Here is a 57,671-nt window from a genome sequence, read left to right as displayed (position 1 = left end):
GAATGACCATGGCCGCGGGCCTCGAAGCCCACCGCGTCGACCGCGCAGTCCACTTCCGGCTCGCCCAGCAGATCGGCGATCTGTTCGTGCAGCGGAGTGTCCTTGGACAGGTCGGCGATCTCGAAGCCCTGCGCCTTGGCGTGGGCCAGGCGGGTCGGGTTGACGTCACCGACGATGACCACGGCGGCGCCCAGCAGGCGGGCCGAAGCAGCGGCGGCAAGGCCCACCGGACCGGCGCCGGCGATGTAGACGGTGCTGCCCGGACCGACGCCGGCAGTCACTGCGCCGTGGTAGCCGGTGGGCAGGATATCGGAGAGGCAGGTCAGGTCGCGGATCTTCTCCATCGCCGCGTCGCGGTTGGGCAGTTTCAGCAGGTTGAAGTCGGCGTAGGGCACCAGTACGTATTCCGCCTGGCCGCCGACCCAGCCGCCCATGTCGACGTAGCCGTAGGCGCCGCCGGCGCGAGCCGGGTTGACCGTCAGGCAGACGCCGGTGTGCTGTTCCTTGCAGGTGCGGCAGTGGCCGCAGGCGACGTTGAACGGGACCGAAACCAGGTCGCCGATCTTCATGGTCTCCACGCCCCGGCCGATCTCGACGACTTCACCGGTGATCTCGTGGCCCAGCACCAGGCCCTCCGGCGCGGTGGTACGGCCGCGGACCATGTGCTGGTCGGAGCCGCAGATGTTGGTGGAGACCACGCGCAGGATTACCCCGTGGTCGATCTGCTTGCCTTGCGGGTCCTGCATCTTCGGATAGGGGATGTTCTGGACCTCGACCTTTCCTGGGCCGAGATAAACCACACCACGATTGCCAGACATACGCATTCCTCATTGTGTTTGTGGGTACAAAGGCGGGCCCTGCGGCTCGCGGTTTTGCACTGGGATGTCGTGTGTTGCGCGACAGGGCCGGTCGGTACAGCTGGCAGCCGGCTGGGCTGTCGGTGTTGCTCGGTGCGTGGGAGGAGGTCTAAGAGCCCCTCACCCCAGCCCTCTCCCAGAGGGAGAGGGGGCTTGTTCGGTGCGCTGTCTGGTCACCGGCTTCACCGGTGGCTCCAGAAGCGTAGGGCGGATGAGCTCCATCCATCCGCCGTTCAGGCCGGCACGGCGGATAACGCCTGTGGCGTTATGCGCCCTACGGGTGCTGCTCTACAGCACCACCGTCCGGTTGGCATTCAGGAACACGCGCTTCTCGATGTGGTAGCCCACGGCCTTGGCCAGGGTCAGGCACTCCACGTCGCGGCCCTTGGCGATCAGGTCCTCGGGGTAGTGGGAGTGGTCCACGGGCTCGACGCCCTGGGCGATGATCGGGCCCTCGTCGAGGTCGTTGTTGATGTAGTGGGCGGTGGCGCCGACCAGTTTCACGCCCTTCTGGTAGGCCTGGTGGTAGGGCTTGGCGCCCTTGAAGCCGGGCAGCAGCGAGTGGTGGATGTTGATCGCCCAGCCGTCCAGGCGCCGGCATAGCTCGGGGGACAGCACCTGCATGTAGCGGGCGAGGATCACCAGCTCGGCGCCGGTTTCCTCGATCACCTGCCAGACCTTCGCCTCCTGCGCGCCCTTGTCGTTGGGGTCGAGGGCGAAGTGGTGGTAGGGAATGCCGTGCCAGCGCGCCAGCGGTTCCAGGTCCGGGTGGTTGGAGATCACCGCCGCCACGTCCATCGGCAACTGGCCGATGCGCTGGCGGTAGAGCAGGTCGTTCAGGCAGTGGTCGGCCTTGGAGACCATGATCACCACCTTGCTGCGGTAGCCCGGCGGGGTCAGTTCGACGTTCATCTGGAAGGGCGAGACGCGGTCGGCGAGGCCGGCGCGGAAGGCCGCCTCGTCGAAGCCGTCGCCGGCGCGGAATTCGATGCGGATGAAGAAGCGCTGCGCCAGGCGGTCGTCGAAGGAGTGGTGCTCGGTGACGTAGCAGCGCTGTTCGAACAGGTAGCGCGTGACCACGTCCACCGTGCCCAGCAGGCTCGGGCTGTCGGCGGTGAGGATCCAGGTATCGGGGGTGCGGCTCATGGTCTGGCTCCGAAGTTTTCCTCTGGTTGCAGAGGTTGGAGTGGGGTTTCCCTCACCCCGGCCCTCTCCCAGGGGGAGAGGGGGAAGAGCGTTTCTTACGCCGCTACCTGCAAGCCGTACTCGGCGCAGGCGTCCTGCAGCCACAGCCAGATGTAGTCGGAGAAGCTGCGGCGCACCACCAGCTCCCAGGTGTGCTCCCCGGTATGGCGGATCACCAGCTGGGACTTGGCGAAGTTCGTACCCACCGCCTTGCCCACCGGGAAGTTGCTCGGGTGCACGTCGTAGCCGGTGGACTTCATCAGCACTTCGCGGACCTTGGCGCCTTCGAGTTCCAGCAGGGTCTGGCCGCCGCTGACGTTGATCACCGAGTAGTGCAGCTCTTCGCCCAGCGCCTCTCGCAGGCGCTGCTCGACGGCGAATTCCTCGCCGCCGGGAACGATCAGCAGCCACTCGTCCGGGCCGAGCCACTGCAGCGAGGTTTCGCCCTTGGCCACCAGGCCCAGGGCGACCGGCAGCTCCAGGCCCAGGGCCTTGTGCACGCCACCGGCGAAGGCCGGATCGTGGGCGTCGCCGCGCAGGGTCAGGTGGCCGAGGAATTTCTTCTCGCGCAGGGTCACGCCGGCGTTGGCCACCTTGCGCGCGGCGAGCTTGTCCAGCTCGGCGTGGTGCAGGGGCGATTCGGCCTGGATGCCGTCGGCGGGGCGTTGCTGGTAGAGGTTGGCTTTGCTCATGTTCTGTTCACCTTGGGGGCGCTTATCGCCTGTTTCCCCTCACCCCAGCCCTCTCCCGAAGGGAGAGGGGGCCGAGCTGAGTATGCTGTGAGTGTCGTGCTCGCCGGCCGCCTCGAACTACACCCTCTCCCTCCGGGAGAGGGTGGGGGTGAGGGCAACCGGCCGCTCCGAATCAATCCACGTTCTGCCGCTCCCCTTTCGGGTCGTAGAACACCGAGCTGCAAATCTCCGCTTCGATCACCCGGCCGTCCGCCAGCGGGGCATAGACCTTCTCGCCCAGGCGCTTGAGGCCGCCCTTCACCACCGCCAGAGCGAAGCTGTAGCCCAGGCTGCTGCTCATGTAGCTGGAGGTGACGTGGCCGACCATGGTCGCCGGGACGCTGTGCTGCGGGGTGAACAGCAGTTGCGCGCCTTCGGGCAGCAGGTCCATCGGGTTGGTCGGCTTCAGGCCCACCAGCTGCTTGCGGTCTTCGCGCTGGCAGTCGGCGCGGTTCATGCCGCGCCAGCCGATCCAGGAGAACGGCTTGGTGCGGCCCACCGCCCAACCCATGTTCAGGTCGTCCGGGGTGACCGAGGCATCGGTGTCCTGGCCGACGATGATGAAGCCCTTCTCGGCGCGCAGGACGTGCATGGTCTCGGTGCCGTAAGGCGTCAGGTTGTACTTGGCGCCGGCGGCGACGATGGCCTCCAGCACACCCATGGCGTAGTTGGCCTGGATGTTCACCTCGTAGGACAGCTCGCCGGTGAAGGAGATGCGGAACACCCGCGCCGGGACGCCGGCGACCTTGCCTTCCTTCCAGGTCATGAAGGGGAAGGCGTCCTTGTCCAGGTCGATGTCGGTGACTTCGGCCAGCAGCTTGCGGCTGTTGGGGCCGGACAGGGTCAGGGTGGCCCAGTGGTCGGTGACCGAGGTGAAGTACACCTTCAGCTCCGGCCATTCGGTCTGGTGGTACAGCTCCAGCCACTCCAGCACGCGCGCCGCGCCGCCGGTGGTGGTGGTCATGACGAAGTGGTTGTCCGCCAGGCAGGCGGTGACGCCATCGTCGAAGACCATACCGTCTTCCTTGCACATCAGGCCGTAGCGGGCCTTGCCCACGTCCAGCTTGGTCCAGGCGTTGGTGTAGACGCGGTTGAGGAACTCGCGGGCGTCCGGGCCCTGGATGTCGATCTTGCCCAGGGTCGAGGCGTCCAGCAGGCCGACCGACTCACGCACGGCGCGGCATTCGCGGGCCACGGCGGCGTGCATGTCTTCGCCGCGCTTGGGGAAGTACCACGGGCGCTTCCACTGGCCGACGTCCTCGAACTCGGCGCCGTTCTTCACGTGCCAGGCGTGCAGGGCGGTGAAGCGCACCGGCTCGAACAGGTGCCCGCAGTGACGGCCGGCGACGGCGCCGAAGGTCACCGGGGTGTAATTGGGGCGGAACATGGTGGTGCCGGTGTCGGCGATGCTCTTGCCCTGGGCGCGGGCGGCGATCGCCAGGCCGTTGATGTTGCCCAGCTTGCCCTGGTCGGTGCCGAAGCCCAGCGCGGTGTAGCGCTTGACGTGCTCAATGGACTCGAAGCCCTCGCGGCAGGCCAGTTCGATGGCGGCGGCGGTGACGTCGTTCTGGGTATCGACGAATTGCTTGGGCGCGCGCGCCGTGGATTTCTCGTGGGGCACCTGGAACAGCGCGAGGGTGGCGTCCTCGGCGCGCTCGGCGACCACCGGCAGCTCACCGTCGACAGCCTTGAAGCCGCCGTCGACAGCGGCCTGGCTGCCGGCCTGGTAGCCGTCGGCCAGGGCATCGGCGAGGCGGAACACGCCGTTCACCGCGCCGGCACAGAGGCGTTTCTGGAAGGCCAGGCCGGGCACGAAGGCGAGGATGTCCTCGCGCCATTCCGGCTTGCCGCCCAGGTGCGAGGCCAGGTGCACCACCGGGCTGTAGCCGCCGGAGCTGGCGATGAGGTCGCAGTCCAGCCACTCACCGGGCGCATTGACCTTGTGGCGGAAAGTGTCGATGGACGCCACCTTCGCGCCGCTCACGCGCTTGCTGCCGCGTGCCTCGATCACCGCGCTGCCGGTGATGACCCGCATGCCGCGCTTGCGCGCTTCCTCGACCCACTCGCCACGCGGATTGGGGCGGGCGTCGGCGATGGCGACCACCTGCAGACCGGCTTCCTGCCAGTCCAGGGCGACGCGGTAGGCGTAGTCGTTGTTGGTGGACAGCACCAGTTTCTTGCCCGGTGCCACGCCATAGCGGCGCACATAGGTGGAGACGGCGCCGGCGAGCATGTTGCCCGGCACGTCGTTGTTGCCGTAGACCAGCGGGCGCTCGTGGGCGCCGGCGGCGAGCACCACGCGGTTGGCACGCACGCGATGTACACGCATGCGCACCTGACCCAACGGCGCGGTCTCACCGAGATGGTCGGTGCGGCGCTCGTGGATGGTGAGGAAGTTGTGGTCGTGGTAGCCGTTGACCGTGGAGCGCGGCAGCAGGAGCACGTCCGGGTTGCCTTCCAGCTCGGCGATCACCTTGGCCACCCATTCCTCGGCCGGCTTGCCGTCGAGGGTTTCGCGGGTATCCAGCAGGCTGCCGCCGAACTCTTCCTGTTCGTCGGCGAGGATCACCCGCGCACCGCTGCGCGCGGCGGCCAGGGCGGCGGCGAGGCCGGCGGGGCCGGCGCCGACGATCAGCACGTCGGCGTGGTGGTTCATCCAGTCGTAGCTGTCCGGGTCCACTTCGGTGGGCGCGCGGCCGAGGCCTGCGGCCTTGCGGATGTACTTCTCGTAGGTCAGCCACATGGACTGCGGGTACATGAAGGTCTTGTAGTAGAAGCCCGGCGGCATCAGCTTGCCGCCGACCTTGCCGAAGATCCCCATGAGGTCGTTCTGCACGTTCGGCCAGCCGTTGGTGGCGGTCGCCACCAGGCCGCTGTACAGCGCCTGCTGGGTGGCGCGCACGTTGGGCACCTGGGTGGATTCGCGCGAGCCGATCTGCAGGATGGCGTTGGGCTCTTCGGCGCCGGCGGCGACGATGCCGCGCGGGCGCGAGTACTTGAAGCTGCGGCCGAGGATGTCGACGCCGTTGGCCAGCAGCGCGGCGGCCAGGGTGTCACCGGCGAAGCCCTGGTAGCTCTGGCCGTTGAAGCTGAAGGTCAGCGGCTTGTTGCGGTCGATGCGACCGCCACGGGACAGGCGATTGATCTGGCTCATTAGGCCTTCTCCACGGCGGGCTGGACAGCGGATTTCTTCTCGGAGTTGGCGGCGGTGACGCTGGGTTTTTCGCCGATCTTGTAGGTTTCGAGAATCTCGTAGGTCACCGTGTGGCGGGTGACGTTGAAGTACTGGCGGCAGCCGGCGGCGTGCACCCACAGCTCGTGGTGGATGCCGCGCGGGTTGTCGCGGAAGAACAGGTAGTCGCCCCATTCGGCGTCGGTGCAGGCGGCCGGATCGAGCGGGCGCGGGATGTGCGCCTGGCCCTTGGCGTGGAATTCCTCTTCGGAACGCAGCTCGCCGCAATGGGGGCAGAAGATGTTTAGCATTTTGTAGCCTCCGGAAACTGATCTTGCCGGCTGACCGGCTCCCTCTCCCTTCAGGGAGAGGGTTGGGGAGAGGGTCGCTCTCCCGTTGTTTCGTTTCAGTTGAGGGTTGGCTCGCGCCTTCAGCACCCTCTCCCGCCCTTCGGGCACCCTCTCCCTGAAGGGAGAGGGTCATCAGATTTCGCCCTTCGGGCGGCTTTTAGTGAGCGACGGCGGCGGCGCCGTGTTCGTCGATCAGCGCGCCGGTGTGGAAGCGTTCGATGGAGAAGGGCGCGGCCAGCGGATGCGGCTCGCCCTTGGCGAGGGTGGCGGCGAAGACGTTGCCCGAACCGGGCGTGGCCTTGAAGCCGCCGGTGCCCCAGCCGCAGTTGAAGAACAGGTTCTTCACCGGAGCCTTGCCGATGATCGGGCAGGCGTCCGGGGTGGTGTCGACGATGCCGCCCCACTGGCGGTTCATGCGTACGCGCGAGAGCACCGGGAACATCTCGACGATGGCCTGCAGGGTGTGTTCGATCACCGGGTAGGAGCCGCGCTGGCCGTAGCCGTTGTAGCCGTCGATGCCGGCGCCGATGACCAGGTCGCCCTTGTCCGACTGGCTGATGTAGCCGTGCACGGCGTTGGACATGATCACGCTGTCGATGATGGGTTTCAGCGGCTCGGAAACCAGTGCCTGCAGCGGGTGCGATTCGATCGGCAGGCGGAAGCCGGCGAGCATCGCCATGTGCCCGGAGTTGCCGGCGGTGACCACGCCGACGCGCTTGGCGCCGATGAAGCCGCGATTGGTCTCGACGCCGATGACCGCGCCGTCCTGCTTGCGGAAGCCGATCACTTCGGTCTGCTGGATCAGGTCCACGCCCAGGGCATCGGCCGCGCGGGCGAAGCCCCAGGCCACGGCATCGTGACGGGCCACGCCACCACGACGTTGCACGGTGGAGCCCATCACCGGGTAGCGGGCGCTCTTGGTGCAGTTCAGGTAGGGAATCTCTTCGGCCACCTGCTGGGCGTTGAGCAACTCGCCGTCCACGCCGTTGAGGCGGTTGGCGCTCACGCGGCGTTCGCCGTCGCGCATGTCCTGCAGGGTGTGGCAGAGGTTGTAGACCCCGCGCTGGGAGAACATGACGTTGTAGTTCAGGTCCTGGGACAGGCCTTCCCACAGCTTCATCGCGTGTTCGTAGAGCAGCGCCGACTCGTCCCACAGGTAGTTGGAACGCACGATGGTGGTGTTGCGCGCGGTGTTGCCGCCGCCCAGCCAGCCCTTCTCGACCACCGCGACGTTGGTGATGCCGTGCTCCTTGGCCAGGTAGTAGGCCGTGGCCAGGCCGTGCCCGCCACCGCCGACGATGACCACGTCATACACCGGCTTGGGCGTGGGCGTGCGCCACATGCGCTGCCAGTTCTCGTGGTGGCTCAGGGAGTGCTTGAACAGGCCGAAGCCGGAGTAGCGTTGCATGGGGTGCTCCTGATCTCTTCCCCCTCTCCCCTGGGGAGAGGGCTGGGGTGAGGGGGTTGCTCCCCCTCATCCGCCCTTCGGGCACCTTCTCCCAGAGGGAGAAGGAAGTTCGTCAACGGTAGACCGGGAAGTCCGCGCACAGCCCGGCGACCTGGGTCGCCACCTTGGCCTCGACGTCGGCGTCGCCCAGATGGTCCAGCACGTCGCTGATCCAGCCGGCCAGTTCGCGGCACTGTTCTTCCTTCAGCCCACGGGTGGTGACCGCCGGGGTACCGATGCGGATGCCGGAGGTGACGAACGGGCTCTGCGGGTCGTTCGGCACGGCGTTCTTGTTCACCGTGATGCCGACGCGGCCGAGGGCGGCGTCCGCTTCCTTGCCGGTCAGGCCCTGCTTCACCAGGCTGATCAGCATCAGGTGGTTGTCGGTGCCGCCGGAAACCACGTCATAGCCGCGTTCGATGAATACCTTGGCCATGGCCTGGGCGTTCTTGATCACCTGGGCCTGGTAGTCCTTGAAGCCGGGCTCCAGCGCTTCCTTGAAGCACACCGCCTTGGCAGCGATCACGTGCATCAGCGGGCCACCCTGGGCGCCGGGGAAGACGGCCGAGTTGAGCTTCTTCTCGATCTCTTCGTTGGATTTCGCCAGGATCAGGCCGCCGCGCGGGCCGCGCAGGGTCTTGTGGGTGGTGGTGGTGACCACGTCGGCGTAGGGCAGCGGGTTCGGGTAGAGGCCGGCGGCGACCAGGCCGGCAACGTGGGCCATGTCGACGAACAGCAGCGCCCCGACCTTGTCGGCAATGGCGCGGAAGCGCGGGAAGTCCAGGGTCTTGGAGTAGGCGGAGAAGCCGGCGACGATCATCTTCGGCTGGTGCTCAACGGCCAGGCGCTCGACCTCGTCGTAGTCGATCAGCCCGGTGTCGGTGTTCAGGCCGTACTGCACCGCGTTGTACAGCTTGCCCGAGGACGACACCTTGGCGCCGTGGGTCAGGTGGCCGCCGTGGGCCAGGCTCATGCCCAGGAGGGTGTCGCCGGCGTTGAGTAGGGCAAGGTACACGGCGGAGTTGGCCGAGGAGCCGGAGTGCGGCTGCACATTGGCGTAGTCGGCGCCGAACAGCTGCTTGGCGCGGTCGATGGCCAACTGCTCGACCTTGTCCACATGCTCGCAGCCACCATAGTAGCGCTTGCCCGGATAGCCTTCGGCGTACTTGTTGGTCAGCCCGCTGCCCTGAGCCTGCATGACGCGCTTGCTGGTGTAGTTTTCCGAAGCGATCAGCTCGAGGTGGTCCTCCTGGCGCGCTTCCTCGGCATCCATCGCCGCGAGCAGTTCGTCGTCATAGCCCTGGATCTGGTCGTGCTTGCTGAACATCGCTGGTCTCCCTGCGGCGCCCGGAAGCGCCATGGCCGGTACGGGACCGAGTGGTCCCCATGGCAGCGATGGTATGACTGGCCCAGCCGGTCCAGATGCCTGCGCACGTCGCGGGTAGGTGCGTTTGCGACATGCCGCGACAGGCGCAAAAGCGACCGGGTGCGTGGAATTGCTCGCGACGGCTGGTCAGAATGCGACATGCCTGCGCCAGGGCGGCGTGGCCGGTGGAGTCATGCGGATGAAGCGCTGCTTTCTATGGGGGTCGCTGGGCCTTGCCCTGCTGGTGTCGACGGGGTCGGCCTGGGGCATGTCGCGCCTGTTCGACGGCGACGCCAATGTCTGGATGCAGGGCAGGACGCTGTGCTTCGGCGGCGCGGCGTTCAAGTCGCCCGGTTTGTTCTTCAACCGCACGCTGAAGGTGGATGAGCGGCAGGTAGCGGTGCATGACATCGAGGTCTCCCGCGAGCCTTACGAGCCGTTCTGGGCATCTTCCAGTATCGAGCCGGCCCAGGGCGTGCCGCTGCGCAGCGACACCTGCTTCGCCTACGGCCAGGCGATCCCCGGCTTCACCGAGAAAACTCCGGCCCGGCCCCTCGAGCCGGGCCTGTACAGCGTCACCGTTGGTGGGCACGACAGCCGCGGGGACGGCGCACGGGCGACGTTCATGAGGACCTTCTGCCTGGAGTCGCGCGGCGATGGGCTCGCAGTCATTGACGCGGGCTTCGACGAGGGAGCCGGTCGCTGGCTCTGCAAACCCGCGCAATGAAGCTGCGGATAGGAACCGCCCGGCCAAGGGACTAAACTGCGGCCCTCACGAAATGCGAGGACGCCATGAACCGTTCCCTGACTCTGCTTTCCGCCCTGCTGCTCACCGCGACGCTGCAGGGCTGTGGTGACGACAGCAAACCCGCCAAGGCCGAAGCGCCCCAGGCTGCCAGCAGCGCCGCCGCTACCCCGGCTGGCGACAGCTGTTCCGGCCATGAACTGGAGCGCGCATTGCCGCCGACCAAGGCCGTCTACGGCTATCCCTACCTGTCCCGCGAATGCGGCTATGACAGTGCCACCATCGTCTACGGCAAGGCCGATGGCAGCCAGCAACTGGTCGTGACCCTGACCGACACCGGCCTGCCGGCGCCGGGCGCCGACCAGCAGGGTGAGGCCGCCAAGCAGTACCTGGCCGCCCAGGCCAAGCTGCGCGACACCACCGCGAAGAACGTCTCGCTGCTCAACCAGGCGCGCCAGGCCGCGCTGCAGAACGGCACCGCCGCGCAGTTCGGCGGCGAGCAGTACCTGCCGGTGATCGACAGCACCCGTATGGGCGACCCGCTGGCCATCAGCGTGCCGGGCCCGGACGACAAGGCCGGCGAGTCGAGCCTGACGGGGCTGATCAAGGGCCGCTACGTGCTCAACATGACCTCGCCGGACAAGCCCAACGGCGGCACCGCCCAGTCCCTGCGCGAGCTGTTCGTGCCGATCTCCGAGCAGATGGCGCTGACCAAGCTGCCCTGACAGATAGAGATATATCTGACAGGAAGTCATTCCGGTTTCTGATCCTCCATCTCACCTAGTTCTTAGGAAGATTCTCGGCATCGTTCGTTACCGATCGCCAGAGGCCGAGGTGGAGGACCATGAAATTCAAATTGAGAAACCTGCCCCTGCTGCTGGCAGCGGCGTTTTCGCTGGCCGGCCACGCGACGCAGATACCCGCGCAACCCGCACCCGAGGTCAAGGCCTACAGCGGTGCGGACGGCGTCAAGGTCTGGCTTGAACAGATAGGCCCGCGCAAGGCCAATATGTTCCTGGTGCGCATCGGCGGGGTGGCCCACGCATGGAACATGCGCATCCATCGGATGGATGGCCTCAGCCTGCTCGACGAATCCCTGTTCAAGCTGCATTCCCAGGACAGGGAACCTATCGCCCTGGTACTGCGGGGCGATTGCGGTGAAGTGATGCTCCCCGGCGAGAGCAATACCCGGAAGGTCTGCTACGACCAGCAGTTGTCGGCGACCCAGGATGCCAAGCAGTTCGTCAGCGCCTACGTGAACCAGCGGCTGTAAGAGTCCGGCTGCACGAGAGGCGGGGTTTTCGCTACGCTGCTGACTGACATTTCTGCGCAGTGCCGAGGCAGCCCCATGACCGACAACACCCAACAGTTCGCCAGCGACAACTATTCCGGCATCTGCCCCGAAGCCTGGGCGGCGATGGCCGAGGCCAACCGCGGCCACGAGCGCGCTTACGGCGACGACCAGTGGACCGCCCGTGCCTCCGACTATCTCCGCGAGCTGTTCGAGACCGACTGCGAAGTCTTCTTCGCCTTCAACGGCACCGCGGCCAACTCCCTGGCCCTGGCCGCCCTGTGCCAGAGCTACCACAGCGTGATCTGCGCCGAGACCGCCCACGTCGAGACCGACGAGTGCGGCGCGCCGGAGTTCTTCTCCAACGGCTCCAAGCTGCTGCTGGCGCGCACCGACGCCCAGGGCAAGCTGACCCCGGCAGCGATCCGCGAGATCGCACTCAAGCGCCAGGACATCCACTATCCCAAGCCGCGCGTGGTCACCATCACCCAGGCCACCGAGGTCGGCACCGTCTACCGCCCGGATGAGCTGCAGGCGCTCAGTGCCACCTGCCGCGAGCTGGGCCTGCACCTGCACATGGACGGCGCGCGCTTCTCCAATGCCTGCGCCTTCCTCGGCGCAACCCCGGCCGAGCTGACCTGGAAGGCCGGCGTCGAGGTGTTGTGCTTCGGCGGTACCAAGAACGGCATGGCGGTGGGTGAGGCCATCCTGTTCTTCAACCGCGAGCTGGCCGAAGGCTTCGACTACCGCTGCAAGCAGGCCGGCCAACTGGCCTCGAAGATGCGCTTCCTCGCCGCGCCCTGGGTGGGCGTGCTGCAGGACGACGCCTGGATGCATTACGCCAGCCATGCCAACCGCTGTGCACAACTGCTGGCCGAGCGCGTCGCCGACGTGCCGGGCGTGCAGCTGATGTTCCCGGTGGAGGCCAACGGCGTGTTCCTGCAGATGTCCGAACCGGCGCTGGAAGCCCTGCGTCAGCTCGGCTGGCGCTTCTACACCTTCATCGGCGCCGGCGGCGCGCGCTTCATGTGTTCGTGGGACACCGAGATCGAGCGGGTCGAGGAACTGGCCGCTGACATTCGCAAGGTCATGGCGGCAGGCTGAAGGGCGCCGGAGTTGTCCCCAGGCGCTGGGGACGGTTGCACGGGCAACCTGTCGCCAACCTGTGGATGGATGCTTGCAGGCAGCGGGCGGACTGGCCTGCACAGGTCTGGTCAATATTTGAGCGGCGCGGGTTGATGGTAAGAGCGAGCTTGCTCGCGAACATCCGTAGCCTCGCTTCACACCGTGGAATCAGGCGGACTGCGGTTCGCGAGCAAGCTCGCTCCTACAAGGGGGCTCACTCTCCACGGAGCGATTGGCACAGGATGAGACGGTGGTCTCAGCCGGCACGGATTGCCCCCTCTCCCTGAGGGAGAGGGCTGGGGTGAGGGGAATGCAAGGCACGGACCTCCCGGAGCACAAGCAGGATTTCTATATCTTCACCGCCGTCCCGCTCACGCTGACCATCAGCATGCTACCGTTCTGGCCCACCACCTCGTAATCCAGGTCGATGCCGACCACGGCGTTGGCGCCCAGCTCCTGCGCGCGCTCCTGCAACTCCTCGAAGGCGATCTCCCGCGCCCGCCCCAACTCCTTCTCGTACGCTCCGGAACGGCCGCCGATGATGTCGCGCAGGCCGGCGAACAGATCGCGGAACACGTTGGCGCCGAGGATCGCCTCGCCGACCACGATGCCGCGGTATTCCTGGATGGTCTTGCCCTCGATGGTGGGTGTGGTGGTCAGGATCATGGGACCGGCTCCTCTGCTGGGGAAATCCAGCATAGCCCTGCACCCCAGGGAAGGCCGCGCCGGCTGTGTTTCAGCGTTTGGCGAAGATACCGGGAAACCTTGTGATAAAGCTGTGGACAACCTGGTGGAAAATGACACTCCCGCGGCACTTTCGTGACGGCTGGAAAATCGTCGCTCATTTTCGCAAGGTTCCCGTTATTCGCGGCTTGCAGAGGTAGAAGTGAGCGTTGGGGAGATCTCCACAGCTGCTGTGGAGGCACGCTTGCCCAACCTGTGGAAAACCTGTTGGGAGGTGCCTGCGGAGCTGGTGGTGCCTGGCTTGCCCGAATCTGGCTGTTTTCTGATCAACTCCTTCTTTTCAACCACTTGGGAGTCTGTGTATCGATTTCGGCAAAGAGTCTGTGCACGATCTTTTCTCCGCTATCCCCGGTTTGTGTTGACCCGCTTGTGCGCCTCCTGTGGAAAACATCCTCTGTGCCACGCCTGCCGTGGGTTTTACAGCCTTGCTCAAGGATTGACCAGCAAGGGAGCAAGCAATTGATCCACAGCGACTTTTCCCCGGCGCCGGGAGCGGCGTAAAACTTTCCACAATGGCTGTGGGGCGAATCTCGAGGAAGCTGTGGACAAGCTGTACCCAGATCGCTGGAGGCCGCGCACGGCGCGCCGTCCTCGTCTCAGTACATTTTTTGATCAAATGGCGAAAGTGGCGTCGTTACTGGCTTCCAGCGGATTTTCCGGCGAGTTTTCCACATCGGCTGTGCAGCGTTCTGCCAGGAACTTGTGGGCGGGTTGTGGATGGATCGCTGCGAGCCCCGCTCCCTATGGCTCTCGCGGGGTTGATCAATATTTGTCCAGGGCCCTGGGGGAGGCTGCCTATAATTTAGCCACGGAGGGCAGAAACCCTGGTGGCGGGAGATCCAGCATGTCCAGTTACTCGGTGGAACAGATCCGCACCGTGGCCCTGGTCGGCCACGGTGACAGCGGCAAGACCCTGCTTGCCGAGGCGCTGCTGCAGCACGCCGGCGCAATCCCCAGCATGGGTTCGCTGGAGCGCGGCGACACCCTCTGCGATTCCGACCCCATGGAGCGCGAGTACCACCACTCACTGGCCGCCGCACTGGCGCACTTCGAGCACGCGGGCGCACACATCCGCCTGGTCGACACCCCCGGTTATCCCGACTTCATCGGCCACGCGTTGCCAGCGCTCGCTGCGGTGGAAACCGCGCTGGTGGTGGTGAATGCGCAGAACGGCATCGAGCTGTCCACGCGGCGGATGATGGACTGGGCGGGCGAACGCGGCCTGTGCCGGATGCTGGTGGTGAATAAGATCGACGCCGAGCGCGTTGACCTGCCGGCCCTGTTGGCGGGTTTGCGCGAGTCGTTCGGCAAGGAAGTACTGCCCCTCAACCTGCCCGCCGAGGGTGGCGCACGGGTTGTGGATTGCTTCTTCAATCCTGACGGGCAGGCTGACTTCTCCTCCGTGGCCGAGGCGCATCAGGCGCTGGTGGACCAGGTGGTGGAAGTGGATGAGGCGCTGATGGCGCATTACCTGGAGGAGGGCGAGGTGGCGCCCGAGGCGCTGCATGAACCCTTCGAGCGTGCGCTGCGCGAAGGGCACCTGATTCCCCTGTGCTTCGTTTCTGCCCGCACCGGTGCTGGCGTCCCTGAGCTGGCCGACATTCTCGCGCGCCTCGCGCCCAACCCCGGCGAAGGCAACCCGCCGCTGTTCCTGCGCACCGACGACAAGGGCAAGGAACACCCGGTGACCTGCCAGCCGGACCCCAAGGCCCATGTGCTGGCCCACGTGTTCAAGGTGGTGATCGATCCCTTCGTCGGCCGCCTGGCTGTATTCCGCGTGCATCAGGGCACGGTGCGCCGGGAAATGCAGTTGTTCGCCGGCGACGGGCGCAAACCGTTCAAGGTCGGACACCTGTTGCGCCTGCAGGGGAAGAAGCATGAGGAGGCGCCGTGGCTGATCCCGGGGGACTTCGGCGCGTTGACCAAGGTCGACGAACTGGAGTACGGGGTGGTGCTGCACGATTCCCACGATGAGGACCACATCCACCTCAAGCCGCTGGAATTCCCCGAGCCGATGCAGGGCCTGGCCATCGAGGCGAGCCGCCGCGGCGACGAGCAGCGCCTGGCGGAAATCCTCCAGCGCCTGCAGGCCGAAGACCCCTGTGTGCGTCTGGATTACAACGCCTCGACCCAGCAGACCGTGCTGCGCGGCATGGGTGAGATGCACCTGCGCTACCTGCTGGAACGCATGGCCGGTCAATACAAGCTGGAGGTGCAGACCCGCGCGCCGGCCGTCCCTTACCGCGAGACCGCCACGCGAGCGGCAGAGGGCCACAGCCGGCACAAGAAGCAAACGGGCGGAGCGGGGCAGTTCGGCGAGGTGTTCCTGCGCATCGAGCCGCTGCCGCGTGGCGAGGGCTTCGCCTTCGTCGATGCGATCAAGGGCGGGGTGATCCCCGGCAACTTCATCCCCTCGGTGGAAAAGGGCGTGCGCTCGGCGCTGGCAGCCGGGCCGCTGGCCGGCTTCCCGGTGGAAGACGTCAAGGTCACGGTGTTCGACGGCAAGAGCCATTCGGTGGATTCCAAGGACATCGCCTTCCAGGCCGCCGGGCGCAAGGCGATGCTCGATGCGCTGCGCAATGCCGGGGGCATCGTGCTGGAGCCGGTGATGCAGATCGAGGTGACGACGCCCGAGTCGCATCTGGGCGATATCACCGCCGATCTCACCGGCCGCCGGGGCCAGGTGCTGGGTACCGAGTCGCTGTCGGCCAGCGTCGCGCTGGTGCGTGGCCAGGTCCCGCTGGCGGAGATGGACGGCTACGCCAATCGCTTGAAATCCATTACCGCCGGGCAGGGGCTCTACAGCCTTTCCTCCAGCCATTACAGCGCCGTCCCACAGGACGTGCAGCAGCGCCTGTCCAGTGGCTACAAGGCAACCCCGGAAGAAGACTGAACGAATGTGGATAGTTGTCGCAGGCGGGCGCCGCAAAGGCCCGTGCCTGTGCGCTTTCACGCGACGCCACAATGGCCTCGCCGGTCTGCTGTAAGCCACGTGGCATGCGGGTTGCAGGCGGGATCGAGGCGGCCATTCGGGTCGGCCGGAGGTGTCTCCAGCCTTGCGCCGGGACACCCCTTTCCTGTGGATAACTCGGTGGGTAACGTGTGGGGCGGATGGGGGCAGCCTGTGATCAGTACTCGATCACCACATCGCCCTTGGGCACGCTGCAGCAGGACAGGATGTAGCCTTCGGCGACATCTTCGTCGGTGATCCCGCCGTTGTGCTCCATCTCCACCTCGCCGGAGCGCTTCATTACTTTGCAGGTGCCGCAGATGCCCATGCCGCAGGCCTTGGGAATGTGCAGGCCGAGTTGGGCAGCGGCGGCGTGGACGGTCTCGCCCGGCGCCACGCGGATGCTTTTGCCGGTTTCGCAGAATTCCACGAGGTTCTGCTCGGCCAGCGGCACGGCTGGCGCTTCGGCGGCCTCGGCGGCCAGTTCCTTCACGTCGGCGCGCACTTCCGGTGGGGTCGGGCCGAAGGCTTCCTCGTGGTAGCGCGACATGTCGTAGCCTTCGGCTTCGAGCAGGCGCTTGACCGCATGCATGTACGGCGTCGGGCCGCAGCAGAAGACTTCGCGTTCGAGGTAGTCCGGCGCCATCAGTTGCAGCATCGCCTTGTTCAGGAAGCCCCGGTAGCCGGCCCAGGACTCGCCCATCTCGTACTTCTCGCAGACCAGGTACAGCTTGAAGTTGTTGATCCGCGAGTTCATGTGCTCCAGCTCGCGGTGGTAGATGATGTCCTTGGGCGTGCGCGCGCTGTGCACGAAGACCATGTCGACGTTGGCGTTGGTGTCGAAGAACCAGCGCGACATGGACATCACCGGGGTGATGCCGACGCCGCCGGAGAGGAACAGCACCTTCTCGGCGGGAAAATCGATGGCGTTGAAGTTGCCCACCGGGCCGTGCACCGGGATCTGGTCGCCTTCCTTCAGGTTGTCGTGCAGCCAGTTCGAGACCTTGCCGCCGGGCACCCGCTTGATGGTGATGGAGAAGCTGTACGGCACCGAGGGCGAGCTGGAGATGGTGTAGGAACGCATGATCGGCTGGCCGTCGATCTCCAGTTCCAGGGTGACGAACTGGCCGGGCTTGAAGAAGAACATGATCGGCGCGTCGGCCATGAAGCAGAAGGTGCGCACATCCCAGGTTTCCTGGATGGCTTTCACGCAGCGCACCAGGTGGCGGCCGTTGGCCCAGGTCTGGGTGTTCACCGGGTTGAGGAAGGTGTTCGTCGACATGCTGTCTCTCCGCGCACGCGGGCCGTGCTGGGCCTGAGGGGGCAGCGCCGGGGTCCGTTGCCTACGTCGCTTGAGCGTAGAAAGCACGGGGCCTGTCGGCATGCCTGATGGGGCGGATTGTGTGCACGAGGATGACCGGTGCATTTACCTGCCAGCGACATTTGCATGCTTATCGCGACCTGCCGCCTGGGACGTGCGGTTGCGCGTCGGGAAATGATCTGGCCGTGTCGCCCATGGATAAGGGTTCCTACAGGGCGCGGCCCCACACTCAGCTCCATGCCGAGCAACCCCCCAGGTTGAGCGAGACGGCGGGAAACGGCGCACTCGGCGCGCCTGGCACCTGCCGCAAATGCCCTGCGTGGCACACCGTATCAGCCACTTATTTCCGCCGGCAGCCAAACGGGCTGCGGCATGAGGACCTAGCAATGGACGTCACTACTACCCTGAGTTTGGGCGATCCGCTGGAACCGGCCCGCAAGGCCACCGCCGAGATGCTGCGCACTCGCGACCACAGCTTCTCGCTGCCGCAACCCTTCTACAACGACGAACGCCTGTTCCAGCTGGACATGCAGGAGATCTTCCACAAGGAGTGGCTGATCGCCGGCATGACCTGCGAGATCCCCGCCAAGGGCAACTTCCTCACCCTGCAGATCGGCGACAACCCGGTCATCGTGCTGCGCGGCGCCGAGGGCAAGATCCACGCCTTCCACAACGTCTGCCGCCACCGTGGTTCGCGCCTGTGCGTCAGCGACAAGGGCAAGGTCGCCAAGCTGGTCTGCCCGTACCACCAGTGGACCTACGAACTGGACGGCCGCCTGCTGTTCGCCGGCACCGAGATGGGCGCGGACTTCGACATGAAGGACTACAGCCTGAAGCCGGTGAACGTGAAGACCGCCGGCGGCTATATCTTCATCTCGCTGTCGGAGAACCCGCCGGCCATCGATGACTTCCTGCGTACGCTCGAGCACTACATGGAGCCGTACGACATGGAGAACACCAAGGTGGCGGTGCAGACCACGCTGCGGGAAAAGGCCAACTGGAAGCTGGTGCTGGAAAACAACCGCGAGTGCTACCACTGCAACGGCTCGCACCCGGAGCTGCTGAACACCCTGCTGGAGTGGGACGACGTCACCGACCCGCGCGCCAGCCAGGCGTTCAAGGACCAGGTGGCGGCCTGCACCACCGCCTGGGAAGCGGAGAAGATTCCGTACGCCCACGCCAGCTTCGGCCTGCGCAACCGCATCGTGCGCATGCCGCTGCTGCAGGGCACCGTGTCCATGACCATGGACGGCAAGCAGGGCAGCAAGAAGCTCATGGGCCGCATCCAGAACCCGGACCTGGGCTCGATGCGCATCCTGCACCTGCCGCACTCGTGGAATCACTGCATGGGCGACCACCTGATCGTCTTCACCGTCTGGCCGATCAGCGCGCAGGAAACCGTGGTCACCACCAAGTGGCTGGTGCACAAGGATGCGGTGGAAGGTGTCGACTACGACGTGGCGCGCCTGCGCGAAGTCTGGGACGCCACCAACGACCAGGACCGCCGCCTGGCCGAAGAGAACCAGCGTGGTATCAACTCCACCGCCTACCAACCGGGGCCGTACTCCAAGACCTACGAGTTCGGTGTGATCAACTTCCTCGACTGGTACAGCGAGCGGATGTTGAACAACCTGGGCGAGGAATCCGCCCACGCGCGCCTGGTCGCCGAGAAGTAAGCCCCCGCCACCCAGCGCCCCCTCTGCGGGGGCGCTGTCGTTGAAGAGGAATCCCCTTGGACGCCCTGCTCTTCTACAGCAGCTCCGCCTTCGTCACCGGCCTGGTGGCGTGGAACCTCTTCGCCTGCTGGCGCAAGCGCTGAAATCGCCCTGGCGCAGCGTTACTCGTAGGAGCGAGCTTGCTCGCGAATGTCCCCCGGCGGACCCGGTGCCGCCGACGAAATACCCCCTCCCTAACCCTCCCCCTGAAGGGAGAGGGGACTGTTCGTGCAGCGGGCAGATCAAGTGCTCGCTGGTTGACGCTGGTCTTTCCGCGAAATCAGGACCGCTCCCTCTCCCTTCAGGGAGAGGGCTGGGGAGAGGGCGTTTTCAGCTCTCACGCCGCGTCCCGCAACGAAGAGCATTCGCGAGCAAGCTCGCTCCTACAGGTACTGCGAACCCTGCAGCACATGGGGTTCCGCACCACACATTCCCCAGCGCGACGCAAACGCTGTCGCCCATGTCGTGAGGTTGACGCTTTCGGGTCGACCCTGGTCGTTTTCGAACCGGGTCGCCTCGGGGGGCAGGGATATCCTGCCTGCAAAGCGTCGGCACAAGCCCCGGCGCGCCAAGCCTGAGAAGGGGTACGCCAAGATGAGCCCAGCCGAAGTCCACGCCGACAGCATCGTCATCGATGGCCTGATCATCGCCAAGTGGAGCCGCGAGCTGTTCGAGGACATGCGCAAGGGCGGGCTGACCGCCGCGAACTGCACCGTCTCCGTGTGGGAAGGCTTCCAGGCCACGGTGAACAACATAGTCACGAGCAACAATTTGATCCGCGAGAACAGCGACCTGGTCATCCCGGTGCGCACCACCGCGGACATCCGCAAGGCCAAGGAGCAGGGCAAGACCGGCATCCTCTTCGGCTTCCAGAACGCCCATGCATTCGAGGACCAGATCGGCTACGTCGAGGTGTTCAAGCAACTGGGCGTGGGCATCGTGCAGATGTGCTACAACACCCAGAACCTGGTCGGCACCGGCTGCTACGAGCGCGACGGCGGCCTCTCCGGTTTCGGCCGCGAGATCGTCGCGGAGATGAACCGCGTCGGCATCATGTGCGACCTGTCCCACGTCGGCTCCAAGACCTCCGAGGAAGTCATCCTCGAGTCGAAGAAGCCCGTCACCTATTCCCACTGCCTGCCGTCGGGCCTCAAGGAACATCCGCGCAACAAGTCCGACGCCGAGCTGAAGTTCATCGCCGACCACGGCGGCTTCGTCGGCGTGACCATGTTCGCGCCCTTCCTCGCCAAGGGCATCGACTCGACCATCGACGACTACGCCGAAGCCATCGAGTACGTGATGAACCTCGTCGGCGAGGACGCCATCGGCATCGGCACCGACTTCACCCAGGGCCACGGCCAGGACTTCTTCGAGTGGCTGACCCACGACAAGGGTTATGCCCGCCGCCTCACCAACTTCGGCAAGATCGTCAACCCGCTGGGCATCCGCACCGTGGGCGAGTTCCCCAATCTCACCGAAACCCTGCTCAAGCGCGGCATGCCCGAGCGCGTGGTGCGCAAGGTCATGGGCGAGAACTGGGTGCGCGTCCTGAAAGACGTGTGGGGCGAGTAACACCGACTTTCCACTCTCCCGCTCGCGGGAGAGGCAAGGGGTGAGGGCCGCCGGCGCTCACCCGCGATCCTCTACATCCCGACCCTCTCCCAGAGCGAGCGGGTCCTACCCGGAATCGGAGCTGCACACATGGCCAAACACGCCCCCGAACTGCCCATCGAAGTCGACAGCGAAACCGGCGTCTGGACCACCGACGCCCTGCCGATGCTCTACGTACCGCGGCACTTCTTCGTCAACAACCACATGGGCATCGAGGAAGAGCTGGGCGCCGAGCGCTACGCGCAAATCCTCTACAAGGCCGGCTACAAGTCCGCCTGGCACTGGTGCGAGAAGGAAGCGGAGTGCCACGGCCTGGTCGGCGTGGAAGTCTTCGAGCACTACATGAAGCGCCTGTCCCAGCGCGGCTGGGGCCTGTTCCAGATCGAGCAGATCGACCTCGACAAGGGCACCGCCCAGGTTCGCCTGAAGCACTCGGCCTTCGTCTACGTCTACGGCAAGGTCAACCGCAAGGTCGACTACATGTTCACCGGCTGGTTCGCCGGCGCGATGGACCAGATTCTCCAGGCACGCGGCAGCGATATCCGCACCGTCGCCGAGCAGGTCTACAGCGGCGCCGAGGAAGGCCACGACGACGGCCTGTTCGTCGTCAAACCCCTCTGATCTTTCGCCCCCTGTAGGAGCGAGCTTGCTCGCGAACAAGCAGCCGCAAGGCCGCCAGACAACAAGAAACCTCTGATCCCGTGAGGATGCCGCAATGGCTTTCGAGGCAATGTTCCAGCCGATCCAGATCGGCAAGCTGACCATCCGCAACCGCGTACTCTCCACCGCTCACGCCGAGGTGTATGCCACCGACGGCGGCATGACCACCGAGCGCTACGTAAAGTACTACGAGGAGAAGGCCAAGGGCGGCATCGGCCTGGCCATCTGCGGCGGTTCCTCCGTGGTCGCCATCGACAGCCCGCAGGAATGGTGGAGCTCGGTGAACCTCTCCACCGACCGCATCATCCCGCACTTCCAGAACCTGGCCGACGCCATGCACAAGCATGGGGCCAAGATCATGATCCAGATTACCCACATGGGCCGCCGCTCGCGCTGGGACGGCTTCAACTGGCCGACCCTGATGTCGCCCTCCGGCGTGCGCGAGCCGGTGCACCGCGCCACCTGCAAGACCATCGAGCCGGAAGAGATCTGGCGGGTGATCGGCAACTACGCGCAAGCGGCTCGCCGTGCCAAGGCCGGCGGCCTGGACGGCGTCGAGCTGTCCGCCGTGCACCAGCACATGATCGACCAGTTCTGGAGCCCGCGGGTCAACAAGCGCACCGACGAATGGGGCGGCACCTTCGAGGGCCGCATGAAATTCGGCCTGGAAGTGCTCAAGGCCGTGCGTGCCGAAGTCGGCGACGATTTCTGTGTCGGCATGCGCATCTGCGGCGACGAGTTCCACCCGGACGGGCTGTCCCACGAGGACATGAAGCAGATCGCCAAGTACTACAGCGACACCGGCATGCTCGACTTCATCGGCGTGGTCGGCTCGGGTTGCGACACCCACAACACCCTGGCCAACGTCATCCCGAACATGACCTTCCCGCCGGAGCCGTTCCTGCACCTGGCCGCCGGCATCAAGGAAGTGGTCAACGTGCCGGTGCTGCACGCGCAGAACATCAAGGACCCGAACCAGGCCACGCGCATCCTCGAAGGCGGCTACGTGGACATGGTCGGCATGACCCGCGCGCACATCGCCGACCCGCACCTGATCGCCAAGATCAAGATGGGCCAGATCGACCAGATCAAGCAGTGCGTCGGCGCCAACTACTGCATCGACCGCCAGTACCAGGGGCTCGACGTGCTGTGCATCCAGAACGCCGCCACGTCCCGTGAGTACATGGGCGTGCCGCACATCATCGAGAAGACCACCGGCGTGAAGCGCAAGGTGGTGGTCGTCGGTGGCGGCCCGGCAGGGATGGAGGCGGCGCGCGTTGCCGCCGAGCGCGGCCACGACGTCACCCTGTTCGAGAAGAAGGAGCAGCTCGGCGGACAGATCACCACCGCCTCGAAAGCCCCGCAGCGCGACCAGATCGCCGGCATCACCCGCTGGTACCAGTTGGAGCTGGCGCGGCTGAACGTCGACCTGCGCCTGGGCACCGGCGCGGATGCCGACACCATCCTCGACCTGCGCCCCGACGTGGTGGTGCTGGCCAACGGCGGCCATCCGTTCCTCGAGCAGAACGAACACTGGGGCGCCGCCGACGGGCTGGTGGTCAGCAGCTGGGACGTACTCGACGGCAAGGTCGCGCCGGGCAAGAACGTGCTGGTCTACGACACCATCTGCGAGTTCAGCGGCATGTCGGTGGCGGACTTCCTCGCCGACAAGGGCGCCCAGGTCGAGATCGTCACCGACGACATCAAGCCGGGCGTGGCCATCGGCGGCACCACCTTCCCGACCTACTACCGCAGCATGTACCCCAAGGAAGTGATCATGACCGGCGACCTGATGCTGGAGAAGGTCTACCGCGAGGGCGACAAGCTGGTAGCGGTGCTGGAGAACGAATACACCGGCGCGAAGGAAGAGCGGGTGGTCGACCAGATCGTCGTCGAGAATGGCGTGCGCCCGGACGAGAGCCTGTACTACGCGCTCAAGCAGGGCTCCCGCAACAAGGGCCAGATCGACGTCGAGGCGCTGTTCGCGATCAAGCCGCAGCCGTGTCTCAGTGCTCTTGATGACAACAGCGGGGGTGACGGTTACCTGTTGTTCCGCATCGGCGACTGCGTGGCCCAGCGCAACACCCATGCGGCGATCTACGACGCGCTGCGACTGTGCAAGGACTTCTAAGACACGCCATGTGATGTCCGGCAAGCACGGACAACCCCCTCTCCCTTCAGGGAGAGGGTTGGCGAGAGGGTGGTGGGCCAAGTGACCGAGCCGACCGGAAACACCCTCTCCCCCCGCCCTCTCCCGCAAGCGGGAGAGGGCGCTTGTCCAGCGCCCCTGAGGTCCCGTAGGGAGACCAGAAATGCTCAACATCATCCTCCCCATCCTGCTCTTCGCCGCCCTCGGCCTCGCCGTGCTGGGCGCCGTGAAGCGCTTCGCGATGTGGCGCCGTGGCCGGCCCGCGCAGGTCGACTGGATCGGCGGCCTGCTGAAGATGCCGCGTCGCTACCTGGTCGACCTGCACCACGTGGTCGAGCGCGACAAGTACATGTCGAAGACCCACGTCGCCACCGCTGGCGGCTTCGTGCTGGCCGCGCTGCTGGCCATCCTCGTGCACGGTCTCGGCCTGCACAGCCGCATTCTCGGTTTCGCCCTGCTGGCGGCCACCGCGCTGATGTTTGGTGGCGCGCTGTTCGTCGCCAAGCGCCGCCTCGACCCGCCGTCGCGCCTGTCGAAAGGCCCGTGGATGCGCCTGCCGAAAAGCCTGCTGATGTTCTCGGCGAGCTTCTTCATCGCCACCCTGCCGGTGGCCGGCATCCTGCCGGAGGGTTTCGGCGGCTGGTTCCTCGCAGCCATTCTTGCCATCGGGGTGGCCTGGGGTGTGTCCGAGCTGTTCTTCGGCATGACCTGGAGCGGCCCGATGAAGCACGCCTTCGCCGGTGCCCTGCACCTGGCCTGGCACCGCCGCGCCGAACGCTTCGGCGGTGGCCGCTCCACTGGCCTCAAGCCGCTGGACCTGCAGGACCCGATGGCGCCGCTGGGCGTCGAGAAACCCACCGATTTCACCTGGAACCAGTTGCTCGGCTTCGACGCCTGCGTGCAGTGCGGCAAGTGCGAAGCCATGTGCCCGGCGTTTGCCGCCGGCCAGCCGCTGAACCCGAAGAAGCTCATCCAGGACATGGTCATCGGCCTTGCCGGTGGCAGCGATGCCAACTTTGCCGGCAGCCCGTATCCCGGTAAACCGCTGGGCGAACACAGCGGCGGCCCGCACCAGCCGATTGTCGCGCTGGACGGCAAGGCGCTGGTGGATGCCGAGACGCTCTGGTCCTGCACCACCTGCCGCGCCTGCGTCGAGGAATGCCCGATGATGATCGAGCACGTCGACGCCATCGTCGACATGCGCCGCCACCTCACCCTGGAAAAGGGCGCGACCCCGAACAAGGGCGCCGAGGTGCTGGAAAACCTGATCGCCACCGACAACCCCGGCGGCTTCGCCCCCGGCGGCCGGCTGAACTGGGCGGCCGACCTGAACCTGCCGCTGCTGGCGGACAAGCAGCAGGCCGACGTGCTGTTCTGGGTCGGCGACGGCGCCTTCGACATGCGCAACCAGCGCACCCTGCGTGCCTTCGTGAAGGTCCTCAAGGCCGCCAACGTCGACTTCGCCGTGCTCGGCCTGGAGGAGCGCGACAGCGGCGATGTGGCACGCCGCCTGGGTGACGAAGCCACCTTCCAGACCCTGGCCCAACGCAACATCGCCACCCTGGCCAAGTACCGTTTCAAGCGCATCGTCAGCTGCGACCCGCACAGCTTCCACGTGCTGAAGAACGAATACGGCGCGCTGGGCGGCAACTACCAGGTGCTGCACCACACGACCTTCATCGATGAACTGGTGCGCAAGGGCGCGCTGAACCTCGGCCAGAGCAAGGCCGGCAGCGTGACCTACCACGACCCGTGCTACCTCGGCCGCTACAACGGCGAGTACGAAGCGCCGCGCGCCGTGCTCAAGGCCATCGGCATCGAGGTCAAGGAAATGGCCCGCTCCGGCTTCCGCTCGCGCTGCTGCGGCGGTGGCGGCGGCGCGCCGATCACCGACATCCCCGGCAAGCAGCGGATTCCCGACATGCGCATGGTCGACATCAAGGAAACCGGCGCCGAACTGGTTGCCGTGGGCTGCCCGCAATGCACCGCCATGCTCGAAGGCGTGGTCGCGCCGCGCCCGGAGATCAAGGACATCGCCGAACTGGTCGCCGAGGTCCTCATCGAGGCCACCGAGGTGCCGGCAAAAAAGCCCTCGCTGGCGCGCCGTGAAGAAGCGGTGGAGGTGCACCTGTGAACGTCCTGCGTAGCCCCGTAGGGCGCATAAAGCCGAAGGCTTTATCCGCCGCCTCGGCCACTTCGGCGGATGACGCTGCGCGTTATTCGCCCTACTCCAGCCCGGAGCATCGAGCATGAGCGACATCATCCGCCGCGACCCGCGGGCCGAGTGGATCGCCCGCAATCGCCTGCACCCGCTGCACGCGGCCATGCAATCGGCTCAGGGTGGCGAGAGCCGCTGGATGGGGCCGAACGGCGTGGTGCGCAAGAATCCCCACGCCGTCGGCTTCATCGGGGCCAATGGCGTCAAGCGCATCGACCGTTCCGGTGGCCAGCAAGGTACGGCAGGCGGCAAGCGCAGCAGCGCGCCGGAGGTGATGCAGCTGCCGCTGGTGATCATCGAGCAGCCGGCCTTCCTGATTGCCGTGGTGCCCGACATGGTGGGCGGCCGCCTCTCCAGCCACGACCGCGACCTGCTGGGCCTGGCCCGCAAGCTGGCCGGCAGCGACGGTGCGGTGCTGGCCGTGGTGTTCGGCGAGCACAAGGAAACCGCCTTCGACACCGCCGGCGTCGACCGCCTGTTGCAGATCGAGGGCAACGAATACGACGGTTACGCCCCGGAACAAAGGGTGCTGGCGCTGCGTTCGGCCAACAGCCAGTTCGCACCGCGTCACTGGTTGCTGCCCGACAGCCGCACCGGTGGCGGCGAACTCGGCCGCCGTCTCGCCGCCAGCCTGGGCGAACGCCCGGCCACCCGCGTCTGGCAGGCCGAAGGCGAGCGCTGCATCGGTCGCGCCGGAGCCGGCCAGCAGGACCTGCACCGCGACCTGCCGCGCCTGATTCTGGCTGCCGCCGAGTGTGCGGAGCCGGTCAGCGAAACCCGGCACGAGGCCCGCGCCGTGGAGCTGGAAAGCAGCGTCGCGCGCAACCTGCCGCGCATCGAGGACCTCGGCCCGGTGGCCGTGGACCCGGCGCAGATTCCCATGGCCGAGGCGGAGTTCATCCTCTCCGGTGGCAACGGCGTGAAGGACTGGGAGCTGTTCCATCGCGCCGCCGTTGCGCTCGGCGCCACCGAAGGCGCCTCGCGCGTGGCAGTGGACGACGGCCACATGCCGCGTGCCCGTCAGGTTGGCGCCACCGGTACCTGGGTCACCGCGCGGGTCTACCTTGCCGTCGGCATTTCCGGGGCGATCCAGCACCTGCAGGGCATCGGTTCCTGCGACAAGGTGGTGGCGATCAACATGGACCCGGGCTGCGACATGATCAAACGCGCCGATCTCTCGGTGATCGGTGATTCCGCCGCGATCCTCAAGGCGCTGATGGTCCTGGCCGAAGCCCATCGCAATGGAGCGGCGCGCGATGCAGCGTGATAGGAGTTCCTCGGTAGGGCGGATAAAGCCTTCGGCTTTATCCGCCGCCAACGCATCATCGGCGGATAACGCTGCGCGTTATTCGCCCTACGCCAGCTTGAAAGCCCGAGGTGGCTTATGAACGACCTGAACATCGTCGCCCTGGTGTCCATCGGCGCCCACCCGGCCTCTGGCCGTGCGCGGCGCGCCGACCAGGATGCCCGTGCGGTGGAACTGGGCATGAACCTCGCCGGTAAGCGCCTGCGCGTCGTGCATGCCGGTGATGCCGGGGAAGAAGCGCTGCGCGGTTACCTCGGCATGGGCCTGGATGAGCTGGCCGTGCTCGAACAGCCTGCCGGTGCCGACGCACTGCCAGCATTGGCCGCCTACCTGGGCGACAGCGATGCGCAACTGGTGCTCACCGGCACCCAGGCGGAAACCGGTGAAGGCTCCGGCATGTTGCCCTTCCTGCTGGCCGAGCGCCTCGGCTGGCCGTTGGTGGTCGGCCTGGCGGAAGTGGAGAAGGTCGAAGGCGGCAGTGCCCAGGTATTGCAGGCCTTGCCTCGCGGCCAGCGCCGTCGTTTGAAGGTGCGCCTGCCCTTCGTCGCCAGCGTCGACAATGCCGCGCCGGCGGCTCGCCAGAGCGCCTTCGGCCCGGCTCGCCGGGGTTATCTGGAAGCCCACGAAGTGGAGGTGGTGGACGATCCACTGCTTGCCGACGGCAACCTGCAACCCGCGCGCCCGCGTCCCAAGCGGCTGAAGATGATCAAGGCGAAGACCGGCGCCGAACGCATGAAGGCCGCCACCGCCAAGGCCTCTGGCGGTACCGGGCAGGTCCTCAAGGACGTCTCTCCCGAGGCGGGCGCCGAGGCAATCTTCAAGCTGCTGCGTGAGGAAGGCGTGATTCGCATCTGACGTTCCGGCTCTTCGTAGGAGCGAGGGGCCATCGATATTGCTCGCGAACAATCCCCGCAGCGAGCCCTGGTTCGCGAGCAAGCTCGCTCCTGCAGGATGCCTTCCCCATCGGAGCGGAAGCCGGCGCCGTAGGCGAACCTTGTGGGTTGATTCCCGGTCCAAATTTCGTTGGTGGTAGGAAATCATTGAAATAGCACGAGAATTATCTCGTAAGCCATTGAATTGACAGCATACGGCTTGTCAGAAGAACCGCGTTTTTACTGGCCCCGCCGCGCCCCTTTCTTTATCCTCCGCACCCTTTGAAAGGCTTTGCGGAGGCTCCCATGCTCGATTCCACCCTCGAACAACTTGAACAGCTGGTCGCCGAGCTGCTGCAGCAGAATGAAGTACTGGTGCAGGACAACGCCCAGGTGCGTGAAGAGCTGCTCAAGGCCCGTGAGGAAAACGACACGCTGCAACTGTCGCTCATGGAGCAGGAAGAGAAGCACAACGCCACCGCGACTCGCCTGCAGGCGCTGATCCGCCGCGTCAGCGACAGCCGCGCCAGCGCATGAGTGGCGACGGCGTCCGCGTCCTGCGCATCCTCGGGCGCGAATACAGCGTCCGGGCGCCGGCCGGTGAAGAGCGCCGGCTGCAGGACGCGGCTGCGCTGCTGCAGGCGGAGATCAGCGCCAGCAAGAAGAAATTCCCCTACGTCACCAGCAATGAGCTGATGGTGCTCTCTGCGCTCAACCTCTGCGCCCGCCAGCTCGGTGCGTCGGATACCGAGTGCGATGAGGCGGACGCCGTGGAGCGTATCGCCGCTCTCAATCGGCGGATTCTCGATCACCTGCAACGTCAGGATTGATCTCCCGCAGCCCCTGCTTTTTGTAGGAGCGAGCTTGCTCGCGAACCCCTCCTGCGCCGGTATTGACGGGAGGGAGATCGTGTTCGCGAGCAATGACGATGGCGTCCCCCTCTCTCCTACAGAAGCCGCACCGCCACGACCGGAACTCCAGGAAAGTGTTTTGTAGGGCGAATAACGCGCAGCGTTATCCGCCACTGTGCCTGGCACGGAACTGGCGGATCACAGCAAGCGGTTATGCGCCCTACGGTGCCGTGCGACTCATGCCAATCGCGGACGGAGTCCGTTCCTACGAAACCTGAACCGGCGTAGGCGCGGACTCCGTCTGCCATGTTTTCCGCCGCGCCCGGATTTCAGGCAAAAAAATAGGGACACCGGGGTAAGCGGTGTCCCTTCTAAAGGAGAGTGGGCCAAGAGGCCCCTCAACCGGTGAGACGTGGCGCCTCGGGTAAACCCGCGGCGCCGGGTATAAAAGAAGGGACTGGGGGTAACCAATCCCTGAAAGGTGAGGGAGGAATACTCCCCCTCAACCGGTGAGACGTGCCCGGCTCGCGCCGGGCGGAGGATCAGGCGCGCAGCGGAATCAGGCGCGGGGCGATCATGTTTTCCGGCAGCAGGATGTCGGCCAGGGTGGCTTCGTCCAGCAGCTTCTCCTCGCGAACCAGCTCCAGTACGCCGCGGCCGGTTTCCAGCGCAGTCTTGGCGATACGGGTGGAGTTTTCGTAGCCGATGTACGGGTTCAGTGCGGTGACCAGGCCGATGCTGTGCTCCACCAGCTGGTGGCAGCGCTCGACGTTGGCGGTGATGCCGGTGATGCAGTGCTCGCGCAGCATGTCCATGGCGCGCTGGAGCAGGCGGATCGAGTCGAAGATCTTGTAGGCGATCAGCGGTTCCATCACGTTCAGCTGCAGCTGGCCGCCTTCGGCCGCGATGGTCAGCGCCAGGTCGTTACCCATGATTTCGAAGGCGCACATGTTCACCGCCTCCGGGATCACCGGGTTGACCTTGCCCGGCATGATCGAGCTGCCCGGCTGGCGCGGCGGCAGGTTGATCTCGTTGATGCCGGTGCGCGGGCCGCTGGACAGCAGGCGCAGGTCGTTGCAGATCTTCGACAGCTTGACCGCGGTGCGCTTGAGCATGCCGGAGAACAGCACGAAGGCGCCCATGTCGGAGGTGGCTTCGATCAGGTCGGCAGCCGGAACGACCGGGTGGCCGCTGATTTCAGCCAGGCGCTGGACAGCCAGCTTCTGGTAGCCGGGGTCGGCGTTGATGCCGGTGCCGATCGCGGTGCCGCCGAGGTTCACTTCGGTCAGCAGTTCCGGCGCCAGGCGACGCAGGCGGTCGAGGTCTTCGCCCAGGGTGGTGGCGAAGGCGTGGAATTCCTGGCCGAGGGTCATCGGTACCGCGTCCTGCAGCTGGGTACGGCCCATCTTCAGTACGCCGGCGAACTCGACGCCCTTGGCGGCGAAGGCCTGGATCAGGCTGTCGAGGCTGGCCAGCAGGGTGTCGTGGCCGAGCAGCAGGCCCAGGCGGATGGCGGTCGGGTAAGCGTCGTTGGTCGACTGCGCCATGTTCACGTCGTTGTTCGGGTGCAGGTACTTGTACTCACCCTTGGTATGGCCCATGGCTTCCAGCGCGATGTTCGCGATCACTTCGTTCGCGTTCATGTTGGTGGAAGTACCGGCGCCACCCTGGATCATGTCCACCACGAACTGGTCGTGGAAGTCACCGCGGATCAGGCGGGCACAGGCTTCGCTGATGGCAGCGTGCTTCTCGTTCGACAGGTGGCCAAGCTGGTGGTTGGCATCGGCTGCCGCCTGTTTGACCATCGCCAGGCCGACGACCAGTTTCGGGTAGTGCGACAGCGGCACGCCCGAGAGGCGGAAGTTGTTCACAGCGCGCAGGGTCTGGATGCCGAAGTAGGCGTCAGAAGGTACTTCGAGGGTGCCGAGGAGGTCTTTCTCGATGCGGAACGATGCAACAGGGGACATGACGGGGATTGTCTCAGGGAAACACGGCCAGTGCCGCGATGCCCGGTAGACTAGGGATTTCGCCTTTCGTCGGCCAATGCTGTTAAAGGCTGCCTCATGCACGAACGGCATAATGTACCCTGTGACGAATTGATGACGGCGAGCGTGCGACTGTGCTACGCGCGCCCGGCTCCTGACCAATCGATCAGCGTGTGAATGCGTTGGAGTTGACGTGAACCTCGAGACCAAATGGCTGGAAGACTTCAGCACCCTGGCCACCACCCGCAGTTTTTCCCAGGCCGCCGAAAAGCGCTTCGTCACCCAGCCGGCCTTCAGCCGACGCATCCGCAGCCTGGAAGATGCCCTCGGCCTGACCCTGGTGAACCGCCAGCGCACGCCCATCGAACTGACCGAAGCGGGGCAACTGTTCCTCGTCACCGCCCGCGCAGTGGTTGAGCAACTCGGCCAGGTGGTGCGCCACCTGCACCACCTGGAAGGCGGGCAGGGCGAGGTGCTGCAGTTCGCTGCCGCGCACTCGCTGGCGCTGGGCTTCTTCCCCGCGTGGATTTCCCGGCTGCGCTCGGAAGGCCTGAATATCGCCAGCCGCCTGGTGGCGACCAACGTCGGCGAGGCGGTACACCTGCTGCGCGAAGGCGGCTGCGACCTGATGATGGCCTTCTACGACCCGGACGCCGCCTTGCAGATGGACCCGGAAGTATTCCCCTCGCTGCACCTGGGGCGCACCGAAATGCTGCCGGTGTGCGCGGTGAACTCCGCCGGCGTGCCGCTCTTCGATCTCGACAGCGGGCAGAGCGTGCCGCTGCTGGCCTACAGTGCCGGTGCCTTCCTCGGTCGCGGCGTGAACCTGCTGCTGCGCCAGCGCAACCTGCGTTACACGACGGTCTATGAAACGGCGATGGCCGACAGCCTTAAAAGCATGGCGCTGCAAGGTATGGGTGTGGCCTGGGTGCCGCGCCTGAGCATGGAGTCGGAGCTGGCGCGTGGTGAGCTGGCGCTGTGCGGCGGCCCGCACTGGATTGTCCCGCAGGAAATCCGCCTGTACCGCTGTGCGCTGGTGCGCAAGGCGCAGATTCGCCTGCTCTGGCGCAAGCTCGAAGGCGGCCTGGGGCTGGACGAAACGCCCTGAGGCAGACAGCCGGGGCTATTCTGTTTATTTGATAAGCATTATCATTTGCGGCTTTCCACGGTCTCCCCCTCGCACCGGTTTCGGTGCGGACCGCTGGCGAGCCTGCAGCCCCGATGTCCCATTCCGACCGCCCGGCCGATTCCCGCACCGCGGACGCCCCGGCGCCCGCCGAGGCGTTGCCGCGCGAGGATTTCCTGCGGGTGTTCCTTTCCCAGCGTCCGCGCATGGAAGCCCTGGTACGACGCCGCGTTGGTTGCCGGGCCACCGCGGCGGACCTGGTCCAGGATCTGTTCCTGCGCTTCTGGAAGCGCCCGCAGGCACCAGTGGAAGAACTCGGCAGCTACCTGCTGCGCAGTGCGCGCAACCTCGCCATCGATCACCTGCGCGGTGAAGATTCGCGCGGGCGAACCCTGAGCGCGCTGCTGCCCGACCAGGACGATGCCCAGCCTTCCCCCGAGCAGGCGGTGCAGGCCAGCGCCGAACTGGACCTCATCGAAGACGCCCTGCGCCAGTTGCCCGAGCGCACCCGCCATATCTTCCTGCTCAGTCGTGTGCATGGCCGCACCTATGGGGAGATCGCCACAGCCATGGGGCTTTCCCAGAGCGCGGTGGAAAAACATATGATGCGCGCCCTCGATGCCTGCAAGGCGAGCCTTGAGCCCGCCGCGCGGGCAGATCGCCGTGGAGCCGCCGACCGATGAAGCCTGAAATCGCCACCTCGCCCGAGGACGCCCAGCGGCAGGCGCGCCAGTGGCTGCTGCGCCTGAACGACGCTGGCGGCGACGTATGGCTGGCGGCTTTCCAGGCGTGGCTGGCGGCCGATCCGCAACATGCCCGTGCCTACGCCGCAGTGGACGCGCTCTGGCAGGCCAGCGCCCTACCGGCGCAGCGGCTGGCGGGGGAAGAGGGCGATGCTTTGGGCGCCTATCTCACTGCGATGGACCGCCCGGCGCCGCGCCGCGCGCAGAGCAACCACCGGCGTTGGGCCTACCCGCTGGCCAGCGCCGCCTGCCTGTTGCTGATGCTCTGGGCCGGTGGCTGGTGGTCGCCGGGGCACTGGTTGACCGATCTCTCCGCCGACTACGTCAGCGCGCCGGGCGAAGTGCGGGAGATCACCCTGGGCGACGGCTCGCGCCTGACCCTGGACGCCGACAGCGCCGTCGCGGTTTCCCTGGACGGTGAACAACGCCGCGTCGACCTGCTGCGCGGTGCTGCGTCCTTTGCCGTGAAACATCTGCCCAAACCCTTCGTGGTGCGCGCCGGAGAGGGTGAAGCGCGGGTGCTGGGCACCGAGTTCGAAGTCCGTCGCCAGGGCGAGCAGACCCGCGTCACGGTCGCCGAAGGCCGCGTCTCGGTGCGTGGCAGCCATGCCGCCGGCATGCCGGAAGTGGTGCTGGGCGCTGGCGAACGGGTCGGCATCGACGGCACGCGGCTCGGTGATGCGCAGCCCGCCGATGCCCAGGCCGCGCCGGCCTGGCGCCAGGGCTGGCTGACCTTCTACCGCGCGCCGCTGGGCGAGGTGCTGGAGCGCCTGGGCACTTACTACCCGGGCCGCATCGTGCTGCTGGACAGCGAGCTGGCGCAGCGCCGGGTCAGCGGCAGTTTCCGCAGCACCGACCCTCAGGCGGCGCTGGATTCCCTGCAGGCGGTGGTGGGCTTCCATCAGCAGCCTCTGCTCGGTCGCTTCGTGCTGATCCGCTGAGGGCGAAGATTTTTTCGAAAAAGGGGTGAGGTACTGCGGCGGCTGCTCCGTGTAGTGGTCATGAATGCGATTTATTCGCATGTGTAGTCCGACCTTCGAGCAAGAGAGCCCCGATGATCCCGCTGCGCCGCGCTGTTCCCGAGCTGTCCCTGAAACCCCTTGCCGCCGTCGTGCTGGGCGCTGCCCTGGTCGCCGCGCAGGCTCCCTCCGCGTGGGCCGAGAATGCCGCCGCCGGCGCTGCCCTGCAGGCGCGCTTTGGTTTCGCCATTGCGGCTCAACCCTTGCCCCAGGCGCTGAGCGAGTTCAGCCGGGTGACCGGCCTCAGTGTGATCTACACCGACGAGGCGCCGTACGACCTCAAAGCCCCGGCGGTCTCCGGCCAGCTCAGTGCCAACGACGCGCTGAATCGCCTGCTGGCGGGCTCCGGCTATCGCTTCCGCGCCCTCGATGGCCGCACCCTGACCCTGGAGCGCGTACCGACCGACACCCTGAGCCTCACCGACACCACCGTCACCGGCCAGGCGGCGTCGACCAGCTACCAACCGGCACCGGTCGCCTCCATCGGTCGCACCGACACGCCGGTGTTGGAAACCCCGCAAAGCATCGTCACTGTCCCGGCCCAGGCGCTGCGCGACCAGAAGCCGCGCAATCTTGACGACGCGCTTGGCAACATCAGCGGTATCACCCAGGCCAACACCCTCGGCGGCACCCAGGACGCGGTGATGAAGCGGGGTTTCGGCGATAACCGCGACGGTTCGATCATGCGCGACGGCCTGCCCTCGGTGCTGGGCCGCAACCTCACCGCCACCGCCGACCACGTCGAAGTGCTCAAGGGGCCGGCCTCGTTGCTGTATGGCATCCAGGACCCGGGCGGCATCGTCAACGTGGTGAGCAAGAAGCCGCAGCTGCAGCAGTACAACGCCGTCACCCTGCGTGGCTCGACCTACGCCCACGGCAAACAGGGCAGCGGCGCGCAGATCGACACCACCGGCCCGCTGGGCGAGACCAACCTGGCCTACCGGCTGATCGTCGATCACCAGGACGAGAACTACTGGCGCAATTTCGGCCAGCAGCGCGAGACCCTCGTCGCGCCCTCGCTGGCCTGGTTCGGCGAGGACACCACGGTGAACCTCAGCTACGAGCACCGCGAGTTCAAGACGCCGTTCGACCGTGGCACCGCCATCGACCCGCGCACCAACAAGCCGCTGGATATCCCCCGTACGCGTCGCCTGGACGAGCCCTTCAACATCACTGAAGGCCGCTCCGACCTGACTCGACTGGACGTCGAGCAGCGCATCGACGATGCCTGGAAGGCGCATTTCGCCTACGGCTGGACCCGCGAGACCTACGACGACAACCAGGCCCGCGTCACCAGGGTCAACAGCAACGGCACCCTGACCCGCCGCACCGACGCCACCCGCGGCGCGGTGAGCAGCGACAGCTTCGCCACCGCCGGGCTGAACGGCGACCTGCAACTGGGCGGCTTCCGCCATGAAGTCACCTTCGGCATCGACAGTGAGAAGCGCAAGATCTACCGCGCCGACCTGATCCGCGACACGAAGAACACCACCTTCAATTACCTCGATCCGGTCTACGGGCAGATTTCACCCGCCACGCGCGTCAGCCCGGCGGACAGCGACCAGACCGACAAGCTGCGCAGCGACTCGCTGTTCCTGCAGGACTCCTGGCACCTGGACGACCACTGGATTCTGGTCGCCGGCGGGCGCTACCAGATGTATGACCAGTACGCCGGGCGCGGCCGGCCGTTCAAGGCCAACACCGATATCAGCGGACAGAAGTGGGTACCGCGCGCCGGGGTGATCTACAAGATCAACGACGAGATGTCGCTGTATGGCAGCTACACCCAGTCGTTCAAGCCCAACTCCACCATCGCGCCGCTGTCCACGGGCGAGGTGATCGACTCGGCGATTCAGCCGGAAGAAGCGACCTCCTGGGAGATCGGCGGCAAGCTCGACATCCCCGGCCGCGTCACCGCCAACCTGGCCTTCTTCGATATCCGCAAGCGCAACGTGATGGTCACCCAGCTCGACGCCAACGGCGACAGCCGCGTCAGCACCGCCGGCAAGGTGCGCTCCTATGGCGCGGAACTGGATGTCACCGGCCAGCTGAGCGAGCACTGGAACCTGATCGGCAGCTACGCCTGGCTGGATGCCGAGGTCACCGAAGACCCGGTGCTGGAGGGCAACCGCCTGCAGAACGTGGCCAAGGAAACCGCCTCGCTGGCGGCGGTATACGACGCCGGGTCGATCTTCGGCGGCGACAACCTGCGCCTGGGCGGCGGGCCGCGCTACGTGGGCAAGCGTGCGGGCGACCCGTCCAACTCCTTCGAATTGCCGTCCTACACCGTGACCGATGCCTTCGCCAGCTACGACACGAAGCTGGGTGGCCACAACGTCGGCTTCCAGTTCAACGTGAAGAACCTGTTCGACCGCGAGTACTACCCGTCGGCGGCGAACAACCTCTACGTCGCCGTGGGCGAGCCGCGGCAGTTCGAGGTTTCGACCACTGTGGAGTTCTGAAGCTGAGCCCGGATGCTCCTGCAGGAGGGGTGGAGCGCAGCGATACCCATGCTGTCTGCAGCGCAATCGATGGGTATCGCTGCGCTCCACGCCATCCTACGCAGAGCTTGGTGTTTGGAGCGGGGCCTACATCTCCACCACGATCCGCCCTTCGATCTGCCCGGCGCGCATGCGGTCGAGGATGGCGTTGATGTCATCCAGTTTGCCGGCGGCGACGGTGGCCTTCACCAGGCCTTCGCCGGCGAAGTCCAGGGCTTCCTGCAGGTCCGCGCGGGTGCCGACGATGGAGCCGGTGATGTGCAGGCCCTTGAGCACCACGTCGAAGATCGGCGTGGGGAAGTCGCCCGGCGGCAGGCCGACCAGCGACACGGTACCGCCCCGGCGGGCCATGCCGATGCCCTGGCCGAAGGCGCTGTTGGACACGGCGGTGACGACTACGCCGTGGGCGCCGCCGATATCACGCTGCACCACTTCGACCGGGTCCTCTTTCTTCGCATTGACGGTCAGGCTGGCGCCGAGCTTGCGCGCCAGCTCCAGCTTGGCGTCATCCACGTCCACGGCGACCACGTGCAGGCCCATGGCCTTGGCGTACTGCACGGCGACGTGGCCCAGGCCGCCGATGCCGGAAATGGCTACCCACTGGCCGGGGCGCGCTTCAGTTTCCTTCAGCGCCTTGTACACGGTGACGCCCGCGCAGAGGATCGGCGCAATCTCGGTGAAGCCGACATTCTTCGGCAGGATGCCGACATAGTTCGGGTCCGCCAGCACGTATTCGGCGTAGCCGCCGTTTACCGAGTAGCCGGTGTTCTGCTGGCTTTCGCAAAGGGTTTCCCAGCCGGTCAGGCAGTGCTCGCAGCAACCGCAGGCGGTGTACAGCCAGGGCACGCCGACGCGGTCGCCTTCCTTCACGCGGGTGACGCCAGCGCCGACCGCGGCGACGTAGCCGACGCCTTCATGGCCGGGGATGAACGGCAGGCTCGGCTTCACCGGCCAGTCGCCTTCGGCGGCGTGCAGGTCGGTGTGGCAGACGCCGGAGGCCTCGATCTTCACCAGGATCTGCCCGGGGCCGGGCAGCGGGACTTTGACTTCCTCGATCCGCAGCGGCTCGCCAAAGGCGTGGACGACAGCGGCTTTCATGGTCGTGGGCAGGGTCGTGGACATTGCACTCGCTCCTTGAAGGGTGAGGGACCTGCCCCGTCCGGGACAGGAACGTGTCAGAAGAGTCTGAGCCCCTGAGCCTAGGCCATCTTGAGCTGAGGCAAGCTTTTCCGAAGTCTCTTCGGAGGTCGTTGCAGGCATCTTCGATGCAGGAATGACGAAATCGGGACCAACGGTCATGCCCAGTGCACTCCGTCGTGCCCTTTGCGGTATACTGCGCCGCCTTCAAGCCGGCACTGCCCGCCGGTTTGGCCACGTACAAGCCACGCCCTCACGGAGTCGTGGCTTGTTGGTTTCTGACGCGCCCAAGAGCGCACTTGAGAGAGGCACGACGATGAGCGCACTGGTTGGCGTGATCATGGGTTCCAAATCCGACTGGAGCACCCTGAGCCACACCGCAGACATGCTGGACAAGCTCGGCATTCCGTACGAAGTGAAGGTGGTTTCCGCCCACCGTACTCCGGACCTGCTGTTCCAGTACGCCGAAGAGGCCGATGGCCGCGGCATCGAAGTGATCATCGCCGGCGCCGGCGGTGCCGCCCACCTGCCGGGCATGTGCGCCGCCAAGACCCACCTGCCGGTGCTCGGCGTGCCAGTGCAGTCCTCCATGCTCTCGGGCGTCGATTCGCTGCTGTCCATCGTGCAGATGCCCGCGGGCGTCCCGGTCGCCACCCTGGCCATCGGCAAGGCCGGCGCCACCAATGCCGCCCTGCTGTCCGCCAGCATCCTGGGCGCCAAGTACCCGAAATACCACGAGGCGCTGAAGCAGTTCCGCGCCACCCAGACCGAGACGGTGCTGGACAATCCCGATCCGCGCGAGGCCTGAGCAGAACCATGAAGATCGGTGTCATCGGTGGCGGCCAGCTGGGCCGCATGCTGTCCCTGGCGGGCACCCCGCTGGGCATGAACTTCGCCTTCCTCGACCCGGCGCCGGACGCCTGCGCGCAAGCCCTGGGCGAGCACATCCGTGCTGACTACAGCGACCAGGACCACCTGCGCCAACTGGCCGACCAGGTCGACCTGGTGACCTTCGAGTTCGAGAGCGTCCCGGCCGAGACCGTGGCCTTCCTCTCGCAGTTCGTGCCGGTCTATCCGAACGCCGAGTCGCTGCGCATCGCCCGCGACCGCTGGTTCGAGAAGTCCATGTTCAAGGACCTGGGGATTCCGACCCCGGCCTTCGCCGACGTGCAGTCCCAGGCCGACCTCGACGCCGCGGTGGCCAGCATCGGCCTGCCGGCGGTGATGAAGACCCGCACCCTGGGCTACGACGGCAAGGGCCAGAAGGTCCTGCGCAAGGCCGAGGACGTCACTGGCGCCTTCGCCGAACTGGGCAGCGTGCCCTGCATCCTCGAAGGCTTCGTGCCCTTCACCGGCGAAGTGTCGCTGGTGGCGGTGCGTGCCCGTGATGGCGAGACGCGCTTCTACCCGCTGGTGCACAACACCCACGAGAACGGCATCCTGCGCCTGTCCGTGGCGAGCACCGACCATCCGCTGCAGCAGCTGGCCGAGGACTACGTCGGCCGCGTGCTCGACAAGCTGGCCTATGTCGGTGTGATGGCATTCGAGTTCTTCGAGGTCGACGGCGGCCTGAAGGCCAACGAGATCGCTCCGCGCGTGCACAACTCCGGGCACTGGACGATCGAAGGCTCCGAGTGCAGCCAGTTCGAGAACCACGTGCGCGCCATCGCCGGCCTGCCGCTGGGCTCCACGGCGAAAGTGGGCGAGAGCGCCATGCTCAATTTCATCGGCGAAGTGCCGCCGGTGGCCGAGGTGCTGAACATCGCCGACTGCCACCTGCACCACTACGGCAAGGCCTTCAAGGCCGGGCGCAAGGTGGGCCACGCCACCCTGCGCAGCACTGACCTGCCGACCCTGAAGGCGCGTATCGCCGAGGTCGAGGCGTTGATCGCCAGGGGCTGACCGTTACGGTGCTCCGAAAGAAGGCGCGTCAATCACTGGCGCGGCTTTTTTCATGCCGGTCTTCCACAACGCTGTAAGGCTGGCGAAACACCGGCAGTCGCTCTGGGGCGCGGCAAAACACGGAACGCCGACGTTTCCTACACTGTCCCATGACAAGCGCGTACTCACCGCGCTCAACCCACAAGGAGGGTTTGTCATGGGATTAATCGGAACCATCGTCATCGGCCTGATCGTCGGACTCATCGCACGCTTCCTCAAGCCCGGCGATGACAGCATGGGCTGGATCATGACCATCCTGATCGGCATCGGCGGCTCGCTGTTGGCCACCTATGGCGGCCAGGCGCTGGGCATCTACGCGGCCGGCCAGGCGGCAGGCTTCATCGGCGCGGTGATCGGCGCCATCGTGCTGCTGGTCATTTACGGCCTGATCAAGAAGAATTGACGGTGAATTCCGGCCCTCTCCCACCAGGGGGAGGGCGCTGGAGGAATATCCCGCCTGTGCCCGACCGGGCCTCTCGAGTCCACGATGCGCCGACCATTGCTCGCCTGCTGCCTGATTCTGCTGACATCCCTGGCGTCCGCCGCCGAACTCCCGGAAACCGACTGGCTGTCCCTGATGCCGCCCAGTGACCGCAAGGCGCTGGAAAACATGCCGGAAATCACCCACAACGGCCCCGAGGCCAATGGCACCTTCACCAACAAGGGCGGGCTCAAGCAGTCCGACAAGAAGCTGCCGCAGGTGATGTACTCGACCAAAACCGTTGCCGCGCTCAATGGCAAGGCGCTGCGTCTGGGCGGCTACCCGGTGCCGCTGGAGAACGACGCCAAGGGGCGTGTCACCGAATTCTTCCTGGTGCCTTACCCAGGCGCCTGCATCCATGTGCCGCCGCCGCCGCCGAACCAGATCGTGCTGGTGCGTTACCCCAAGGGCATCCGGATCGACGATATCTACAACCCGATCTGGGTCAGCGGCACGCTGAAGGTCGAAAAGGTCAGCAATGACCTGGCCGATGCGGCCTACGCCATCGACGACGCCAAGGTGCGGCCGGTGGAGGAGAGCGATCTGTAGGGTATTGCCCTCGTAGGAGCAACGTTCTTCTTCAGATAAGTCCGTGCCAGTGCCTTCCCTCACCCCAGCCCTCTCCCTTTGGGAGAGGGCTGGGGTGAGGGCCGCCCCAAGCGCAGAAGCATCTCGTAGGAGACTCCGTCCGCGATTGGCGTCCGGCCCGATGCGGACCGATCGCAGACGGAGTCCGCTCCTACGTATTGTCATACCGCTGAGGCATCAGCCCTCCAGCGGTTTGCCCCAGATTTCCACCGTCATCGTTTCGCTGCGTCCCGGCGCCACGCTCATCACGTCGTCCCAGACCCGCGCGGTTTCGATGCACAGCATCTGCTGCCAGGCATCGTCGGGGAACTGTGACAGGCGCGCGGCCTTGTCGATCCAGGGGTTCCACACCACCGCCGAGCGCGAACCGCTGGCCTTGATGTGGATGTCGCGCTCCCAGGCCGGGTCGCGGATCACCAGCGGCTTCTCCACGTCCAGGTAGATGCGGTCGGTTTCCCCGGCAATGCGCACCACGCCGTGTTGCTCGCGTAGCTCCCAGTTTTCCAGCGTTTCGACATAGCGGCAGCCCTGCAGCCCCTCGATGCTGGCCTGGCGCGCGTCGCCTACGGCGAAGTAGGTGTGCAGGGCCTGGCTGATCGGCAACGACGCGGTGCCCAGGTTGTGGGTGGTCATTTCCAGCGTCAGGTGTTCGTCGAAGCGCATCACCAGCTCCAGCCGTGCGGAGTGGGCCCAGCCCGGCAGACCGTTGCGCGCGTCGAAGCTGAAGTGCACGGAAAGCTGGCCCAGCTCGTCGGCGATATCGTCCAGCTGCCAGTCCAGCGCTCGCACCAGGCCGTGGGCGGGGGGCTTGTCGCCCTGGTAGGCGGTGCGGATTTCCACCGGGTTGCGCTCCAGGTTGCCGAACCAGGGCCAGCAGACGGGCGCGCCGCCGCGCAGCGACTGGCCATGGCGGTACTCCGCGGTGTCGCTCAGCCATACCAGCGGCGGTTGCTCGTGGGGCTGGTAGCTCAGCAGTTGCGCGCCCTGCTGGGCAATCAGGGCTTCACCATAAGCGGTATGGATGCGCCAACAGGGCAGCTCATCGATCTGCACCTGTTCGACGCGGGGAGTCTGGATGTCGCTGCTCATGGTGGTCTCCGGGACTGCGCTGGGAAAGTTTCAGTATCACCGATCCTTCGCGGCGCAGGCAGTTCCCGGAGAATGAAAAGATCAGCGCAGGCGCAGCTCTGCCAGGTGTGCGCGCTGTCGCCCTTCGCCGTCGAAGTTGGACGCACCCAGCCAAGCCTCGAAGGCCTGCTCGCAGCGCGGCCACTCGCTGTCGATGATGGAGAACCAGGCGGTGTCGCGGTTGCGGTCCTTGACTACCGTAGCCTGGCGGAAAGTGCCCTCGAAGACGAAGCCCAGGCGCTCGGCGGCGCGCATGGAGCGGGCGTTGAGCGCGTTGCACTTCCATTCCAGGCGGCGGTAGCCCATCTCGAAGGCCCACTTGGCCAGCAGGTACACGGCCTCGGTGGAGGCCGGCGAGCGCTGCATCACGCGGCCGTAGGCAATGTGGCCGATTTCGATGCTGCCGTCCTTGGGGAAGATCCGCAGGTAGCTGAGCAGGCCGACAGCGCGGCCGTTCGTACGGTCGATCACGGCGAAGAACAGCGGGTCATTGCTCGCCGCGTTGCCCGCCAGCCAGGCATCGAACGGCGCGCGTTCGGGGAAGGGCCCGTAGGGCAGGTAGTCCCACAGGAGCGGGTCGGAATCCGGACCTTGCAGCGCTAGCCACAGGTCATCGCCGTGGAGGGCGACGTCCAGCGGCACGAGGTTGATGCTGCGGCCGGTCAGGGTGCGGCGTTCGGGGCTGGCGGCGGGGTGCCAGTTCAGCAGGGGTTGGTCGTTCATGGGCGCTCCGGCTCAGAGAATCTTGCGGTACTGGACGAACCCGGAGCGGTCGGCGATCCGGTCGTAGAGGAACATGGCGTCGGTGTTGCTCTCGTGGGTCAGCCAGTGCACCCGCGAGGCGCCGTTGGCGCGGGCGTCGGCGTAGACGTGTTCGATCAACTGCGCGCCGATGCCGCCGCCGCGCTGGCCTTCAGCGACGTACAGGTCCTGCAGGTAGACGTAGTCGCCCTGGGTCCAGCAGGAGCGGTGGTAGATGAAGTGCACCAGGCCGATGGCCTCGCCGTCGCGCCAGGCGAGGGCCGCGTGCATCGGCTCGGCCGCATCGAGGAAACGCTGCCAGGTGACCGCGCTGGTGGCCTCATCGATGGTGGTCTTGTAGAAGCGCTGGTAGCCCTGCCAGAGCGGCAGCCAGGCGGCGTGATCATCGGTGGTGATCGGGCGAATCTCGACAGCGGAAGACATGGTGACGGCCTTGTGTGCGTTGGAATGCTTCCAGCCTAGGCGCTGAATTGGTTCTGCTAAAGAGCCATTCGTGATCAAATCAAAGGAACCATTGCCGCTGCCCTGGAAGCTGCCCCATGAGTGTTCCGCTGCCTTTCAACCCGTCCGGTATTCGCCTCGATCCCGCGCGCCCGCTGGGGCTGCAGTTGTTCCAGGCGCTGCGTGAGCGGATTCTCGATGGCCGCCTCGCGGCGCGTTCGCGATTGCCGGCCAGCCGCGACCTGGCGGCGTCGCTGAATGTTTCCCGCAATACCGTGGTGCGCGCCTATGAGCAGCTCTACGCCGAGGGCTATATCGAGGGGCGTACTGGCGATGGAACCTATGTGGCCGAACGGGTGCAGCCCTCTGTTGATACGGTGCGCAACGAAACGCGCAGCCCCGACGCACCGTCGCTGGAGCGCCTCGCGCGCCATCATCTGCCGCTGCCGCCCACCGGTGCGCCGCGCGCTTTCCGGGTCGGTGTGCCGGCCTTCGATCTCTTTCCCTTCGATACCTGGGCGCGTCTGCAGGCGCGCTTCTGGCGCGATCCGCCGCTGGACTGCCTGGGCTACGGCGACCCGGCCGGCGAGCAGCGCCTGCGCGAACTGGTCGCCGCCTACCTGCGCAGTACCCGCGGCCTGCACTGCGACGCCGGGCAGATCATCATCACCAGCGGTGCCCAGCAGGGCATCGCGCTGTGCGCGCAGGTACTGCTGGCCGAGGGTGACGGCGCAGCCATCGAGAACCCCGGCTACCGCGCCGCCGGGCATGCGTTCGCCACAGCGGGTGCGCATCTGCATGGCGTTGCGGTGGACGCGGACGGTCTGCGTACCGACCAACTGGAGCAATTGCCGGATTGCCGGCTGGTCTACGTCACGCCTTCGCACCAGTACCCCACCGGCGTAACGCTCTCGCTGGCGCGCCGTCTGGAGTTGCTGGAATGGGCCGAGCGCAGCAACGGCTGGATCGTCGAAGACGACTACGACGGCGAGTACCGCTACAGCGGCACGCCACTGATGCCGCTGGCGGCGTTGGACCGGCACGACCGCGTGCTCTACGTCGGCACCTTCTGCAAGATCGCCTTCCCCGCGCTGCGTCTGGGCTATCTCGTCGTGCCGCCGGCGCTGGCGCAGGCCTTTGCCCGCCGCCGCGCGCTGGACGTACGCCACTCGGAGGTCGGCACCCAGCGGGTGATGGCCGACTTCATCGCCGAAGGGCACTTCCAGCGGCATGTCCGTCGTATGCGCCGGGCCGCTCGCAGCCGCCGTGACGCGCTGCTGCGTGGCTGGCCGGAGGTCGCCGGCTGTGCAGCGATGCCGACGGTGGACGCCGGCCTGCACCTGTGCGTGCGGGTCGATAGCCGCGAGCGAGAGTTGGAATTGGTGCGGCGCGCGGCGTCCGTCGGCGTGGAGGTAAATGCCCTGAGCGATTACTGGCTGCCAGAGTCCACCGAGCCGGAAGACCAGCGTGCCGGACTGGTGCTGGGCTTCGCGGCGGTGCCGGAGGCGCGGATCGCCGAGGCGCTCAAGGCCCTGCGCAAGGCCTGGGCGTAGGGCGAATGACCGTTCACGGTTATCCGCCGTCCGGCCCCTGGCACGGCGGTTTTGGCGGATAACGCTTGAGGCGTTATGCGCCCGAAGTCGTGTCCTAACACCTGGTTATTTCCTTAGCTGACTTACGAAGTTGGCGGGAGGCACTACGCTCCCTAGACTGTCGCCCTCTCGAAAAACCCGGAGCCGCCATGAGCCTCGCCTTGTCCACCGTCCCCGAGCGCAAGTCCAGCGCGCTCTGGATTGCCTTCCTTCTGTTGCTGGCCGGCGCGCTGTTCCTCGCCCAGGCGGTAAGCGGGCGCCAGGCACTGTTGTTCCTGGTCGGCGGTGCGCTGGGGCTGACCCTTTACCACGCAGCGTTTGGTTTCACCTCCGCCTGGCGCGTGTTCATCCGTGAACGGCGTGGCGCCGGCTTGCGCGCACAGATGGTGATGCTGGCCATCGCGGTGCTGCTGTTCTTCCCGGCGCTTGCGGCCGGTACGCTGTTCGGCGAGCCAGTGAAGGGGCTGGTATCACCGGCCGGAACATCGGTGATCGTCGGCGCCTTCATCTTCGGTATCGGCATGCAGCTGGGCGGCGGCTGCGCTTCCGGCACGCTGTTCACCGTGGGCGGCGGCAATGCGCGGATGCTGGTGACCTTGCTGTTCTTCATCCTCGGTTCGGTGATCGCCACCCACCATATCGGCTGGTGGTTCGCCCTGCCGTCGTTGCCGCCGACCTCGATCGTCCAGTCCCTTGGTCTGTTCCCCGCGCTGATACTGAGCCTGGCGCTGTTTGCCGGCATTGCAGCCGTCAGCGTCGTGCTGGAGCGTCGTCGCCATGGCGTGCTGGAGCTGATAGCGAGCAATGGCGAGCACGGTGCCGGTCGCTTCCTGCGCGGTCCCTGGCCGCTGGTGTGGGGCGCCGTGGCACTGGCTTTGCTGAACTTCGCGACCCTGGCGCTGGCCGGGCGTCCGTGGGGCGTCACTTCGGCTTTCGCCCTGTGGGGCGCGAAGGCGTTCGAAAGCCTGGGGATAGCCGTCGACCAATGGGCGTTCTGGCAGGCCGACGCCAACGCCAAGGCGCTGGCTGCGCCGGTCTGGCAGGACGTCACCAGCGTCATGGACTTCGGCATCATGATCGGTGCATTGCTGGCCGCTGGCCTCGCCGGTCGCTTCGCACCGAGCCTGAAGATTCCCGCTCGCTCGCTGGTCGCGGCAGTGATCGGCGGCCTGCTGCTGGGCTACGGCGCACGCCTGGCCTACGGCTGCAATATCGGCGCGTACTTCAGCGGCATCGCCTCCGGCAGTCTGCATGGCTGGTTGTGGCTGGTCGCGGCGTTCTTCGGCAATACCGTGGGGGTGCGCCTGCGGCCGATCTTCTTCCCCGCCGAGCGCGTGGAAGAGCGCCTGACCGGCTGCTGAGTCAGGCCGGGCGGGGCGTTTCGCGCTCTGCCCAGTAGGTCTGCCTGTGGCCGCGCGCCTGGTAGTCCCGCGCCAGAGCTTCGGCCTCGGCGCGGGTCAGCTGGCGGCGCATGACGAAGCGGTTGCCGTTGTCGTCCAGGCGCAGCAGGCACCAGTCCCGCTCATCAGGCATCGAAAGTCGAGGTCTTGCGCAGGCGCAGTGCGAGCAGGATCAGCAGGACGCCAAAGAACACCGAATAGGCGCCGATCACCCAGGCCACTGCAATCGCCCCGGCCCCCGGGTTACCGATCATCAATACGCCGAACAGCACTGATACCGCGCCGGAAAGCCCCAGCCACCACTCGTTCTGCAGCGCCTTGCGCAGGCGGATCGCCGCGATGATCTGCAGCACGCCCATCACCAGTGCCCAGCCGGCGATCAGCATCAGCAGGCCCAGCGCGGTCAGCTGTGGCCAGAAGAAGGCGACCAGCCCGGCAGCAATCCCCAGCACTCCCACCAGCACTAGCGGCCACAAGGGCCGGCCGGATTCGCGCATCTGCGCGGCGGCGATCAGGGTGAAGAGTCCGTCGACGAAGGCGTAGGCGCCGAAGAACAGCACCATCACCGTCAGCACGATGCCTGGCCAGACCATGGCGAGGATGCCGAACAGCAGGGCGGCGACGCCGCGCAGGGCGATCCATTTCCAGTGGCGGCCCAGGGCTTGCCAGAGTGGGTGTTGCGGCATGGCGGCGTTCCTCGCGAGGGGTATGAGTGAAACCATAGTCGTTGGCGCCCGGCGCAGGTCCTGACGTAGGGCAAAAGAAAGCCCGGCAGGGGCCGGGCTGTGAAGGGCCCGTCGCAACGGGCAGGTGCCGTCAGGCGACGTCACCGGGGAGAGCGGCTACGACACATCCGGTGCGGATTCTGCGATCCTTGCGGGTTGGAGTGTGGCGTAGCGATGAACGGTACGGGCCCCGCCATGCGGGCGCCTGGGGGTGTTGATGCAACGCAGCATATTCTTAGTTGATTGAGCGTTCAATAAAAAACGAATAGACTGGCCCACAGTATCGCCGGACGGCACAGGTACGCCCGGCGAAGAGGAGATTGAAAAATGCCCAAGGTCGGTATGCAGCCGATTCGCCGCTCCCAGCTGATCCACGCGACCCTCGAGGCGGTGGACCAGGTGGGCATGAGCGACGCCAGCATCGCCCTGATCGCCCGCCTGGCGGGGGTTTCCAACGGCATCATCAGCCACTACTTCCAGGACAAGAACGGGCTGCTGGAAGCGACGATGCGACATTTGATGTCGGCATTGAGCAAGGCCGTCGCCGAGCGCCGCGCTACCTTGCGCAACGACGAACCGCGTTCGCATCTGCGCGCCATCATCGCGGGCAACTTCGACAGCTCCCAGGTCAACGGCCCGGCCATGAAGACCTGGTTGGCGTTCTGGGCCAGCAGCATGCATCAGCCGCAGCTGCGTCGCCTGCAACGGATCAATGACCACCGGCTGTATTCCAACCTGTGCAGCCAGTTCCGCCGCGAATTGCCGCTGGCCCAGGCCCGCAGCGCCGCTCGCGGGCTGGCCGCGCTGATCGACGGCCTCTGGCTGCGGGGCGCGCTTTCGGGCGACGCCTTCGACACCGAGCAGGCGTTGGCAATTGCCAACGACTACCTCGACCAACAACTGGCCAAGCGCCCCGGGTAGCGGGCGCAGCCTTGCGCTGACACCGACAAGAGAGGACCACCGCACCATGGCTCGATTCGAAGTACAGAAGCTCTACATTGGCGGTCGCTACGTGGAAGCCACCAGCGGCGCCACCTTCGAAACCATCAATCCGGCCAACGGTGAAGTCCTCGCCCAGGTACAACGCGCCTCGAAGGAAGACGTCGAGCGCGCCGTGCAGAGCGCGGTGGAAGGGCAGAAAGTCTGGGCGGCGATGACTACCATGCAGCGCTCGCGCATCCTGCGCCGCGCCGTTGACATCCTCCGCGAACGCAACGACGAGTTGGCCGAACTGGAGACCCTCGACACTGGCAAGCCACTGGCCGAGACCCGCTTCGTCGACATCGTCACCGGCGCCGACGTGCTGGAGTACTACGCCGGCCTGGTGCCCGCCATCGAAGGCGAGCAGATCCCACTGCGCGAGACCAGCTTCGTCTACACCCGCCGCGAGCCATTGGGCGTGGTCGCCGGTATCGGCGCCTGGAACTACCCGATCCAGATCGCCCTGTGGAAATCCGCGCCGGCCCTGGCCGCCGGTAACGCGATGATCTTCAAGCCCAGCGAAGTCACCCCGCTTTCCGTGCTCAAGCTCGCCGAGATCTACACCGAGGCCGGCCTTCCCGATGGCGTGTTCAACGTGCTCACCGGCAGCGGCCGCGAAGTCGGCCAGTGGCTGACCGAGCATCCCGCCATCGAGAAGATTTCCTTCACCGGCGGTACCGCCACCGGCAAGAAGGTCATGGCCAGCGCTTCCAGCTCCTCGCTCAAGGAAGTCACCATGGAGCTGGGCGGCAAGTCGCCGCTGATCATCTTCGAGGACGCGAACCTCGACCGCGCCGCCGACATTGCCGTCATGGCCAACTTCTTCAGCTCCGGCCAGGTGTGCACCAACGGTACCCGGGTGTTCATCCCGCGCAACCTGCAGGCGCGCTTCGAGGCGAAGGTGCTGGAGCGCGTGAAGCGCATTCGCCTGGGCAACCCGCAGGACGAAAACACCAACTTCGGCCCGTTGGTGAGCTTTCCACACATGGAGAGCGTGCTCTCCTATATAGAGTCCGGCAAAGAACAGAAGGCCCGCCTGCTGTGCGGTGGCGAGCGCGTCACCCAGGGCGAGTTCGGCAAGGGCGCGTATGTCGCCCCGACCGTGTTCACCGACTGCCGTGACGACATGACCATCGTCCGCGAGGAAATCTTCGGGCCGGTCATGAGCATCCTCGTCTACGACAGCGAAGACGAGGCCATCCGCCGCGCCAACGACACCGAGTACGGCCTCGCCGCTGGCGTCGTCACCCAGGACCTGGCCCGCGCGCACCGGGCGATTCACCGCCTGGAAGCAGGCATCTGCTGGATCAACACCTGGGGCGAGTCGCCGGCCGAGATGCCGGTTGGCGGATACAAGCAATCGGGGGTCGGTCGTGAGAACGGCCTGACCACCCTGGCTCACTACACTCGTATCAAATCCGTACAGGTAGAGCTGGGCGACTACACCTCGGTGTTCTGATCGCCGCGATCGAGCCATGAAAGGCCGGTCGCAGGCATGACTCCCTGACCACCGGCCATTCCCCACACGCAGACACCGGCGCGCACGCGTCGCGGGCGGTGTCATGCCTGAAAAAGAGGAAGGCCTGCATGTCCCAGGAATACGACTACATCATCATCGGCGCCGGTTCTGCCGGTAACGTACTGGCCACCCGCCTGACCGAAGACGCCGACGTCAGCGTCCTGCTGCTCGAAGCCGGCGGCCCGGACTACCGCGCCGACTTCCGCACGCAGATGCCCGCCGCGCTGGCCTACCCGCTGCAGGGCCGCCGCTACAACTGGGCGTACCTGACCGATCCGGAACCGTACATGAACAACCGCCGCATGGAATGCGGGCGCGGCAAGGGCCTGGGCGGCTCGTCGCTGATCAACGGCATGTGCTACATCCGCGGCAATGCCATGGACTTCGACGGCTGGGCACAGGAGAAGGGCCTGGAAGACTGGACTTACCTCGACTGCCTTCCGTATTTCCGCAAGGCCGAGACCCGCGACATCGGCCCCAACGACTACCATGGCGGCAACGGCCCGGTGAGCGTCACCACGCCCAAGGCTGGCAACAATCCGCTGTTCCACGCCATGGTCGAGGCCGGCGTGCAGGCCGGTTACCCGCGTACCGAGGATCTCAACGGTTATCAGCAGGAAGGCTTCGGTCCGATGGACCGTACCGTTACCCCACAGGGCCGGCGCGCCAGCACCGCCCGTGGTTACCTGGACCAGGCTCGCGAGCGCCCCAACCTGACCATCGTCACCCATGCACTGACGGACCGCATCCTGTTTAGCGGCAAGCGCGCCATTGGCGCGACCTATCTGCATGGCGATGACAACGCGCTGAAGGAAGTCCGAGCACGCCGCGAAGTGCTGGTCTGCTCTGGCGCCATCGCTTCCCCACAACTGCTGCAGCGCTCCGGCGTCGGCCCGTCCGCCTTGCTGCGCGACCTGGGCATCGAGGTCGTGCACGATCTGCCCGGCGTCGGCCAGAACCTCCAGGACCATCTGGAGATGTACCTGCAGTACGCCTGCAAGCAGCCGGTGTCGCTGTACCCGGCGCTGCAATGGTGGAACCAGCCGCAGATCGGCGCGCAGTGGATGTTCCTCGGTACGGGGCTGGGCGCGAGCAACCAGTTCGAGGCCGGCGGTTTCATCCGCAGCCGTCCGGAATTCGAGTGGCCGAACATCCAGTACCACTTCCTGCCGGTGGCGATTAACTACAACGGCAGCAACGCGGTGAGCGAGCACGGCTTCCAGGCCCATGTCGGTTCCATGCGCTCGCCCAGTCGCGGGCGAATCAACCTGACCTCGCGCGACCCGCGCAAGCACCCGAGCATCCTGTTCAACTACATGTCCTGCGAACAGGATTGGCAGGAGTTCCGCGACGGTATCCGTCTCACTCGCGAGATCATGAACCAGCCGGCGCTCGACCCTTATCGCGGCCGCGAAATCAGCCCGGGCCTGGACAAGCAGAGCGACGCCGACCTGGATGCCTTCATTCGCGAGCATGCGGAAACCGCGTTCCACCCGTCCTGTTCCTGCAAGATGGGCGAGGACGACATGGCGGTGGTCGATGGGGAAGGCCGCGTGCACGGCATGGAAGGGTTGCGGGTGATCGATGCGTCGATCATGCCGCTGATCATTACCGGCAACCTCAACGCCACCACCATCATGATGGCCGAGAAGCTCGCCGATAAGGTGCGCGGCCGTCCGGCACTGCCCCGCAGTACCGCCGACTACTACAAGGCCAACGGTGCTCCGGTGCGCGGCAAACCGCTACGCTGATTCCGTAAAGCGGAGACGAAAACGCCGGCGAGAGAGCCGGCGTTTTCAGTTTTCAGCCACGACGCGGAGGAACCGGACGGGTACGGCCGCTGCCGTCGATGGCGACGAAGACGAACACCGCCTCGGTGACCTTGCGCCACTCGCTGGACAGCGGGTCGTCGCTCCAAACCTCGACCAGCATGCGGATCGAGCTGCGGCCCACTTCCAGGGTCTGTGTATAGAAGGAGAGCTGCGCGCCGACAGCGACCGGGACCAGGAACGCCATACGGTCGATGGCTACCGTGGCTACGCGGCCACCGGCAATGCGGCTGGACATGGCGGTACCGGCGAGATCCATCTGCGCCACCAGCCAGCCCCCGAAGATGTCGCCGAAGCCGTTGGTTTCGCGTGGCAGGGCGGTGATCTGCAAGGCCAGGTCGCCCTGCGGGATGGGGTCTTCTTGTTCAAGCTCGATCATAGGTAAGGGCCTCGTGCCCCCGGCGTACTCATGGTGAGGTTGTGGAAAAACTCTCCCAAGACACCTGCCGGTGCAAGGCCTTGGGGCAGCTTTTGATCGGCCCGGCTGCATTATATAGAAGCAGGGCCCTGTGCGACGACCGCAGGACTTCGAGATTTTCCCGCGGGCGCGGCCGCTGTGTCGTCTTCGCGCAATTTGCTATGGTGCGGCACCTGCGGCTGCCGGCCGCAGCCACCTTGCCTGCAGAGATAAAAAGCACCATGCCTTCTGTGAACGCTCCTGCCGCGCCCGCGTCACGTCCGTTGACCCGCAGCGACTACAAGACTCTCTCCTTGTCCGCCCTGGGCGGCGCCCTGGAGTTCTACGACTTCATCATCTTCGTCTTCTTCGCCACCGTGGTCGGCAAACTGTTCTTCCCCGCCGACATGCCCGAGTGGCTACGCCAGTTGCAGACTTTCGGCCTGTTCGCCGCCGGCTACCTGGCCCGCCCGCTGGGCGGCGTGGTCATGGCGCACTTCGGCGACCTGCTGGGCCGCAAGAAGATGTTCACCCTCAGCATCTTCCTCATGGCCGTGCCCACACTGATCATGGGCCTGCTGCCGACCTACGAGCAGATCGGCATCTGGGCGCCACTGGCGCTTCTGCTGCTGCGCGTCATCCAGGGCGCTGCCATTGGTGGTGAAGTGCCGGGGGCCTGGGTATTTGTCGCCGAGCACGTACCGCATCGCCATGTCGGCTATGCCTGCGGCACGCTCACGTCGGGTCTGACTGCGGGCATCCTTATCGGTTCGCTGGTTGCGACCCTGATCAACAGTGTCTTCAGCGCGGAAGAAGTCCATGGCTACGCTTGGCGGATTCCATTCCTGCTGGGCGGCATCTTCGGTCTCTTTTCCGTCTACCTGCGCCGCTGGCTGCACGAGACGCCGGTGTTCGCCGAACTGCAACTGCGCAAGCAACTGGCCGAGGAAGTGCCGCTGGGTGTGGTCGTGCGTGAACATCGCCCGGCGGTGGTGCTGTCCATGCTGCTGACCTGGGTGCTGTCTGCCGGCATCGTGGTGGTGATCCTGATGACCCCGTCGGTACTGCAGACCATTTACGGCTTCGATGCGGCGACCGCGCTGAAGGCCAACAGCGTGGCCATCGTCTGCCTGAGCGTCGGTTGCATCCTGGCCGGTCGCCTTGCCGACCGTTTCGGCGCGGGGCGCACCTTTATAGTTGGAAGCATCCTGCTGGGCGTAGTGTCCTGGGCCTTCTATACCAGCTTGAAGGCGCATCCGGACTGGTTGTTCCCGCTGTATGCGATTACCGGTCTGTGCGTCGGCGTCATTGGCGCAGTGCCTTATGTGATGGTCAACGCCTTCCCGCCGGTGGTCCGTTTCACCGGTCTGTCCTTCTCGTACAACCTGGCGTACGCCATCTTCGGTGGCCTAACCCCGATGGTCGTCGCGCTACTAATGAAGGAGGATCCGCTGGGCCCGGCTTATTATGTGGTGGCGCTGTGCTTGGTCGGCCTGTTGGTAGGTGTCTACCTGCTGCGCCAAGAGCGCCGTCTGCCAGGGCAGGCGATGGCGATAAACTGATCGACCGGACAGTTTTTTGCAGAAAGTTTAAATTAGTCGTTGACGGCCAATTTAAACTCCCTATAATGCGCACCACTCCCAGCGATGAAGCGCTGAAAGAACTTGAAAATCAAGTACTTACAGATGTTCGAGATTGAGAGTGGTGATCAGGCAGGTGATTCACTTGCCGCTCTTCATTAGCTGCTCCGGCAGCGAACTGAAAAGAAGGTCGCCGAGGTGCTTGACAGCGAGTTTGATCGCTGTAGAATTCGCCTCCCGCTGATGAGAGGTTTGACTTCTCGGAAGCCCAAGCGATTGAGTAGAAAAGAAATTTTCGAAAAATAAAGCTTGACGAAAGATGAGGTTGGCGTAGAATGCGCGCCTCGGTTGAGACGAAAGCCTTAACCAACTGCTCTTTAACAAGTTGAATCAAGCAATTCGTGTGGGTGCTTGTGATGTAAGACTGATGATCGACTGATTATCAGCAGCGCAAGTAACACTCGTGAATTCGAGAGTTTTAGCTCATTAAATTGAGCATGCGATTGCTGAGCCAAGTTTAGGGTTTTCTCAAAACCCAAGCAGTATTGAACTGAAGAGTTTGATCATGGCTCAGATTGAACGCTGGCGGCAGGCCTAACACATGCAAGTCGAGCGGATGATGGGAGCTTGCTCCCGGATTCAGCGGCGGACGGGTGAGTAATGCCTAGGAATCTGCCTGGTAGTGGGGGACAACGTTTCGAAAGGAACGCTAATACCGCATACGTCCTACGGGAGAAAGCAGGGGACCTTCGGGCCTTGCGCTATCAGATGAGCCTAGGTCGGATTAGCTAGTTGGTGGGGTAAAGGCCTACCAAGGCGACGATCCGTAACTGGTCTGAGAGGATGATCAGTCACACTGGAACTGAGACACGGTCCAGACTCCTACGGGAGGCAGCAGTGGGGAATATTGGACAATGGGCGAAAGCCTGATCCAGCCATGCCGCGTGTGTGAAGAAGGTCTTCGGATTGTAAAGCACTTTAAGTTGGGAGGAAGGGCAGTAAGTTAATACCTTGCTGTTTTGACGTTACCAACAGAATAAGCACCGGCTAACTTCGTGCCAGCAGCCGCGGTAATACGAAGGGTGCAAGCGTTAATCGGAATTACTGGGCGTAAAGCGCGCGTAGGTGGTTTGGTAAGATGGATGTGAAATCCCCGGGCTCAACCTGGGAACTGCATCCATAACTGCCTGACTAGAGTACGGTAGAGGGTGGTGGAATTTCCTGTGTAGCGGTGAAATGCGTAGATATAGGAAGGAACACCAGTGGCGAAGGCGACCACCTGGACTGATACTGACACTGAGGTGCGAAAGCGTGGGGAGCAAACAGGATTAGATACCCTGGTAGTCCACGCCGTAAACGATGTCGACTAGCCGTTGGGATCCTTGAGATCTTAGTGGCGCAGCTAACGCGATAAGTCGACCGCCTGGGGAGTACGGCCGCAAGGTTAAAACTCAAATGAATTGACGGGGGCCCGCACAAGCGGTGGAGCATGTGGTTTAATTCGAAGCAACGCGAAGAACCTTACCTGGCCTTGACATGTCCGGAACCTTGCAGAGATGCGAGGGTGCCTTCGGGAATCGGAACACAGGTGCTGCATGGCTGTCGTCAGCTCGTGTCGTGAGATGTTGGGTTAAGTCCCGTAACGAGCGCAACCCTTGTCCTTAGTTACCAGCACGTTATGGTGGGCACTCTAAGGAGACTGCCGGTGACAAACCGGAGGAAGGTGGGGATGACGTCAAGTCATCATGGCCCTTACGGCCAGGGCTACACACGTGCTACAATGGTCGGTACAGAGGGTTGCCAAGCCGCGAGGTGGAGCTAATCCCATAAAACCGATCGTAGTCCGGATCGCAGTCTGCAACTCGACTGCGTGAAGTCGGAATCGCTAGTAATCGTGAATCAGAATGTCACGGTGAATACGTTCCCGGGCCTTGTACACACCGCCCGTCACACCATGGGAGTGGGTTGCTCCAGAAGTAGCTAGTCTAACCGCAAGGGGGACGGTTACCACGGAGTGATTCATGACTGGGGTGAAGTCGTAACAAGGTAGCCGTAGGGGAACCTGCGGCTGGATCACCTCCTTAATCGAAGATCTCAGCTTCTTCATAAGCTCCCACACGAATTGCTTGATTCACTGGTTAGACGATTGGGTCTGTAGCTCAGTTGGTTAGAGCGCACCCCTGATAAGGGTGAGGTCGGCAGTTCGAATCTGCCCAGACCCACCAATTGTTGTGGTGTGCTGCTGATCCGATAAGGGGCCATAGCTCAGCTGGGAGAGCGCCTGCTTTGCACGCAGGAGGTCAGGAGTTCGATCCTCCTTGGCTCCACCATTAATCGTCGAAAGCTCAGACATGAATGTTCAAGTTGAACGAACATTGATGTCTGGTCTTTGTGCCAGAACCGTTCTTTAAAAATTTGGGTATGTGATAGAAGTAGACTGAATAATCTCTTTCACTGGTGATTATTCAAGTCAAGGTAAAATTTGCGAGTTCAAGCGCGAATTTTCGGCGAATGTCGTCTTCACGTTAGAGACAATAACCAGATTGCTTGGGGTTATATGGTCAAGTGAAGAAGCGCATACGGTGGATGCCTTGGCAGTCAGAGGCGATGAAAGACGTGGTAGCCTGCGATAAGCTTCGGGGAGTCGGCAAACAGACTTTGATCCGGAGATCTCTGAATGGGGAAACCCACTTGGCATAAGCCAGGTATCTTGCACTGAATACATAGGTGTAAGAGGCGAACCAGGGGAACTGAAACATCTAAGTACCCTGAGGAAAAGAAATCAACCGAGATTCCCTTAGTAGTGGCGAGCGAACGGGGACTAGCCCTTAAGCTTCTTTGAATCTAACAGAACGCTCTGGAAAGTGCGGCCATAGTGGGTGATAGCCCCGTATGTGAAAGGTTCTTTGAAGTGAAATCGAGTAGGACGGAGCACGAGAAACTTTGTCTGAATATGGGGGGACCATCCTCCAAGGCTAAATACTACTGACTGACCGATAGTGAACCAGTACCGTGAGGGAAAGGCGAAAAGAACCCCGGAGAGGGGAGTGAAATAGAACCTGAAACCGTATGCGTACAAGCAGTGGGAGCCTACTTTGTTAGGTGACTGCGTACCTTTTGTATAATGGGTCAGCGACTTATATTCAGTGGCGAGCTTAACCGAATAGGGAAGGCGTAGCGAAAGCGAGTCTTAATAGGGCGTTTTAGTCGCTGGGTATAGACCCGAAACCGGGCGATCTATCCATGAGCAGGTTGAAGGTTAGGTAACACTGACTGGAGGACCGAACCCACTCCCGTTGAAAAGGTAGGGGATGACTTGTGGATCGGAGTGAAAGGCTAATCAAGCTCGGAGATAGCTGGTTCTCCTCGAAAGCTATTTAGGTAGCGCCTCACGTATCACTCCAGGGGGTAGAGCACTGTTTCGGCTAGGGGGTCATCCCGACTTACCAAACCGATGCAAACTCCGAATACCTGGAAGTGTCAGCGTGGGAGACACACGGCGGGTGCTAACGTCCGTCGTGAAAAGGGAAACAACCCAGACCGTCAGCTAAGGTCCCAAAGTTATGGTTAAGTGGTAAACGATGTGGGAAGGCTTAGACAGCTAGGAGGTTGGCTTAGAAGCAGCCACCCTTTAAAGAAAGCGTAATAGCTCACTAGTCGAGTCGGCCTGCGCGGAAGATGTAACGGGGCTCAAACCATACACCGAAGCTACGGGTGCATCGCAAGATGCGCGGTAGAGGAGCGTTCTGTAAGCCTGTGAAGGTGAGTTGAGAAGCTTGCTGGAGGTATCAGAAGTGCGAATGCTGACATGAGTAACGACAATGGGAGTGAAAAACTCCCACGCCGAAAGACCAAGGGTTCCTGCGCAACGTTAATCGACGCAGGGTTAGTCGGTCCCTAAGGCGAGGCTGAAGAGCGTAGTCGATGGGAAACAGGTTAATATTCCTGTACTTCTAGTTACTGCGATGGAGGGACGGAGAAGGCTAGGCCAGCTTGGCGTTGGTTGTCCAAGTTTAAGGTGGTAGGCAGAGATCTTAGGTAAATCCGGGGTCTTAATGCCGAGAGCTGATGACGAGTCATCTTTCAGATGATGAAGTGGTTGATGCCATGCTTCCAGGAAAAGCTTCTAAGCTTCAGGTAACTAGGAACCGTACCCCAAACCGACACAGGTGGTTGGGTAGAGAATACCAAGGCGCTTGAGAGAACTCGGGTGAAGGAACTAGGCAAAATGGCACCGTAACTTCGGGAGAAGGTGCGCCGGCGAGGGTGAAGTATTTACTACGTAAGCCCATGCCGGTCGAAGATACCAGGCCGCTGCGACTGTTTATTAAAAACACAGCACTCTGCAAACACGAAAGTGGACGTATAGGGTGTGACGCCTGCCCGGTGCCGGAAGGTTAATTGATGGGGTTAGCGAAAGCGAAGCTCTTGATCGAAGCCCCGGTAAACGGCGGCCGTAACTATAACGGTCCTAAGGTAGCGAAATTCCTTGTCGGGTAAGTTCCGACCTGCACGAATGGCGTAACGATGGCGGCGCTGTCTCCACCCGAGACTCAGTGAAATTGAAATCGCTGTGAAGATGCAGTGTATCCGCGGCTAGACGGAAAGACCCCGTGAACCTTTACTGTAGCTTTGCACTGGACTTTGAGCCTGCTTGTGTAGGATAGGTGGGAGGCTTTGAAGCGTGGACGCCAGTCTGCGTGGAGCCATCCTTGAAATACCACCCTGGCATGCTTGAGGTTCTAACTCTGGTCCGTTATCCGGATCGAGGACAGTGTATGGTGGGCAGTTTGACTGGGGCGGTCTCCTCCTAAAGAGTAACGGAGGAGTACGAAGGTGCGCTCAGACCGGTCGGAAATCGGTCGTAGAGTATAAAGGCAAAAGCGCGCTTGACTGCGAGACAGACACGTCGAGCAGGTACGAAAGTAGGTCTTAGTGATCCGGTGGTTCTGTATGGAAGGGCCATCGCTCAACGGATAAAAGGTACTCCGGGGATAACAGGCTGATACCGCCCAAGAGTTCATATCGACGGCGGTGTTTGGCACCTCGATGTCGGCTCATCACATCCTGGGGCTGAAGCCGGTCCCAAGGGTATGGCTGTTCGCCATTTAAAGTGGTACGCGAGCTGGG

General features: G+C 64.7%; 45 protein-coding genes, 2 tRNA genes and 2 rRNA genes (2 of these 49 cut by a window edge). 32 read left to right on the top strand and 17 right to left on the bottom strand.

What is annotated here, in order from left to right:
- The 7 genes from fdhA to glyA all read right to left on the bottom strand — a co-directional run.
- Nucleotides 1-818, bottom strand: partial view of a formaldehyde dehydrogenase, glutathione-independent gene (gene fdhA / locus LDJ84_RS29395; RefSeq protein WP_038803808.1) — the 5' portion only. It extends 382 nt beyond the left edge of the window; 818 of the gene's 1,200 nt are visible here — the first part of the coding sequence; its start codon is at nt 816-818; its stop codon lies beyond the left edge, outside the window.
- A 327-nt stretch (nt 819-1,145) separates the two neighbouring features.
- The gene (locus tag LDJ84_RS29390; protein WP_024766976.1) at nt 1,146-2,003 is read right to left on the bottom strand and encodes a formyltetrahydrofolate deformylase; all 858 of its coding nucleotides are present in this window, start codon (nt 2,001-2,003) and stop codon (nt 1,146-1,148) included.
- 95 nt (nt 2,004-2,098) lie between these two features.
- Nucleotides 2,099-2,734 (bottom strand): sarcosine oxidase subunit gamma, encoded by a 636-nt coding sequence (locus tag LDJ84_RS29385; RefSeq protein ID WP_054909645.1) that lies wholly within the window; start codon nt 2,732-2,734, stop codon nt 2,099-2,101.
- A gap of 172 nt (nt 2,735-2,906) precedes the next feature.
- The gene (locus tag LDJ84_RS29380; RefSeq protein ID WP_226045665.1) at nt 2,907-5,927 is read right to left on the bottom strand and encodes a sarcosine oxidase subunit alpha; all 3,021 of its coding nucleotides are present in this window, start codon (nt 5,925-5,927) and stop codon (nt 2,907-2,909) included.
- Nucleotides 5,927-6,256 (bottom strand): sarcosine oxidase subunit delta, encoded by a 330-nt coding sequence (locus LDJ84_RS29375; RefSeq protein ID WP_024766974.1) that lies wholly within the window; start codon nt 6,254-6,256, stop codon nt 5,927-5,929. The genes LDJ84_RS29380 and LDJ84_RS29375 overlap by 1 nt, the downstream gene beginning before the upstream one ends.
- Before the next feature lie 196 nt (nt 6,257-6,452).
- Nucleotides 6,453-7,703, bottom strand: coding sequence for a sarcosine oxidase subunit beta (locus tag LDJ84_RS29370; protein ID WP_024766973.1), 1,251 nt, complete (start codon nt 7,701-7,703; stop codon nt 6,453-6,455).
- A gap of 112 nt (nt 7,704-7,815) precedes the next feature.
- The gene (glyA, locus tag LDJ84_RS29365) at nt 7,816-9,069 is read right to left on the bottom strand and encodes a serine hydroxymethyltransferase (protein WP_226045664.1); all 1,254 of its coding nucleotides are present in this window, start codon (nt 9,067-9,069) and stop codon (nt 7,816-7,818) included.
- Nucleotides 9,070-9,307: 238 nt separating this feature from the next.
- Here glyA and LDJ84_RS29360 point away from each other — a divergent pair, with 238 nt between their 5' ends.
- From LDJ84_RS29360 to LDJ84_RS29345, 4 genes are all read left to right on the top strand, one after another.
- Nucleotides 9,308-9,835, top strand: coding sequence for a hypothetical protein (locus LDJ84_RS29360; protein ID WP_024767030.1), 528 nt, complete (start codon nt 9,308-9,310; stop codon nt 9,833-9,835).
- A 65-nt stretch (nt 9,836-9,900) separates the two neighbouring features.
- Nucleotides 9,901-10,578, top strand: coding sequence for a hypothetical protein (locus LDJ84_RS29355; protein WP_024767031.1), 678 nt, complete (start codon nt 9,901-9,903; stop codon nt 10,576-10,578).
- Between the two features lie 119 nt (nt 10,579-10,697).
- Nucleotides 10,698-11,126 (top strand): hypothetical protein, encoded by a 429-nt coding sequence (locus LDJ84_RS29350; protein WP_024767032.1) that lies wholly within the window; start codon nt 10,698-10,700, stop codon nt 11,124-11,126.
- Between the two features lie 75 nt (nt 11,127-11,201).
- A complete protein-coding gene (locus LDJ84_RS29345) occupies nt 11,202-12,248 on the top strand; it encodes a low specificity L-threonine aldolase (protein ID WP_226045663.1) in 1,047 nt (348 codons plus the stop codon).
- A 369-nt stretch (nt 12,249-12,617) separates the two neighbouring features.
- Here LDJ84_RS29345 and LDJ84_RS29340 read toward each other — a convergent pair whose 3' ends face one another.
- Nucleotides 12,618-12,935: a heavy metal-binding domain-containing protein gene (locus LDJ84_RS29340; RefSeq protein WP_226045662.1), complete on the bottom strand. Its 318-nt coding sequence runs from the start codon at nt 12,933-12,935 to the stop codon at nt 12,618-12,620.
- Nucleotides 12,936-13,857: 922 nt separating this feature from the next.
- Here LDJ84_RS29340 and fusA point away from each other — a divergent pair.
- Nucleotides 13,858-15,906 (top strand): elongation factor G, encoded by a 2,049-nt coding sequence (gene fusA, locus LDJ84_RS29335; protein ID WP_226045661.1) that lies wholly within the window; start codon nt 13,858-13,860, stop codon nt 15,904-15,906.
- 235 nt (nt 15,907-16,141) lie between these two features.
- On the opposite strand, the gene gbcB is transcribed toward fusA, so the two are convergent.
- Nucleotides 16,142-17,245 (bottom strand): glycine-betaine demethylase subunit GbcB, encoded by a 1,104-nt coding sequence (gene gbcB, locus LDJ84_RS29330; RefSeq protein WP_038803790.1) that lies wholly within the window; start codon nt 17,243-17,245, stop codon nt 16,142-16,144.
- 425 nt (nt 17,246-17,670) lie between these two features.
- Here gbcB and gbcA point away from each other — a divergent pair, with 425 nt between their 5' ends.
- From gbcA to LDJ84_RS29285, 9 genes are all read left to right on the top strand, one after another.
- Complete coding sequence (gene gbcA / locus LDJ84_RS29325) at nt 17,671-18,960, top strand: glycine-betaine demethylase subunit GbcA (protein WP_024767036.1); 1,290 nt, start codon at nt 17,671-17,673, stop codon at nt 18,958-18,960.
- A gap of 633 nt (nt 18,961-19,593) precedes the next feature.
- Nucleotides 19,594-20,571: a dipeptidase gene (locus LDJ84_RS29320; RefSeq protein ID WP_024767037.1), complete on the top strand. Its 978-nt coding sequence runs from the start codon at nt 19,594-19,596 to the stop codon at nt 20,569-20,571.
- 129 nt (nt 20,572-20,700) lie between these two features.
- A complete protein-coding gene (locus LDJ84_RS29315) occupies nt 20,701-21,231 on the top strand; it encodes a 4-vinyl reductase (RefSeq protein WP_024767038.1) in 531 nt (176 codons plus the stop codon).
- A 94-nt stretch (nt 21,232-21,325) separates the two neighbouring features.
- Nucleotides 21,326-23,401, top strand: coding sequence for a dimethylglycine demethylation protein DgcA (gene dgcA / locus LDJ84_RS29310; protein WP_065085096.1), 2,076 nt, complete (start codon nt 21,326-21,328; stop codon nt 23,399-23,401).
- 181 nt (nt 23,402-23,582) lie between these two features.
- Nucleotides 23,583-25,553, top strand: coding sequence for a dimethylglycine demethylation protein DgcB (dgcB, locus tag LDJ84_RS29305; RefSeq protein WP_226045660.1), 1,971 nt, complete (start codon nt 23,583-23,585; stop codon nt 25,551-25,553).
- Between the two features lie 115 nt (nt 25,554-25,668).
- The gene (locus LDJ84_RS29300; protein WP_065085094.1) at nt 25,669-26,904 is read left to right on the top strand and encodes an electron transfer flavoprotein subunit alpha/FixB family protein; all 1,236 of its coding nucleotides are present in this window, start codon (nt 25,669-25,671) and stop codon (nt 26,902-26,904) included.
- 117 nt (nt 26,905-27,021) lie between these two features.
- On the top strand, nt 27,022-27,798 hold the full coding sequence (locus LDJ84_RS29295; RefSeq protein ID WP_024766749.1) for an electron transfer flavoprotein subunit beta: 777 nt from the start codon (nt 27,022-27,024) through the stop codon (nt 27,796-27,798).
- A gap of 323 nt (nt 27,799-28,121) precedes the next feature.
- The gene (locus tag LDJ84_RS29290; RefSeq protein WP_024766748.1) at nt 28,122-28,352 is read left to right on the top strand and encodes a hypothetical protein; all 231 of its coding nucleotides are present in this window, start codon (nt 28,122-28,124) and stop codon (nt 28,350-28,352) included.
- On the top strand, nt 28,349-28,645 hold the full coding sequence (locus tag LDJ84_RS29285) for a cell division protein ZapA (RefSeq protein ID WP_024766747.1): 297 nt from the start codon (nt 28,349-28,351) through the stop codon (nt 28,643-28,645). The genes LDJ84_RS29290 and LDJ84_RS29285 overlap by 4 nt, the downstream gene beginning before the upstream one ends.
- Nucleotides 28,646-29,208: 563 nt before the next feature.
- On the opposite strand, the gene LDJ84_RS29280 is transcribed toward LDJ84_RS29285, so the two are convergent.
- Complete coding sequence (locus LDJ84_RS29280) at nt 29,209-30,633, bottom strand: aspartate ammonia-lyase (RefSeq protein WP_065085092.1); 1,425 nt, start codon at nt 30,631-30,633, stop codon at nt 29,209-29,211.
- A 211-nt stretch (nt 30,634-30,844) separates the two neighbouring features.
- On the opposite strand from LDJ84_RS29280, the gene LDJ84_RS29275 reads away from it, so the two are divergent.
- From LDJ84_RS29275 to LDJ84_RS29260, 4 genes are all read left to right on the top strand, one after another.
- The gene (locus LDJ84_RS29275; RefSeq protein WP_024766745.1) at nt 30,845-31,759 is read left to right on the top strand and encodes a LysR substrate-binding domain-containing protein; all 915 of its coding nucleotides are present in this window, start codon (nt 30,845-30,847) and stop codon (nt 31,757-31,759) included.
- Between the two features lie 113 nt (nt 31,760-31,872).
- Nucleotides 31,873-32,460: an RNA polymerase sigma factor gene (locus LDJ84_RS29270; RefSeq protein ID WP_024766744.1), complete on the top strand. Its 588-nt coding sequence runs from the start codon at nt 31,873-31,875 to the stop codon at nt 32,458-32,460.
- Complete coding sequence (locus tag LDJ84_RS29265) at nt 32,457-33,461, top strand: FecR family protein (protein ID WP_226045659.1); 1,005 nt, start codon at nt 32,457-32,459, stop codon at nt 33,459-33,461. Before LDJ84_RS29270 ends, LDJ84_RS29265 begins: the two co-directional genes overlap by 4 nt.
- Nucleotides 33,462-33,574: 113 nt before the next feature.
- Nucleotides 33,575-36,001, top strand: a complete 2,427-nt coding sequence (locus tag LDJ84_RS29260; protein ID WP_226045658.1) for a TonB-dependent siderophore receptor — start codon at nt 33,575-33,577, stop codon at nt 35,999-36,001.
- Between the two features lie 126 nt (nt 36,002-36,127).
- Here the strand turns inward: LDJ84_RS29260 and adhP are convergent, their stop codons facing one another.
- Nucleotides 36,128-37,162 (bottom strand): alcohol dehydrogenase AdhP, encoded by a 1,035-nt coding sequence (gene adhP, locus LDJ84_RS29255; RefSeq protein WP_226045657.1) that lies wholly within the window; start codon nt 37,160-37,162, stop codon nt 36,128-36,130.
- Between the two features lie 331 nt (nt 37,163-37,493).
- Between adhP and purE the strand changes: the two genes are divergently transcribed.
- The 4 genes from purE to LDJ84_RS29235 all read left to right on the top strand — a co-directional run bounded on the left by purE (nt 37,494) and on the right by LDJ84_RS29235 (nt 40,148).
- Nucleotides 37,494-37,985: a 5-(carboxyamino)imidazole ribonucleotide mutase gene (gene purE / locus LDJ84_RS29250; RefSeq protein WP_024766741.1), complete on the top strand. Its 492-nt coding sequence runs from the start codon at nt 37,494-37,496 to the stop codon at nt 37,983-37,985.
- Nucleotides 37,986-37,993: 8 nt separating this feature from the next.
- A complete protein-coding gene (locus LDJ84_RS29245) occupies nt 37,994-39,079 on the top strand; it encodes a 5-(carboxyamino)imidazole ribonucleotide synthase (protein ID WP_065085088.1) in 1,086 nt (361 codons plus the stop codon).
- Nucleotides 39,080-39,275: 196 nt separating this feature from the next.
- The gene (locus LDJ84_RS29240) at nt 39,276-39,521 is read left to right on the top strand and encodes a GlsB/YeaQ/YmgE family stress response membrane protein (RefSeq protein WP_017521572.1); all 246 of its coding nucleotides are present in this window, start codon (nt 39,276-39,278) and stop codon (nt 39,519-39,521) included.
- Between the two features lie 84 nt (nt 39,522-39,605).
- Nucleotides 39,606-40,148, top strand: a complete 543-nt coding sequence (locus LDJ84_RS29235; protein WP_024766739.1) for a DUF3299 domain-containing protein — start codon at nt 39,606-39,608, stop codon at nt 40,146-40,148.
- Between the two features lie 216 nt (nt 40,149-40,364).
- Here the strand turns inward: LDJ84_RS29235 and LDJ84_RS29230 are convergent, their stop codons facing one another.
- The 3 genes from LDJ84_RS29230 to LDJ84_RS29220 form a co-directional block, all read right to left on the bottom strand.
- A complete protein-coding gene (locus tag LDJ84_RS29230) occupies nt 40,365-41,276 on the bottom strand; it encodes a D-hexose-6-phosphate mutarotase (protein WP_226045656.1) in 912 nt (303 codons plus the stop codon).
- A gap of 81 nt (nt 41,277-41,357) precedes the next feature.
- Complete coding sequence (locus LDJ84_RS29225) at nt 41,358-42,038, bottom strand: GNAT family N-acetyltransferase (RefSeq protein WP_024766737.1); 681 nt, start codon at nt 42,036-42,038, stop codon at nt 41,358-41,360.
- A 12-nt stretch (nt 42,039-42,050) separates the two neighbouring features.
- Nucleotides 42,051-42,500 (bottom strand): GNAT family N-acetyltransferase, encoded by a 450-nt coding sequence (locus tag LDJ84_RS29220; protein WP_084359618.1) that lies wholly within the window; start codon nt 42,498-42,500, stop codon nt 42,051-42,053.
- A 116-nt stretch (nt 42,501-42,616) separates the two neighbouring features.
- On the opposite strand from LDJ84_RS29220, the gene LDJ84_RS29215 reads away from it, so the two are divergent.
- A complete protein-coding gene (locus tag LDJ84_RS29215) occupies nt 42,617-44,071 on the top strand; it encodes a PLP-dependent aminotransferase family protein (RefSeq protein WP_024766735.1) in 1,455 nt (484 codons plus the stop codon).
- 188 nt (nt 44,072-44,259) lie between these two features.
- Complete coding sequence (locus tag LDJ84_RS29210) at nt 44,260-45,471, top strand: YeeE/YedE family protein (protein ID WP_024766734.1); 1,212 nt, start codon at nt 44,260-44,262, stop codon at nt 45,469-45,471.
- Between the two features lies 1 nt (nt 45,472).
- Here the strand turns inward: LDJ84_RS29210 and LDJ84_RS29205 are convergent, their stop codons facing one another.
- Together LDJ84_RS29205 and LDJ84_RS29200 are read right to left on the bottom strand one after the other, a co-directional pair.
- Nucleotides 45,473-45,643, bottom strand: coding sequence for a hypothetical protein (locus LDJ84_RS29205; RefSeq protein ID WP_170858241.1), 171 nt, complete (start codon nt 45,641-45,643; stop codon nt 45,473-45,475).
- Nucleotides 45,636-46,196, bottom strand: a complete 561-nt coding sequence (locus tag LDJ84_RS29200) for an HdeD family acid-resistance protein (RefSeq protein WP_226045655.1) — start codon at nt 46,194-46,196, stop codon at nt 45,636-45,638. Before LDJ84_RS29200 ends, LDJ84_RS29205 begins: the two co-directional genes overlap by 8 nt.
- Before the next feature lie 366 nt (nt 46,197-46,562).
- Between LDJ84_RS29200 and betI the strand changes: the two genes are divergently transcribed.
- The 3 genes from betI to betA all read left to right on the top strand — a co-directional run bounded on the left by betI (nt 46,563) and on the right by betA (nt 50,486).
- Nucleotides 46,563-47,156, top strand: coding sequence for a transcriptional regulator BetI (gene betI, locus LDJ84_RS29195; protein WP_024766732.1), 594 nt, complete (start codon nt 46,563-46,565; stop codon nt 47,154-47,156).
- Nucleotides 47,157-47,202: 46 nt separating this feature from the next.
- Nucleotides 47,203-48,675, top strand: coding sequence for a betaine-aldehyde dehydrogenase (gene betB / locus LDJ84_RS29190; protein WP_226045654.1), 1,473 nt, complete (start codon nt 47,203-47,205; stop codon nt 48,673-48,675).
- A gap of 128 nt (nt 48,676-48,803) precedes the next feature.
- Nucleotides 48,804-50,486 (top strand): choline dehydrogenase, encoded by a 1,683-nt coding sequence (betA, locus tag LDJ84_RS29185; protein WP_024766730.1) that lies wholly within the window; start codon nt 48,804-48,806, stop codon nt 50,484-50,486.
- A gap of 52 nt (nt 50,487-50,538) precedes the next feature.
- Here betA and LDJ84_RS29180 read toward each other — a convergent pair whose 3' ends face one another.
- On the bottom strand, nt 50,539-50,943 hold the full coding sequence (locus LDJ84_RS29180; RefSeq protein ID WP_017521585.1) for an acyl-CoA thioesterase: 405 nt from the start codon (nt 50,941-50,943) through the stop codon (nt 50,539-50,541).
- Between the two features lie 260 nt (nt 50,944-51,203).
- On the opposite strand from LDJ84_RS29180, the gene LDJ84_RS29175 reads away from it, so the two are divergent.
- The 5 genes from LDJ84_RS29175 to LDJ84_RS29155 form a co-directional block, all read left to right on the top strand.
- Nucleotides 51,204-52,523: an MFS transporter gene (locus LDJ84_RS29175; protein ID WP_024766729.1), complete on the top strand. Its 1,320-nt coding sequence runs from the start codon at nt 51,204-51,206 to the stop codon at nt 52,521-52,523.
- A 565-nt stretch (nt 52,524-53,088) separates the two neighbouring features.
- Nucleotides 53,089-54,625: ribosomal RNA gene (locus LDJ84_RS29170) — 16S ribosomal RNA — on the top strand.
- A 64-nt stretch (nt 54,626-54,689) separates the two neighbouring features.
- Nucleotides 54,690-54,766: transfer RNA gene (locus LDJ84_RS29165), tRNA-Ile, on the top strand.
- Between the two features lie 29 nt (nt 54,767-54,795).
- Nucleotides 54,796-54,871 (top strand) — tRNA-Ala (locus tag LDJ84_RS29160).
- 229 nt (nt 54,872-55,100) lie between these two features.
- A 23S ribosomal RNA gene (locus tag LDJ84_RS29155) occupies nt 55,101-57,671 on the top strand; it runs 321 nt beyond the window's last position.
- The 16S and 23S rRNA genes sit together here with 2 tRNA genes alongside, the layout of an rRNA operon.

Origin of the sequence: Pseudomonas sp. HS-18 (assembly GCF_020401845.1) — a bacterium.
Lineage (GTDB): Bacteria > Pseudomonadota > Gammaproteobacteria > Pseudomonadales > Pseudomonadaceae > Pseudomonas > Pseudomonas nitroreducens.
Note: the sequence above shows the minus strand (reverse complement) of the source record. Positions and strands in the feature narration are given on the sequence as shown.

Coding starts and splice junctions, on each gene's coding strand:
- LDJ84_RS29390 (WP_024766976.1), bottom strand. CDS start 2,003: ATGAGCCGCACCCCCGATACCTGGATCCTCACCGCCGACAGCCCGAGC.
- LDJ84_RS29385 (WP_054909645.1), bottom strand. CDS start 2,734: ATGAGCAAAGCCAACCTCTACCAGCAACGCCCCGCCGACGGCATCCAG.
- LDJ84_RS29380 (WP_226045665.1), bottom strand. CDS start 5,927: ATGAGCCAGATCAATCGCCTGTCCCGTGGCGGTCGCATCGACCGCAAC.
- LDJ84_RS29375 (WP_024766974.1), bottom strand. CDS start 6,256: ATGCTAAACATCTTCTGCCCCCATTGCGGCGAGCTGCGTTCCGAAGAG.
- LDJ84_RS29370 (WP_024766973.1), bottom strand. CDS start 7,703: ATGCAACGCTACTCCGGCTTCGGCCTGTTCAAGCACTCCCTGAGCCAC.
- glyA (WP_226045664.1), bottom strand. CDS start 9,069: ATGTTCAGCAAGCACGACCAGATCCAGGGCTATGACGACGAACTGCTC.
- LDJ84_RS29360 (WP_024767030.1), top strand. CDS start 9,308: ATGAAGCGCTGCTTTCTATGGGGGTCGCTGGGCCTTGCCCTGCTGGTG.
- LDJ84_RS29355 (WP_024767031.1), top strand. CDS start 9,901: ATGAACCGTTCCCTGACTCTGCTTTCCGCCCTGCTGCTCACCGCGACG.
- LDJ84_RS29350 (WP_024767032.1), top strand. CDS start 10,698: ATGAAATTCAAATTGAGAAACCTGCCCCTGCTGCTGGCAGCGGCGTTT.
- LDJ84_RS29345 (WP_226045663.1), top strand. CDS start 11,202: ATGACCGACAACACCCAACAGTTCGCCAGCGACAACTATTCCGGCATC.
- LDJ84_RS29340 (WP_226045662.1), bottom strand. CDS start 12,935: ATGATCCTGACCACCACACCCACCATCGAGGGCAAGACCATCCAGGAA.
- fusA (WP_226045661.1), top strand. CDS start 13,858: ATGTCCAGTTACTCGGTGGAACAGATCCGCACCGTGGCCCTGGTCGGC.
- gbcB (WP_038803790.1), bottom strand. CDS start 17,245: ATGTCGACGAACACCTTCCTCAACCCGGTGAACACCCAGACCTGGGCC.
- gbcA (WP_024767036.1), top strand. CDS start 17,671: ATGGACGTCACTACTACCCTGAGTTTGGGCGATCCGCTGGAACCGGCC.
- LDJ84_RS29320 (WP_024767037.1), top strand. CDS start 19,594: ATGAGCCCAGCCGAAGTCCACGCCGACAGCATCGTCATCGATGGCCTG.
- LDJ84_RS29315 (WP_024767038.1), top strand. CDS start 20,701: ATGGCCAAACACGCCCCCGAACTGCCCATCGAAGTCGACAGCGAAACC.
- dgcA (WP_065085096.1), top strand. CDS start 21,326: ATGGCTTTCGAGGCAATGTTCCAGCCGATCCAGATCGGCAAGCTGACC.
- dgcB (WP_226045660.1), top strand. CDS start 23,583: ATGCTCAACATCATCCTCCCCATCCTGCTCTTCGCCGCCCTCGGCCTC.
- LDJ84_RS29300 (WP_065085094.1), top strand. CDS start 25,669: ATGAGCGACATCATCCGCCGCGACCCGCGGGCCGAGTGGATCGCCCGC.
- LDJ84_RS29295 (WP_024766749.1), top strand. CDS start 27,022: ATGAACGACCTGAACATCGTCGCCCTGGTGTCCATCGGCGCCCACCCG.
- LDJ84_RS29290 (WP_024766748.1), top strand. CDS start 28,122: ATGCTCGATTCCACCCTCGAACAACTTGAACAGCTGGTCGCCGAGCTG.
- LDJ84_RS29285 (WP_024766747.1), top strand. CDS start 28,349: ATGAGTGGCGACGGCGTCCGCGTCCTGCGCATCCTCGGGCGCGAATAC.
- LDJ84_RS29280 (WP_065085092.1), bottom strand. CDS start 30,633: ATGTCCCCTGTTGCATCGTTCCGCATCGAGAAAGACCTCCTCGGCACC.
- LDJ84_RS29270 (WP_024766744.1), top strand. CDS start 31,873: ATGTCCCATTCCGACCGCCCGGCCGATTCCCGCACCGCGGACGCCCCG.
- LDJ84_RS29265 (WP_226045659.1), top strand. CDS start 32,457: ATGAAGCCTGAAATCGCCACCTCGCCCGAGGACGCCCAGCGGCAGGCG.
- LDJ84_RS29260 (WP_226045658.1), top strand. CDS start 33,575: ATGATCCCGCTGCGCCGCGCTGTTCCCGAGCTGTCCCTGAAACCCCTT.
- adhP (WP_226045657.1), bottom strand. CDS start 37,162: ATGTCCACGACCCTGCCCACGACCATGAAAGCCGCTGTCGTCCACGCC.
- purE (WP_024766741.1), top strand. CDS start 37,494: ATGAGCGCACTGGTTGGCGTGATCATGGGTTCCAAATCCGACTGGAGC.
- LDJ84_RS29245 (WP_065085088.1), top strand. CDS start 37,994: ATGAAGATCGGTGTCATCGGTGGCGGCCAGCTGGGCCGCATGCTGTCC.
- LDJ84_RS29240 (WP_017521572.1), top strand. CDS start 39,276: ATGGGATTAATCGGAACCATCGTCATCGGCCTGATCGTCGGACTCATC.
- LDJ84_RS29235 (WP_024766739.1), top strand. CDS start 39,606: ATGCGCCGACCATTGCTCGCCTGCTGCCTGATTCTGCTGACATCCCTG.
- LDJ84_RS29230 (WP_226045656.1), bottom strand. CDS start 41,276: ATGAGCAGCGACATCCAGACTCCCCGCGTCGAACAGGTGCAGATCGAT.
- LDJ84_RS29225 (WP_024766737.1), bottom strand. CDS start 42,038: ATGAACGACCAACCCCTGCTGAACTGGCACCCCGCCGCCAGCCCCGAA.
- LDJ84_RS29220 (WP_084359618.1), bottom strand. CDS start 42,500: ATGTCTTCCGCTGTCGAGATTCGCCCGATCACCACCGATGATCACGCC.
- LDJ84_RS29215 (WP_024766735.1), top strand. CDS start 42,617: ATGAGTGTTCCGCTGCCTTTCAACCCGTCCGGTATTCGCCTCGATCCC.
- LDJ84_RS29210 (WP_024766734.1), top strand. CDS start 44,260: ATGAGCCTCGCCTTGTCCACCGTCCCCGAGCGCAAGTCCAGCGCGCTC.
- LDJ84_RS29205 (WP_170858241.1), bottom strand. CDS start 45,643: ATGCCTGATGAGCGGGACTGGTGCCTGCTGCGCCTGGACGACAACGGC.
- LDJ84_RS29200 (WP_226045655.1), bottom strand. CDS start 46,196: ATGCCGCAACACCCACTCTGGCAAGCCCTGGGCCGCCACTGGAAATGG.
- betI (WP_024766732.1), top strand. CDS start 46,563: ATGCCCAAGGTCGGTATGCAGCCGATTCGCCGCTCCCAGCTGATCCAC.
- betB (WP_226045654.1), top strand. CDS start 47,203: ATGGCTCGATTCGAAGTACAGAAGCTCTACATTGGCGGTCGCTACGTG.
- betA (WP_024766730.1), top strand. CDS start 48,804: ATGTCCCAGGAATACGACTACATCATCATCGGCGCCGGTTCTGCCGGT.
- LDJ84_RS29180 (WP_017521585.1), bottom strand. CDS start 50,943: ATGATCGAGCTTGAACAAGAAGACCCCATCCCGCAGGGCGACCTGGCC.
- LDJ84_RS29175 (WP_024766729.1), top strand. CDS start 51,204: ATGCCTTCTGTGAACGCTCCTGCCGCGCCCGCGTCACGTCCGTTGACC.